The sequence below is a fragment of the Streptomyces sp. NPDC005151 genome, from assembly GCF_053599875.1.
In genome coordinates this window covers 1-50,199 of record NZ_JBSFYR010000053.1, presented here as the reverse complement: position 1 = coordinate 50,199, position 50,199 = coordinate 1, and the positions used below count along the sequence as shown (strand labels likewise).

The 50,199-nt window shown below is 68.4% G+C and carries 44 protein-coding genes and 10 pseudogenes; 33 read left to right on the top strand and 21 right to left on the bottom strand.

The annotated features are described in order from the left end of the window. Together ACWD6R_RS25530 and ACWD6R_RS25525 are read right to left on the bottom strand one after the other, a co-directional pair. The coding region (locus ACWD6R_RS25530; protein ID WP_451820819.1) for a DNRLRE domain-containing protein at nucleotides 1-3,949 on the bottom strand (3,949 nt) is incomplete at its 3' end. A 272-nt stretch (nucleotides 3,950-4,221) separates the two neighbouring features. Next, nucleotides 4,222-4,821, bottom strand: a pseudogene (locus tag ACWD6R_RS25525) (cytochrome c oxidase subunit I); the annotation flags it as partial. 77 nt (nucleotides 4,822-4,898) lie between these two features. On the opposite strand from ACWD6R_RS25525, the pseudogene ACWD6R_RS25520 reads away from it, so the two are divergent. The 4 genes and pseudogenes from ACWD6R_RS25520 to ACWD6R_RS25505 form a co-directional block, all read left to right on the top strand. Then, a pseudogene (locus ACWD6R_RS25520) lies at nucleotides 4,899-4,970 on the top strand (IS6 family transposase); the annotation flags it as partial. Continuing rightward, nucleotides 4,955-5,083, top strand: a complete 129-nt coding sequence (locus ACWD6R_RS25515) for a hypothetical protein (RefSeq protein ID WP_451820825.1) — start codon at nucleotides 4,955-4,957, stop codon at nucleotides 5,081-5,083. The pseudogene ACWD6R_RS25520 and the gene ACWD6R_RS25515, both read left to right, overlap by 16 nt. 63 nt (nucleotides 5,084-5,146) lie before the next feature. Next, nucleotides 5,147-5,704, top strand: coding sequence for a relaxase domain-containing protein (locus ACWD6R_RS25510; RefSeq protein WP_451820818.1), 558 nt, complete (start codon nucleotides 5,147-5,149; stop codon nucleotides 5,702-5,704). Between the two features lie 215 nt (nucleotides 5,705-5,919). Continuing rightward, nucleotides 5,920-6,828, top strand: a complete 909-nt coding sequence (locus ACWD6R_RS25505; protein WP_451820817.1) for an aminoglycoside phosphotransferase family protein — start codon at nucleotides 5,920-5,922, stop codon at nucleotides 6,826-6,828. Nucleotides 6,829-7,041: 213 nt separating this feature from the next. Here the strand turns inward: ACWD6R_RS25505 and ACWD6R_RS25500 are convergent, their stop codons facing one another. Beyond that, complete coding sequence (locus tag ACWD6R_RS25500) at nucleotides 7,042-7,656, bottom strand: PadR family transcriptional regulator (RefSeq protein WP_451820816.1); 615 nt, start codon at nucleotides 7,654-7,656, stop codon at nucleotides 7,042-7,044. A gap of 100 nt (nucleotides 7,657-7,756) precedes the next feature. On the opposite strand from ACWD6R_RS25500, the gene ACWD6R_RS25495 reads away from it, so the two are divergent. Together ACWD6R_RS25495 and ACWD6R_RS25490 are read left to right on the top strand one after the other, a co-directional pair. After that, complete coding sequence (locus ACWD6R_RS25495) at nucleotides 7,757-8,218, top strand: hypothetical protein (protein ID WP_451820815.1); 462 nt, start codon at nucleotides 7,757-7,759, stop codon at nucleotides 8,216-8,218. 5 nt (nucleotides 8,219-8,223) lie between these two features. After that, nucleotides 8,224-9,423: an FAD-dependent oxidoreductase gene (locus ACWD6R_RS25490; RefSeq protein ID WP_451820814.1), complete on the top strand. Its 1,200-nt coding sequence runs from the start codon at nucleotides 8,224-8,226 to the stop codon at nucleotides 9,421-9,423. 234 nt (nucleotides 9,424-9,657) lie between these two features. On the opposite strand, the pseudogene ACWD6R_RS25485 reads toward ACWD6R_RS25490, so the two are convergent. Next, nucleotides 9,658-10,002, bottom strand: a pseudogene (locus ACWD6R_RS25485) (cysteine hydrolase family protein); the annotation flags it as partial. Then, nucleotides 9,942-11,069 carry a transposase gene (locus ACWD6R_RS25480; protein ID WP_451820824.1) on the bottom strand — a complete coding sequence of 376 codons (1,128 nt, stop codon included), beginning with the start codon at nucleotides 11,067-11,069 and terminating at the stop codon, nucleotides 9,942-9,944. The pseudogene ACWD6R_RS25485 and the gene ACWD6R_RS25480, both read right to left, overlap by 61 nt. A 201-nt stretch (nucleotides 11,070-11,270) precedes the next feature. On the opposite strand from ACWD6R_RS25480, the gene ACWD6R_RS25475 reads away from it, so the two are divergent. Next, nucleotides 11,271-12,113 carry a hypothetical protein gene (locus ACWD6R_RS25475; RefSeq protein ID WP_451820813.1) on the top strand — a complete coding sequence of 281 codons (843 nt, stop codon included), beginning with the start codon at nucleotides 11,271-11,273 and terminating at the stop codon, nucleotides 12,111-12,113. A gap of 781 nt (nucleotides 12,114-12,894) precedes the next feature. Here ACWD6R_RS25475 and ACWD6R_RS25470 read toward each other — a convergent pair. After that, nucleotides 12,895-13,152: pseudogene (locus ACWD6R_RS25470) on the bottom strand (hypothetical protein); the annotation flags it as partial. A 327-nt stretch (nucleotides 13,153-13,479) separates the two neighbouring features. Here ACWD6R_RS25470 and ACWD6R_RS25465 point away from each other — a divergent pair. The 4 genes from ACWD6R_RS25465 to ACWD6R_RS25450 are packed head-to-tail and all read left to right on the top strand — an operon-like array spanning nucleotide 13,480 to nucleotide 14,598. Continuing rightward, nucleotides 13,480-13,626 (top strand): hypothetical protein, encoded by a 147-nt coding sequence (locus ACWD6R_RS25465; protein WP_451820812.1) that lies wholly within the window; start codon nucleotides 13,480-13,482, stop codon nucleotides 13,624-13,626. Then, nucleotides 13,623-14,000, top strand: a complete 378-nt coding sequence (locus ACWD6R_RS25460) for a putative T7SS-secreted protein (protein WP_451820811.1) — start codon at nucleotides 13,623-13,625, stop codon at nucleotides 13,998-14,000. Before ACWD6R_RS25465 ends, ACWD6R_RS25460 begins: the two co-directional genes overlap by 4 nt. Further along, a complete protein-coding gene (locus ACWD6R_RS25455; RefSeq protein ID WP_451820810.1) occupies nucleotides 13,997-14,293 on the top strand; it encodes a nuclear transport factor 2 family protein in 297 nt (98 codons plus the stop codon). The genes ACWD6R_RS25460 and ACWD6R_RS25455 overlap by 4 nt, the downstream gene beginning before the upstream one ends. Nucleotides 14,294-14,334: 41 nt before the next feature. Continuing rightward, nucleotides 14,335-14,598 (top strand): hypothetical protein, encoded by a 264-nt coding sequence (locus tag ACWD6R_RS25450; protein WP_451820809.1) that lies wholly within the window; start codon nucleotides 14,335-14,337, stop codon nucleotides 14,596-14,598. A 37-nt stretch (nucleotides 14,599-14,635) separates the two neighbouring features. Here ACWD6R_RS25450 and ACWD6R_RS25445 read toward each other — a convergent pair whose 3' ends face one another. After that, nucleotides 14,636-14,851 carry a hypothetical protein gene (locus ACWD6R_RS25445; protein WP_406415397.1) on the bottom strand — a complete coding sequence of 72 codons (216 nt, stop codon included), beginning with the start codon at nucleotides 14,849-14,851 and terminating at the stop codon, nucleotides 14,636-14,638. A 56-nt stretch (nucleotides 14,852-14,907) separates the two neighbouring features. Further along, nucleotides 14,908-17,166 (bottom strand): M4 family metallopeptidase, encoded by a 2,259-nt coding sequence (locus ACWD6R_RS25440; RefSeq protein WP_451820808.1) that lies wholly within the window; start codon nucleotides 17,164-17,166, stop codon nucleotides 14,908-14,910. A 576-nt stretch (nucleotides 17,167-17,742) separates the two neighbouring features. On the opposite strand from ACWD6R_RS25440, the gene ACWD6R_RS25435 reads away from it, so the two are divergent. Continuing rightward, the gene (locus tag ACWD6R_RS25435) at nucleotides 17,743-18,828 is read left to right on the top strand and encodes an integrase core domain-containing protein (RefSeq protein WP_451820823.1); all 1,086 of its coding nucleotides are present in this window, start codon (nucleotides 17,743-17,745) and stop codon (nucleotides 18,826-18,828) included. Between the two features lie 13 nt (nucleotides 18,829-18,841). Here ACWD6R_RS25435 and ACWD6R_RS25430 read toward each other — a convergent pair whose 3' ends face one another. The 3 genes and pseudogenes from ACWD6R_RS25430 to ACWD6R_RS25420 form a co-directional block, all read right to left on the bottom strand. Then, on the bottom strand, nucleotides 18,842-19,162 hold the full coding sequence (locus tag ACWD6R_RS25430) for a recombinase family protein (protein WP_451820807.1): 321 nt from the start codon (nucleotides 19,160-19,162) through the stop codon (nucleotides 18,842-18,844). Nucleotides 19,163-19,256: 94 nt separating this feature from the next. After that, a complete protein-coding gene (locus ACWD6R_RS25425; protein WP_451820806.1) occupies nucleotides 19,257-19,922 on the bottom strand; it encodes a LuxR C-terminal-related transcriptional regulator in 666 nt (221 codons plus the stop codon). Further along, nucleotides 19,913-20,068 (bottom strand): annotated as a pseudogene (locus tag ACWD6R_RS25420) (sensor histidine kinase); the annotation flags it as partial. The gene ACWD6R_RS25425 and the pseudogene ACWD6R_RS25420, both read right to left, overlap by 10 nt. A gap of 60 nt (nucleotides 20,069-20,128) precedes the next feature. On the opposite strand from ACWD6R_RS25420, the gene ACWD6R_RS25415 reads away from it, so the two are divergent. Beyond that, a complete protein-coding gene (locus tag ACWD6R_RS25415; protein ID WP_451820805.1) occupies nucleotides 20,129-20,533 on the top strand; it encodes an integrase core domain-containing protein in 405 nt (134 codons plus the stop codon). 62 nt (nucleotides 20,534-20,595) lie between these two features. Then, nucleotides 20,596-21,315, top strand: a complete 720-nt coding sequence (locus tag ACWD6R_RS25410) for an IS6 family transposase (RefSeq protein WP_451820804.1) — start codon at nucleotides 20,596-20,598, stop codon at nucleotides 21,313-21,315. Nucleotides 21,316-21,498: 183 nt separating this feature from the next. On the opposite strand, the gene ACWD6R_RS25405 is transcribed toward ACWD6R_RS25410, so the two are convergent. The 3 genes from ACWD6R_RS25405 to ACWD6R_RS25395 all read right to left on the bottom strand — a co-directional run bounded on the left by ACWD6R_RS25405 (nucleotide 21,499) and on the right by ACWD6R_RS25395 (nucleotide 24,445). Then, entirely contained in the window at nucleotides 21,499-22,986 is a 1,488-nt protein-coding gene (locus ACWD6R_RS25405) for a lipase family protein (RefSeq protein ID WP_451820803.1), read from the bottom strand. 521 nt (nucleotides 22,987-23,507) lie between these two features. Further along, on the bottom strand, nucleotides 23,508-23,756 hold the full coding sequence (locus ACWD6R_RS25400; protein WP_451820802.1) for an integrase core domain-containing protein: 249 nt from the start codon (nucleotides 23,754-23,756) through the stop codon (nucleotides 23,508-23,510). Then, a complete protein-coding gene (locus ACWD6R_RS25395; RefSeq protein WP_451820801.1) occupies nucleotides 23,708-24,445 on the bottom strand; it encodes an integrase core domain-containing protein in 738 nt (245 codons plus the stop codon). Before ACWD6R_RS25395 ends, ACWD6R_RS25400 begins: the two co-directional genes overlap by 49 nt. Nucleotides 24,446-24,666: 221 nt before the next feature. Between ACWD6R_RS25395 and ACWD6R_RS25390 the strand changes: the two are divergent. Further along, nucleotides 24,667-24,900 (top strand): annotated as a pseudogene (locus ACWD6R_RS25390) (dienelactone hydrolase family protein); the annotation flags it as partial. 549 nt (nucleotides 24,901-25,449) lie between these two features. Continuing rightward, nucleotides 25,450-26,094 (top strand): integrase core domain-containing protein, encoded by a 645-nt coding sequence (locus tag ACWD6R_RS25385; protein WP_451820800.1) that lies wholly within the window; start codon nucleotides 25,450-25,452, stop codon nucleotides 26,092-26,094. Between the two features lie 449 nt (nucleotides 26,095-26,543). Here ACWD6R_RS25385 and ACWD6R_RS25380 read toward each other — a convergent pair whose 3' ends face one another. Beyond that, nucleotides 26,544-28,118, bottom strand: a complete 1,575-nt coding sequence (locus ACWD6R_RS25380) for an FG-GAP-like repeat-containing protein (protein WP_451820799.1) — start codon at nucleotides 28,116-28,118, stop codon at nucleotides 26,544-26,546. 84 nt (nucleotides 28,119-28,202) lie between these two features. Further along, nucleotides 28,203-28,730, bottom strand: coding sequence for a hypothetical protein (locus ACWD6R_RS25375; protein WP_451820798.1), 528 nt, complete (start codon nucleotides 28,728-28,730; stop codon nucleotides 28,203-28,205). Nucleotides 28,731-29,283: 553 nt separating this feature from the next. Between ACWD6R_RS25375 and ACWD6R_RS25370 the strand changes: the two genes are divergently transcribed. The 5 genes from ACWD6R_RS25370 (at nucleotide 29,284) to ACWD6R_RS25350 (ending at nucleotide 38,131) form a co-directional block, all read left to right on the top strand. Beyond that, nucleotides 29,284-32,652, top strand: coding sequence for an ALF repeat-containing protein (locus tag ACWD6R_RS25370; protein WP_451820797.1), 3,369 nt, complete (start codon nucleotides 29,284-29,286; stop codon nucleotides 32,650-32,652). 260 nt (nucleotides 32,653-32,912) lie between these two features. After that, complete coding sequence (locus ACWD6R_RS25365) at nucleotides 32,913-34,880, top strand: DNA/RNA non-specific endonuclease (protein ID WP_451820796.1); 1,968 nt, start codon at nucleotides 32,913-32,915, stop codon at nucleotides 34,878-34,880. Nucleotides 34,881-34,911: 31 nt separating this feature from the next. Further along, on the top strand, nucleotides 34,912-35,958 hold the full coding sequence (locus ACWD6R_RS25360) for a hypothetical protein (RefSeq protein WP_451820795.1): 1,047 nt from the start codon (nucleotides 34,912-34,914) through the stop codon (nucleotides 35,956-35,958). A 455-nt stretch (nucleotides 35,959-36,413) separates the two neighbouring features. Further along, nucleotides 36,414-37,037 carry an RNA polymerase sigma factor gene (locus tag ACWD6R_RS25355; RefSeq protein WP_451820794.1) on the top strand — a complete coding sequence of 208 codons (624 nt, stop codon included), beginning with the start codon at nucleotides 36,414-36,416 and terminating at the stop codon, nucleotides 37,035-37,037. A gap of 2 nt (nucleotides 37,038-37,039) precedes the next feature. Beyond that, nucleotides 37,040-38,131 (top strand): CU044_5270 family protein, encoded by a 1,092-nt coding sequence (locus ACWD6R_RS25350; RefSeq protein ID WP_451820793.1) that lies wholly within the window; start codon nucleotides 37,040-37,042, stop codon nucleotides 38,129-38,131. Between the two features lie 194 nt (nucleotides 38,132-38,325). On the opposite strand, the gene ACWD6R_RS25345 is transcribed toward ACWD6R_RS25350, so the two are convergent. Beyond that, nucleotides 38,326-38,667 (bottom strand): DUF6431 domain-containing protein, encoded by a 342-nt coding sequence (locus tag ACWD6R_RS25345; protein WP_451820822.1) that lies wholly within the window; start codon nucleotides 38,665-38,667, stop codon nucleotides 38,326-38,328. A 191-nt stretch (nucleotides 38,668-38,858) separates the two neighbouring features. On the opposite strand from ACWD6R_RS25345, the gene ACWD6R_RS25340 reads away from it, so the two are divergent. The 3 genes and pseudogenes from ACWD6R_RS25340 to ACWD6R_RS25330 all read left to right on the top strand — a co-directional run. Then, entirely contained in the window at nucleotides 38,859-39,428 is a 570-nt protein-coding gene (locus ACWD6R_RS25340; RefSeq protein WP_451820792.1) for an SMI1/KNR4 family protein, read from the top strand. Nucleotides 39,429-39,731: 303 nt separating this feature from the next. Beyond that, nucleotides 39,732-40,322: a relaxase domain-containing protein gene (locus ACWD6R_RS25335; protein ID WP_451820791.1), complete on the top strand. Its 591-nt coding sequence runs from the start codon at nucleotides 39,732-39,734 to the stop codon at nucleotides 40,320-40,322. Nucleotides 40,323-40,528: 206 nt separating this feature from the next. Then, nucleotides 40,529-41,209: pseudogene (locus ACWD6R_RS25330) on the top strand (dienelactone hydrolase family protein); the annotation flags it as partial. A gap of 251 nt (nucleotides 41,210-41,460) precedes the next feature. Here ACWD6R_RS25330 and ACWD6R_RS25325 read toward each other — a convergent pair. Further along, nucleotides 41,461-42,477, bottom strand: a complete 1,017-nt coding sequence (locus tag ACWD6R_RS25325; protein ID WP_451820790.1) for a DNA-directed RNA polymerase subunit alpha — start codon at nucleotides 42,475-42,477, stop codon at nucleotides 41,461-41,463. Between the two features lie 253 nt (nucleotides 42,478-42,730). Next, nucleotides 42,731-42,832, bottom strand: a pseudogene (locus ACWD6R_RS25320) (transposase); the annotation flags it as partial. 157 nt (nucleotides 42,833-42,989) lie between these two features. On the opposite strand from ACWD6R_RS25320, the pseudogene ACWD6R_RS25315 reads away from it, so the two are divergent. The 5 genes and pseudogenes from ACWD6R_RS25315 to ACWD6R_RS25295 all read left to right on the top strand — a co-directional run. Further along, nucleotides 42,990-43,385, top strand: a pseudogene (locus ACWD6R_RS25315) (IS6 family transposase); the annotation flags it as partial. A 750-nt stretch (nucleotides 43,386-44,135) separates the two neighbouring features. After that, the gene (locus ACWD6R_RS25310) at nucleotides 44,136-44,375 is read left to right on the top strand and encodes a hypothetical protein (RefSeq protein ID WP_331755507.1); all 240 of its coding nucleotides are present in this window, start codon (nucleotides 44,136-44,138) and stop codon (nucleotides 44,373-44,375) included. Further along, nucleotides 44,375-44,749, top strand: coding sequence for a toxin Doc (locus tag ACWD6R_RS25305; protein ID WP_451820789.1), 375 nt, complete (start codon nucleotides 44,375-44,377; stop codon nucleotides 44,747-44,749). Before ACWD6R_RS25310 ends, ACWD6R_RS25305 begins: the two co-directional genes overlap by 1 nt. Nucleotides 44,750-44,990: 241 nt before the next feature. Next, the gene (locus ACWD6R_RS25300) at nucleotides 44,991-45,422 is read left to right on the top strand and encodes a hypothetical protein (RefSeq protein ID WP_451820821.1); all 432 of its coding nucleotides are present in this window, start codon (nucleotides 44,991-44,993) and stop codon (nucleotides 45,420-45,422) included. Between the two features lie 450 nt (nucleotides 45,423-45,872). Beyond that, nucleotides 45,873-46,208 (top strand): hypothetical protein, encoded by a 336-nt coding sequence (locus ACWD6R_RS25295; RefSeq protein WP_451820788.1) that lies wholly within the window; start codon nucleotides 45,873-45,875, stop codon nucleotides 46,206-46,208. 300 nt (nucleotides 46,209-46,508) lie between these two features. Here ACWD6R_RS25295 and ACWD6R_RS25290 read toward each other — a convergent pair whose 3' ends face one another. Further along, entirely contained in the window at nucleotides 46,509-47,228 is a 720-nt protein-coding gene (locus ACWD6R_RS25290) for an IS6 family transposase (RefSeq protein ID WP_451820787.1), read from the bottom strand. A gap of 72 nt (nucleotides 47,229-47,300) precedes the next feature. Between ACWD6R_RS25290 and ACWD6R_RS25285 the strand changes: the two are divergent. Beyond that, nucleotides 47,301-47,474: pseudogene (locus tag ACWD6R_RS25285) on the top strand (integrase core domain-containing protein); the annotation flags it as partial. 67 nt (nucleotides 47,475-47,541) lie between these two features. On the opposite strand, the gene ACWD6R_RS25280 reads toward ACWD6R_RS25285, so the two are convergent. After that, nucleotides 47,542-47,673: a hypothetical protein gene (locus ACWD6R_RS25280; protein WP_451820786.1), complete on the bottom strand. Its 132-nt coding sequence runs from the start codon at nucleotides 47,671-47,673 to the stop codon at nucleotides 47,542-47,544. A gap of 64 nt (nucleotides 47,674-47,737) precedes the next feature. Between ACWD6R_RS25280 and ACWD6R_RS25275 the strand changes: the two genes are divergently transcribed. The 3 genes from ACWD6R_RS25275 (at nucleotide 47,738) to ACWD6R_RS25265 (ending at nucleotide 50,125) form a co-directional block, all read left to right on the top strand. Next, the gene (locus ACWD6R_RS25275) at nucleotides 47,738-48,448 is read left to right on the top strand and encodes an IS6 family transposase (RefSeq protein ID WP_451820820.1); all 711 of its coding nucleotides are present in this window, start codon (nucleotides 47,738-47,740) and stop codon (nucleotides 48,446-48,448) included. A gap of 160 nt (nucleotides 48,449-48,608) precedes the next feature. Further along, on the top strand, nucleotides 48,609-49,850 hold the full coding sequence (locus ACWD6R_RS25270; protein WP_451820785.1) for a Mu transposase C-terminal domain-containing protein: 1,242 nt from the start codon (nucleotides 48,609-48,611) through the stop codon (nucleotides 49,848-49,850). Then, complete coding sequence (locus ACWD6R_RS25265) at nucleotides 49,847-50,125, top strand: hypothetical protein (RefSeq protein WP_451820784.1); 279 nt, start codon at nucleotides 49,847-49,849, stop codon at nucleotides 50,123-50,125. Before ACWD6R_RS25270 ends, ACWD6R_RS25265 begins: the two co-directional genes overlap by 4 nt. Nucleotides 50,126-50,199: the final 74 nt, after the last annotated feature.

The window sequence follows — 50,199 nt, the reverse complement described above, 5'->3', positions numbered from 1 at the left end:
CGGTGAGCATGTACCACTTGCCGTCGTACCGCCAGGGAAAGCCCGCGGTGCACCAGGTGGCGGAACTGGTCGTCAGGTACGACTTGATCCGCCCGCTGCCGTAGTACGGCGAGGTGTCGTTGCGGCGGTCCAACGTCTCCACGGGGGTCGTGGGAACGAGCTCCGCGGCGACGGCGTCGGAGCCGTACCGCTCTCCGAGGGCGGTGGCCAGAGGACTGTCGACGGTCTCGGTCTCCACCACCACCCGGTTGTTCTCAGGGTCGACGTAGGCCAGTCGGAGCGCGGAGCTGCCGGGCAGTTCGCTCTCCGGAAGCTGCAGTACCTCGTCGCGGACGGACTCCAGCGAGGCGAGGCTGTGGGCGACGACCTCGGCTTCCGGCGTGACCTGCACGGTGACGCTGGGGGTGCCCGGGGCGGGCTGGTCGGCTTCTTCCTGCCCGCTCGGCTCCTCCAGGGCGTAGTTCTCCTCTCCGGTGCTCTCGGCGGAATCGTCTGCGGGCAGGGCAGGGAGTGACTCGGACTCGCCGGGCGTACCGTCCGGCTTGGCCTCTCCCTCGGCACCCTCGTCCGGGGTTCCGGTGCCCTCGTCGGCCGGTGCCTCGACCACCTGGATCGGTGCGGCGGCCTCCGCGAGCGCGCCGGCGTCCACGACGGGAGCCACCACCGTCTGGGTGGTCCGGTCGATGTACGGCGGGGCGAACACATCGGGTGCCGCGGCGGCACGGGCCGTGGCTTCCTCCAGGGCGTACGCCTGCGCGGGCTGCGCTTCTTGGACGTCGGTCCCGGAGCCGCCCTCGATGATCTCGATGCGGTCCACCGTCACCGACACGGGCTCCGCGAGCGGGAGCGAGGCCGGGCCGCCGAAGCGGGCGCCGATCTGCAGGCTGCTGCTACCGGACAGGGAGGATGTGTCCCACACCAGCTTCGGCGTGACGCCGTTGGTGAGGTGGACGGGCCAGGTCACCGCCGAGCCGTCGGAGACGAGGGTCACCTGGTCGGCCGGGATGGATTCCCAGACCGCGGTGGGCGACTTTCGCCACAGGAAGGTGACCTCGGTGAGTCCGGCGGGGCTGCTGACCGCGAGGTCCACCGAGCCGACGAGGATATCGCCGTTGCCCGGGGCGGTGATGGCCGCACGCCCGACGTGGAAGGCCCTGGAGGTCTCGGCGGAGACGTTGCCCGCCCGGTCGGTGGCGGTGACGGTGAGCAGATGGCTGCCGGCCGTGGCCGGAGTGATCCGCAGTTCGACCGGGCTGCCGGTGACGGGGACCGTGGTGGAGGCGCCGCCGTCCACCCGGTAGGCGAGGCTCGCGGTGTCGGTTCCGGGTGGGGTGACCTGGAACGAGCCGGTGACCCCCGCATCGCCGGCCCAGGCGTCGGCGGGGTAGTCCGCCGAGGTCACGGCCGGGGCGTCGGGGGCGGTGGTGTCCACGACGACCCGGAAGTGCGAGGTGGCGCCGCCGTTCCCGTTGCCGTCGATGCCCCGGACGTGCAGGTACCAGGTGCCTTCGGTGAGCTGCGCCCGGTGGGTGGTGCCGGTGGTCTCGGGCTGGGCGTCGGGGACGGTGTCGGAGACCTTGTCGACGACCAGGCTGTAGCCGGCGGAGGAGCCGGGAGGCGCCGTCCAGGAGGCAGTCAGGTCACCGCTGCGGTAGGCCCGCGTCTGGTCGGGATGGGAGGAGGAGGTGATCACCGGGCTGGGCGACAGGTTCATGTCCACCCTGAACGGCAGATGGGCCGCTGTGGAGGACCAGTTGCCTGCCGTGTCCTTGGCCCGGACATGGACGTACCAGGTGCCGTCGGCATCGGTGGTCGCGGTGTACGACGCGGACGTCTGCGGGGTCCCGGAGGTCGGGGGAAGGGACTCGGCCGTCCGGTCCACGGTCACGGCGTAGCCCGCCACACCGGACAGGTCGGCGGGAGCGGACCAGGTGAAGGAGGCGGTTCGGTTCGCGTAGGCGCTGGTGGCCACCGGATGGGTGGTGGAGGTCAGACCGCCGGGGGCGCCGGGCGCGGTGGCGTCGACCTGGAGGGAGAAGTGACGGGCGGCGGACCAGAGTCCGGCCTTGTCGACGGCGGCCGCGTGGACGTACCAGGTTCCGTCCACGAGGCCGGTCCGGGCGAGGGCCGTAGCAGTCTGCGTGACGGTGGTGCCGGGGCTGGTGGTGGCGTTCTGGTCGATCTTCACCGCGTAGCCGGCGATGCCCGAGACGTCGGTGGCGGCGAGCGAGCCGGAGAAGGAGGAGGCGGTGTACCAGGTGGCGGCCACGGGATGACTGCTGGAGGTGATGGTGGGGGCCGTGGGGGCGGTGGTGTCGACGGTGAAGGTCTGCCAGGCGGACCACGCGCCGGTGTCGGTGCCGTCCGAGGCTCTGGCCCGCCACTTGTACGAACCTGCGGGCAGCGCCTCGACCGTGTGGGTCGCGGCTGCTCCGGAGGCCACGGCGACCGAGGTGCCCGTGCGCAGGGCGGAGGTACCGGTGCTGGTCCACACCTCGAAGGTGTGGGTGAGCTGCTGGCCGTCGGCATCGGATGCCTTCGCGGACAGGGTGGGCGTGGTGTCGGAGGTGAGGCTTCCGGAGGCGGGCGCGACGGCGGCGGCAGTGCCCGGCAGGCTGTTGTAGGTCACCGAGAGAGACGGCTCGTAGGCCGCGTTGTGGGATCCGTCGGTCTGGTTCGCCGAATGGTAGCGGCGCCAGGTCAGCGGATCGGCTTCGTCGACCGCGGCGATCCGCACGCCGTAGTTGGGCTGGCCGTCGGCCCAGGCCTGGACGATGGCGTCCACGTCCCAGGAGACGAGACCGGCCGGGCAGTTGCTGTTGTAGCCCTTGGCGGCGGTGGAGGTGACGGCACCGGTCGTGGTGGTCGACGGCTGGGCCGACCAGGAAACCGCCGACGGGTCCCAGGTGGTGGTGATCCGGCGCACCTGGTTACCGGAGTTGGCGGTGCTGCAGGTGGAGGAGTAGTACGAGTACAGCCGCAGGTCGGTGTCGAGGATGTGCTTGCCGGCGTACTTGGCCGCGTCGAACTTGAGGAACGAGCGGGCCTTCTCCGTTCCGTTGTACGTACCGGACTTCAGCTCCGTCGAGCCTCGCTGTGAGGTGAGGTAGTCGTCGTACTGGATCCAGGTGTCGGTGACCGGACCGAGGAGGGAGTCGGTCGGATCGATGGTGAGCGGGTACTCCAGGTCCGGGTCGGAGAGGAAGGCCGGGTCCGGCTTCAGTACGAGCACCTGCCCGTCTCCGTGGGGTTCCCGCTTCACGGTGACGTCGATCGCGGCCAGGTGCTCGGGTTCGCCGGTACCGCCCCGCTCGCCGGAGCCCCACATCACCGGGACCGGCGCGGTGGCGACGGCTTTCCCCGTGGCGTCCTTCCACAGAAGCCTCTGGTCGGAGGCCTTCTCAAGCGTCAGGCCGTCGGCCTGGACCGGCAGTTCGTAGGTCACCGGGCCGTCGGGGCGCTCGTTGAGGACGACCGAGTGGGAGATTCCCTCCTTGAGGGCGGTCACCACGAGGTCGCCGCCCTCGACGGCGTTCCGGTAGGTGGCGGTGGCCCCGTTCAGCTCGGGTGCGGGCAGCGTGCCGTTCCAGTCGAGCCTGAGGGAGTTGTCGCCCCGGGAGACTTCGGCCAGCAGCCGGCTCTTCCCGCCTCCGGAGAGGGTGATGTCAGCCGCTGCGGCCTTGGGGCGGATCGTGCCGCCGTCTGCGACGAGGGTGGTGTCGACGGGCTTCCAGCCGCCGTCGGACTGCTTCACGCGTATGGGGCCGGTGTAGGACTCCACCGTGGTGGTGCCGTCGGGATTCGCCCAGGTGGTGGTCGACGCGGTGCGTTCCGAGAGAAGCTCGACCCGGGCCTGGGGTTCCTCCTGTCGGGCAGCGACCGCGTCCGGGCCTTCGCTCTTGGGGTCGGCCGAGGCCGCGGAGGACAGCAGAGGCGAGGAGGTCGCCAACAGGGCCGTCAGGGTGGCGGCGACCGCCCAGCGGGACGGTCTCGTCGCCCCCGGTCTTCTTCCGGATCGGCCGGTCCGAGCAGCAGGTCTCACAGATTCCCCTCAGATGGATCATTGGAGGGGGGAGCGTAACTCCTCTGAATTCGCACACCAATTCGGAATTTCGTATTCCGGAAGATGTGCATGGCAACAAAAGGAAAAACGCACGGGCGGCTGTGAAAAGGGCGTTCGGATCTCGCCGGACCGGGCTGTCCTCGGCGTGACTCTCCGGCTCAGTGCGTCCCCGCGTGGTCGAGTGCGGCGATCTCCGGATGGTGCAGGTCGAATGCCGGGCTCTCGCTGCGGATTCGGGGCAGTGAGACGAAGTTGTGCCGGGGAGGCGGGCAGGACGTGGCCCACTCCAGCGAACGGCCGACTCCCCAGGGGTCGTCGACGGTCACCCGTTCGCCGTACTGGGAGGTCTTCCAGACGTTGTAGAGGAAGGGAAGGAAGGACAGGCCGAGCAGGATCGATCCGATGGTGGAGACGGTGTTGAGCGCGGTGAATCCGTCGGCGGCCAGATAGTCCGCGTACCGGCGGGGCATTCCCTGGGCACCCAGCCAGTGCTGGACGAGGAACGTGAGGTGGAAACCGATCGTCAGCACCCAGAAGGTGACCTTCCCGAGGCGTTCGTCGAGCATCTTGCCGGTGAACTTGGGCGCGACCACGAAATAGGAGTCGGATACGTGGAAGTCCAGCGGCGGTGACGCCAGGATGACTCCGGTCAGACCGCCGAAGACGAAGTTGACCAGAAAACCCGTTGCCCAGAGCATCGGTGTCTCGAACGACAGCGACCTCTTCCACATCGTGCCGATCCAGTTGAAGAACTTCACCCGGCGCTGTCACGTTGGCTGACAGGGTGGGAGGATCCTCGGGCTGATCACGGTGGAGGGGGTCGTCCGTGGAGGGCATGTCGCCGTCGTACAAGGGGCACCGGTATCCGGTCGAGGTGATCTCGCACTGCGTGTGGCTGTACTTCCGGCTGGGTCGCTGCTGACCATCGAGATCCCGGAATTCGACGGAGGTTCGCGCCGCTACTTCGACGCGCGACTGGCGAGGGAGACCGGTCTGGGCCGAGGAGGTCACGGACTCTGACGAGCACCAGCCCGCGCTGCTGCTCGCGCTGAAGTCGTATCAGACGAACAACGCCTTTGCGCCGTGGCGTCCCCGTCCCGAGGTGCCGCGGCATGGTCGGCCGCCGGGGCCGAACGGACGCCCGGTCAGGTCAGCCCCACGTCACCCCTGCGTCACCCGGACCTCCGCGACTTCCATCAGGCCGTCGAGTTCGACCCGGCCGACCGTCTGGGTGGGGCGCACCGTGAGGCCGTCCCGGCGCACCAGATCGAGGAGGCGCTCGGCGGCCGATCCAGGTGGTGGCGGCGGGGATGGGGGCAGGGCGGCCTGCGGGGCCGGCTGGTCAGCCCCCGCCGGTGGATCTCCGCTCAGGCCGCGTGGGCGCTGTCCGATGACGGGACCCGCGGGGTGCTGGAGCTGTGCCAGGACATCGCCCGGGACAAGACGTTGGCGTGGCTGGAGGAGTCGGTCGCGCAGATCCGGTGGGGGAGCGGCGGCAAGCATCGCGCCCCGGTGAAGGACGGGCTGATCATCGCGGTCTTCCGGCACTACGAGTCCAGGTCCGGGAATCCGCTGCTGCACGATCACGCCGTTGTGTCGATCAAGTCGCGGCGGCCGGACGGGAAGTGGGGGAACGTGTAGGTTCGCGCTTTCTGTGTCCTTTTCTCACAGGCGATGTCCCTCGTCCGGCCCAAAGGACACAGAAGTGAGACGAACGGTGTCCTGTCGCACTGAAGCTGGCAGATTCTCACTCGGTCTCACCTGACCTGGCAGATTCTCAGCGGATCGTGTTCTGAGCGGCGACCGCCTTGGGAAAATCACTGGCGGCGGCGAGGCCCGGGCAGAAGGCTCTCACCGTGACACTCCATGAGAACGAGATCCGTGTGGATGAGGCGGTCGTCCGGTCGCTGTTGCGGGAGCAGCGACCGGAATGGGCCGCCCTCCCCATCTCGCCGGCCGGTGCGGGCACGGACAACACGATGTACCGGCTCGGCAACCAGCTGCTCATGCGGCTGCCGCGCACCCCGGACAAGGCGAAGGCCGTACGGAAGGAGCAGACGTGGCTGCCGCGGTTGGCGCCATATCTTCCCTGTCGCATCCCGGAGCCGGTGCACGCCGGTACCCCGAGTTCCGCCTTCCCGCTCGTCTGGTCGGTGTACCGCTGGATCGATGGCGATGAAGCCAGCCTGGGATCGGTCACCGATTGGCCCGCCTTCGGGGCCGACCTGGCAGCGATCGTGCAGAGGCTGCACTCCATTCCCCTGATGGGAGCCGCTCGTCAGGGCGAGCTCAGCTGGTACCGCGGAGGTGGCTTGCAAGCTTGTGACCGGTGGATCAGTGGGTGCTTCGACGACTGTCGAACGATCCAGGGTCTCGACCTCGACATCGCGTACCTGCGACACCTGTGGCGGAGTGCGCTCGCTTTGCCCGAGCCATCCGGCCGGCAGGTGTGGCTCCACGGAGATCTGAAACCCACCAACCTTCTGGTTCAGCAGGGAAAGCTGCAGGCGGTCATCGACTTCGGAGGCCTCTCAGTCGGCTTTCCCGACGCCGAGCACTCGCCTCTGTGGGACCTTCCACCCGGGGCTCGACAGGCGTACTGGGACGCCATGAGCCTCGGCGACGTGACGTGGCTGCGTGCCCGGGCGTGGGCCATCGCCGTCGGAGTCAGCGGGGTGTCGTACTACTGGGGCACCTATCCCGCCTTCGCCAGCGAATGCCTGTCGCGCCTCCGCGCGATCCTGGAGGCTGCCGGCGAGCGGTGAACGAGTCCCGGATGGGGCCTCACCACGGACTCCGGTTCCGCAAGAGCCAACTCGTTTGAGAATGACTTGCGACTCCGTTCCCAAACCACCTGGCAGCCCGACAGGTTGGAGACCTGCCGGCTGCCAACTGGCATGCGATGGGACAAACGGCTGGGGTTTGACCCCGCGAGAGCGCAACGCTTCAGGCCGTCCCCGGAACCTCCGGGGGCGGGCTCACTGATGCACCGCCCCCGCCGCGAGGGCGTCGAGCTGATCCTTCGACCACGCGAGCCCGCCGGCTCGCAAGTCTTCGACCACCGCGCGCACCCACTTCAGCTCCGCGGCCGTTACGGCTCGCAGGTACTCGGTCTCAAGGCGGGTGATGCGCGGCAGCCCCTGATCCGCCTCTGCGGCCATGGCCGCTTCCAGTCCGTCGAGCTTCTCCGCGAGTGCGTCGGCCCGCCGCTCCAGTACGTTCGCCATCTCTTCCGGCGTGAGCAGCAGCAGATTTGACAGGGCGGCCGGGAACTCCGGGAATTCCTGTTTGGGCGCGGAGAGCATCTCCTCCAGCCAGGCGCGGGCGGTCTCGCGCCCCGCGTCAGTGACTTCGTACACGGTTCGCTCGGGGTACTGCTGATCGCGCTCTGTCTCGCGAACCGCGATCAGCCCGTCGCCATTGAGTCGCTCGATCGTGCGGTAGAGGCTCGCACGCTGCCTGACGTTGACGACCTGTTCCTTGCCCCAGTCCTTGACCAGGCGCTGGATGCCGTACGGGTGCAGCGGCTTGTAATGCAGCAGGGCCAGGACGGTCAGGGCGAGGGGCGAGCTGCGGGGAGCAGATGAAGTCATGGACTTCACTTTAGCCTCAGAAGGACTAGTTGACGAGACATTAGTTGCAGTGCAACTATCAAATGGTCAACGCAGCGCCGCCCAGAGAGGAACCACCGAGATGTCCCTCACCGAGCGCATCCACTGCGACCACGACCTCGTCAAGCACCTGGGAAGCTGGACCGAGGCTGGCCGCTTCGCGGTCAAGGCCCGCCATGGGGCTGCTGTCCTCGACCTCCGTTCCCCCGGCCTCCCCGACGACATCCAGATTCACATCGACATGGACCGGGCCATGGTCAAGCTGCTCCTCGACGACAGCACCGCCATTGACTACTGGAACCTGAGGTGGACCGCCCGCGGCAAGATCAAGGACTCCCGGTCCTCATCCACCGGCGACAAGGAGACCGGCCGCCGTATCCATCTGTCCGGCTCTGCGACGAACAGCGAGATCCGCATCCACCGCGGTGGCATCGCGATCCTGTCGGCGATGTTCTCCCATGCATACGTCCAGGATGTGCGCCGCGCCCACAAGACCGGCGGCGTACCGACGATCGACGACCCGACCAGGGGGCACCAGTCATGACCCGCATGAGCAAAGCCCGCACAGCGCTCATCATCGGCGGCGGTATCGCGGGCCCCGTCGCCGCGATGGCCCTCCACCACGCAGGTATCGAGGCCGCCGTCTACGAGGCGTACGACTCCACGGCCGACGGGGCCGGAGGCGGCATGACCATCGCCCCGAACGGCCAGAACGCCCTCGACGCGATCGGCGCGGGCGACCTCGTCCGCGCCATCGGCACACCGGTCACCGCCATGGGCCTCCGGAGCTGGACGGGCAAGCACCTCGCACAGTTCGCCCCGCCCTCCCGCCTCCCGTCGCTGCAGTTCGTCTGGCGCGCCGATCTCTACCGTGCGATCTACGACGAGGCGGAGCGCCGCTCGGTACCCATCCACCATGGCAAGCGGCTGACCGACACGACGGACACCGACTCCGGCGTCACCGCGCACTTCGCGGACGGTACGCAGGCCAGCGCCGACATCCTGATCGGCGCCGACGGCATCCGCTCCACGGTCCGCCCCCTCATCGACCCGGTCGCGCCACAGCCGAACTACGCCGGCCTGGTCTGCTTCGGAGCCCGGATGCACCAATCCGGACTTCCCTCCACCAACGGCGTCATGTACATGTGCTTCGGCAAGCGCGCCTTCTTCGGCTACCAGGTCTTCGACGACTCTTCGGCGATGTGGTTCGTGAACCTGCCCCACGTCCTCCCGATGACAGTCGCCGAGGCCCAGGCGATCGGCGCGAAGGAGTGGATGCGTACCCTGCAGACCGCCTTCGCCGACGACCGCACCCCCGCCCTCGAGATGATCAGCCGTACCGACCCCCGCCAGCTCCTCATCACCGGCCCGATGGAGAACATGCCAAGGGTCCCGACCTGGACCCGCGGCCGCATAACCCTGATCGGCGACGCGGCCCACGCCGCCTCGTCCAGCTCCGGGCAGGGCGCCTCCATCGCCACCGAAAGCGCCGTCGAACTGGCGCGCTGCCTCAGGGACCTGCCCTACGACCAGGCTTTCTCGACGTACGAACAACTGCGCCGCCCCCGCGTCGAACGCATCATCAAACTCGGCGCCCGCACGAACAGCAACAAGACCGCGGGCCCGGTCGGCCGCGTACTGCGCGACCTCGTGATGCCGGCGACCATGAAGCTGATCAACCCGGAGAAGATGGCCTGGCAGTTCGACCACCACATCGACTGGAACGCGAAGGCGGCCCCGCTCACCTGAACTCCAGCCCGTCCTCGGCCGCGACGCCCGGGACGTGGACCCTGTGTCAGGTCCGGCACCGCGCCTGGCGCCTGCCGGGTGGCGAAGTTGAAGCGGTTTCAGACGCTGACCTCCGTGATCGAGGGGGCTCGGCCCCCAAGGATCCTGCGCGTCGTAGCGCTTGGCGGCCTCCTCACAGAACTCGCCGGTGACCCGGGCGACGGCCTCGGCCGACTCCCTGTCGTTGGTCTGCCGCTATCGGGGTGCGATCGCATTGAGCCAGTCGTCGACGGTGACGACATCTGCCCACTGCGGGAACAGTCGCTCGATGAGGACCCGGTGCACCTCTGGGTCGGTGTCCAGACAGGCGTCGGAGAGGACGGTGAGGCCGAAGTCCAGGTCGTTCGCCTGGCACAGGGTGTACAGCACCACAGCGCTGGTGGCGATGCCGGTGAGCACGAGGCTGTCGATACCGCGTGCCCTCAGCACCACGTCGAGATCGCTGCCCGAGAACGCGCTCGCCCGCCTCTTGGAGACCATCACGTCGCCCGGCCGGGGCGCGACCTCGGGGTGGATCTCGGTGCCTGGGTCGCCCCGAAGCCTTCGTTCCTGCGGTGCTGGCGGGTGGGGTTGCCCGGCAGCGGTCCGGTGACCGTGACCTGGTGTTCTCGGGCGGCCTGTTCCAGGTGGACCAGGGAGGTGTAGCCGCCGTCGACGAGGTGCTCGGCGGGCAGCAGGCCGCGGCGCCCCAGGCGGGTGTGGATGCCGGGCAGGGCCTGGGCATCGTTGGTGGTGGCCGGGGTGGTGGCCACGTCCGTGATCACGTTGGCGCCGTCGGACGAGCAGGTCTCGGTGAGATGGGCGACGAACCCCTTCCAGCGGGTGGTCTGCCCTCGACGGGCGTAGCGGGCCGTGGGGTCGTAGGGGGAGATGATCGCGCGGGACGAGGGCGGCAGCCCGCCGTCGTCGTCGGTGCGCCAGCGCAGGCGGCCCGCCGCGTCGCGGTAGTAGTTCTGCACCATGATCTGCCGCAGGGCCTGGACCCGGGGACCGAACGCGCGGCCTGCCCCGTGCCCGCGGAGATGCTCCAGCAGCCGTAAGGCGTCGTCGCCGGTTGTGTTGATCCTGGTCTTGGGCCGGGTGGGGTTCTTGCCCAGGCGTACCGGACGGCCGTAGCGGCGTCCCCACTCCTGGTCCACCAGGCCGGCTAGCAGGTGCGAGGCGGTGCCGGCGAGCTCTTCCAGGGCGGCCCGCACCGCCTCGGTGATCAGCTCCAGCCGGGTCAGGTCGCGCACCGCGGCCAGAACATGGGTGGAATCGGTGCGCTGCGTGCTGCGTTCGCGCACCAGCCCGGCGTCCTTGAGACGGGCCCGTGCGAGGTCGAGCAGGCGGTCGGCGCGATCGCCCTGGGCGAGGCGCTCACGGAAGTCGGCCAGGACACTGTGATGGAAGCCTGGATCGTCCAGCTCCATGGCCAGGGCGTACTTGAAATCGATGCGGCAGCGCACCGCCTCGGCCGCCTGACGGTCCGACAGGTCGAGCAGGAACTGCAGCACACAGACGGTGGCCAGCTGGGCGGGCGAGAGGCCGGGGCGCCCGTCGCGCGGGTACCAGCCGGCGAAGTCCTTGTCGCACCACAGCCCGTCCAGCCGGTCTCTCACCCACATCGCTGTCGTGCCACCCGGATTGCTCGCCCGCGCGACCTGCGCAGTCAGAGACGGGACCTGCTCACCGGAACGGGGACGGACGGACAACGGACACCTCGACAACTGCATCGGCCTTCGAAACAACCCCGAGCATGCCCACTGATCACGCTGCCGCACCGGGAAACCCCAAGATCCCCGACAGAGTCAAGTTAGCCTCGGAACATGCTGCGTATCGCCGACACCCGAACCGGTCACCCCGTGGAGATCCCCGCCGCACCACGCCGCCTGCTGCGCAGTTGCGTCCATCTGCCGGCCATCGGCACCGGGGTCGGTCCGGTGTACCTGCGTGTGCCGCTGATCGGTGACGTACTGGCGCGCACCGCGGAGCTGAACGGCCTGCAGGTTGTCACGGTCCTTACCACCCCGGACCTGACGGACGATCAGGCCCGGGCGCTCGACCGCGTCATGGCCGTGCTCGGCATCCATCCGCCCGTCGTCGTCGGAGGCCACCATCCGGACGGGGCGCTCGGCGGCCCCGCCGACGTACATGTGGTCGCCCAGGGCACCGACACGGACGACGTCATGGGCGGGGTCCGGATCGATGTGGGGCAGGTCAGCACGGCGCCGCTGGACGAGGGTGTCCCCGACCCCGGCCACCTTCTCTCCCCGGATCTTCCGGACGTACTCGTACCGGAGGTCGCCGATCCACTGGCTGTGCGCCTGCTGTTGCTCGGCCGCCGCTACGGCACACCTGTCACGGTCACCGGTGGAGCGATGGCCGACGCCCGGCGGACACTGCGGCGGTGGCGCCGGCAGGTGGCCGACTGGGCGCAGGAGCCGTCCAGGCCGATCCCCGCCGACCTGCTGCGACAGTCACATGCGGCGCTCGTCGACGATCTCGGTGTCGACGCAGTGCTGGATCTGCTGGCCGATGTGGCGGGACGGTCCGACGTACCGGCCGGTGCCAAGTTCGAGACCTTCGCCCATCTCGACCGCGTCCTCGGCCTGGACCTTGTCCGTGACGTCGGCCAACTGCACCGTCCGGAACGGCCGACGGCCCTGTGAATCAGGTGGGGGCGCCGCTGGACGAGGCGGCTATGGCTGTCCGGTGCTCGGCTTCGATGTCGAGGCCGAGCGAGTCGTGCTCTTGGCTGAGCCGCTGGTCAGGCGACGGCGGCTGCTGGCTGGGGTTCGTTGAATAGGCGTCGTCGCGGAGCATCGCGAAGAGGACGCCGGCCCGTCGTCGGGCGAGGTGCAGGTGTCTGCGACGACGCCCACAGACGCGTCAGCATCTGAGGACGTCGTCCGCGTGTTCTCCGGATTGCTGGAACGTTATGAAGCCGAGGGAGCGGGCTCCGCCATGAGTGCGGCGTCCTTTCCGGGCCGCTTCGCGCGCATGGCGAACACGAGTAGACCCGCTGCGGCGAATACAACACCAGTGGCTACGTAAAGCCCCTGTGGTGTCCAGCCGGAGTGGAGCAGCCAACCCGCCGCGGAGGGAGCGACGATGGCGCCCACGCGATCGACACTGATGGCCGCTCCCACGCCAGTGGCGCGGAGCTGCGTCGAGTAGACGCCCGGTGTGAGGGCGTTGCCCCTGCCGAAATCCTCATCCGTCCTGGTGGGAGGCGGTGCGCGGGGGTGTGCGGGGTCTCGGGCGCGGGGCTCGAGGGGGTGTTCTCGCGCAGCTGGTGATTGCCCCGACATGATGGTCGGTCGTGCTGCTGCGACTGGCTTACCTGACCGTGACCCAAGCGTTCGCCATGGTCCGCCTGTTACCGATGAGCGACCGGGACAAGGACGCGGAGATCCTTGCCCTGCGCCATCAGATCACGGTGCTTCAGCGTCAACTCGGCAAAGACAGGGTGCGGTTCACCCCGGGCGATCGAGCGTTCTTGGCGGCGTTGCTGCACCGGCTGCCGTCGGAGGTGCTGCGCAGGGTGAGGGGGGTGGTCAAGCTGCGGAGCTTGCGTAGCGGTCGCCATCCCTTGAGGGTCGCGACGGCCGGTTCTACAAGGACACGGATCTTGGCGTGGGACTTGTTGATCGCCTGTATGCCGGTGGAGAGGGTCTCCCACTGGCCGCAGTAGGGAACCCGGATGGATGCTCAGCCCAGCAGCGTGACGAATGTCCCTGACACCTGACGTCACGGATATATACGCGATGTGATGGCCCTGGTCAGGAGCAACACGGACACGCACCCGTTTGGAAAACTGGACGAACTCCTCCAGCAGTGCCTGACCGACACCGACCTGCCCCTGGACGTCCGCGCCGCCGGATCCGTCCTCCTGCTGTTCGGCCAGCTTGGCCAGACTCCAGGTCGAGAACGGCAGGCCGTGAGGTCAGCGATCTCGGCCACAAGAAGGAGGACGTCGGCCACGTTCATCTGGCCGACGTCCTCGGGAAGTTCTGCACCCGCTGGGAGATCGGCGTGGAGAACCTGGCGAAGGACGCCACGCAGGTCTCCCAGCGCCTCAACGCGAGCGTGAAGGCCTACGGCCAGCTCGAAGGGCAGCTTGCCGGGCATCTGAGCGGCACGCTCAGCCGTGACAACGGCGAGGATCCGGGGGCGAAGTGACGGCGAAGGACCTCGGACAGACGTGCGACCCGAAGGAGCTCGTACCGGACGACCCGGAGGCGATCACCTCGACCGCCGCCTGGCTGAAGAGCTACGGCGACCCCCTGCACTCGACCGACGAGGGTCTCAAGCGAATCGACACCACCGACGGCTCGTCGGGAAAGGCCGGCGACGCGTTCCGGGCCGCTTTCAAGGGCGGGCCCCGGAAGTGGCTGGAGGCGCGCGACTGCTTCCACGACGCCGCCACCGCGCTGACCATCTACAAGTCGACCCTGGCGTGGGCGCAGGGACAGGGCGGGGACGCGATCCGGCAGTGGAACGGGGCCAGGCCGCGGTCCCCGCCCACCGCCGACCCGACGAAGGACCCGCCATGACCGGCCACATCCCCACGCCCGCGCCCCGGCCCGGCCAGGACCCCGTGGCGCTCGTCCGTGCCGCCTTCGCCGCGCTGAACCGCCATGACCTCGACGCCTGCACCCGGCTGGTGACGGAAGACTTCGCCATCAACATCGCGGGGATGCCCTTCCAGATGCGGGGACGCGACGCGTGGCGGCGGAACGCCGAGGTGCTGCCCGCCGCCTTCCCCGACTTCGAGGTCCGATGGACGACGTCTTCGGTCGGGCGACCAGGTCGGGGTGCGGCTGACGATCCGGGGCACGCACCGTGAGGTCCGGGGCTTCCCGGCCACCGGCCGGCTGGACGTCGCTGATGGCCGTAGCCGCAGTCACGACGAAGCCGCTGAAGAAGAAGCGGCTGCCTGCCGGGCAGCCGCGCGAATGGTACGAGTCCCACAACCACAACTGCAGCCTGAAGGACATGCGCCTGGCCATCACTCTGCTCGACACGGGTGTCTACGGCGCCGAGCAGGCTCGTAACCGGCGGATATGCGCCACCGCCGCCCGGATCGGGAGCCACCCGCCGTCCAGCACCACGTGCCGACTGGTGCGTTCCCTCATCCGCGACGCGCACTGAGCTGGGCGACCGGCGGTCCGCACCGGGCCGCCGGCCGTCACTTGACGGGGCGTAGCCGGAGGTGGGCGACCCCGGGGAGGTCGATGACCCTGGTGGTCTCGAACTCGCGGGTATGGTCGCCTATCTCCTTGAACGGCCGCACTCCGAACAGCCGCACTCCACCGTCCAGCAGCACAGGGACCAGGTGGATCTGCAATTCGTCCCGGGTCTCGCGGCCCGGAGCCCGGAGCAGCGTTCGGGCCCGGCCGGTCATGGCCGGCCGGGCCCGGGCGGGAGGGGTCCCGCCGCCTCAGTCAGCTGCTACTGAGGTCAGAAGGTCAGCTTCCAGCTGTTGATGAAGCCGCTGTCGCCGCTGAACACGTCCTGGACCTTGAGCTTCCATGTGCCGTTGGCGGTCTTCTTGGAGGCGTTCACGGTGTAGGTGGCGAGCACGTCGTCGGCCGAGTCGCTGATGTTGGAACCCTTCAGGCGGTACAGCGTGCCGTCAGGGGCCACCAGGTCGATGACCAGGTCACCGCGCCAGGTGTGCTTGATGTCCACGTCGACCTTGAGGGCACTCGGTGCCTTGCCGGCGATCCCGGTGACGTTGACGTCCGAGAAGACCGCGGCGCCCCCGTCCGGGATGGCGACGTCGGTGGTGTTCTCGAAGGTCTTGATCACGCTGACGACGTTCCAGGTGAACGTCGCGGTGGAGGAGGCGTTGGTCGAGTCCGTGACCGTGACCGTGACCGTGCTGGTGCCCAGCGTGGTGGGGGTGCCGGAGATCAGGCCGGTGGAGGCATTGAGCGACAGGCCGGCCGGCAGGCCGGTGGCCGTGTAGGTCAGCGCGCCCGGGTTGGTGCTGGTGGCCTGGATCTGCAGGCTCGCGGACTTATTGACCAGCGTGGTCTGGAGGCCGGGGTCGGTGACCGTCACGCCCTGGACGATGCGGCTGCCGACGCTGATGGCGGCCCAGGCGTTGGCGGTGTTGTTGTAGGTGTCGCTGCCGAGCCCGTACAGGTCGGCGGCCGCCTGCAGGGTGGCGGTGCGAGCGGCGGCGTAGTTGGTGGAGGAGGTCATGTAGGTCGACAGCGCGCGGTACCAGATCTTCGCGGCGGCGTCGCGGCCGATCCCGGTGACGGGCAGGCCGTCGGAGGTCGGGCTGTTGTAGCTCACGCCGTTGACGACCTTGGCGCCGCTGCCCTCGGAGGCCAGGTAGAACCAGTGGTTGGCCGGGCCGGAGGAGTAGTGGACGTCGATGCTGCCGATGCCGGAGTACCAGGCGTCCTTGGACGCGCCGTCCTTGCTGGGCTTGTCCATGTACCGCAGCGGGGTGCCGTTGCCGTTGATGTCGATCTTCTCGCCGACCAGGTAGTCACCCGGGTCGGTCCCGGAGTTCACGTGGAACTCGACGGCCGCGGCCATGATGTCCGAGGTCGCCTCGTTGAGGCCGCCGGACTCGCCGCTGTAGATCAGGCCGGCGGTGTTGGAGGTGACGCCGTGGGTCATCTCGTGGGCGGCCACGTCGAGGGACGTCAGCGGCTTGGCGTTGGCCGAGCCGTCGCCGTAGGTCATGCAGAAGCACGAGTCGGACCAGAACGCGTTGACGTAGGCGTTGCCGTAGTGCACGCGGGAGTAGGCGCCGACGCCGTCGTTCTTGATGCCGTTGCGGGCGTGGACGTCCTTGTAGTAGTCCCACGTGGCCTGGGCGCCGAACGCGGCGTCGACACCGGCGGTCTGACGGTCGCTCGGCAGGCCGTTGCCCCAGACGTCGTCCGCGTCGGTGAACAGCGTGCCAGTGCCGGACGTGCCGCCGTTCAGGTCGTACGTCTTGTGGCCGCCGCGGGTGCCGTCGGTCATCTCGTAGGTCGAGCCCGACAGCGTGGTGCCGAGGGTGACCTGGCCGTTGTACTGGCCGGTGCCGGTGCCCGTCTCGATGCCCTGGTACTCGAACAGCTTGGCACCGGTGGTGGCGTCGGTGATGACGTGCAGCTCGGACGGGGTGCCGTCGTGCTGCACGCCGCCGATCACGGACTCCCAGGCCAGCACGGGCTTGCCGGAGGCGGCCCAGACGACCTTGCGGACGGTGTCGGCTTTCGGGGCGGTGGTGCCCTTGGCCTTGGCGCGGCCGAGCGCGAAGGTCTTCACCGAGTCGGCGCTCTTCACGGCGGTGGTCGAGGCGACCTTCACCGTCGCCTTGGTCGCCTTGCTGACGCCCTTGACGGCGCCGTTCGCCGCCGCGTGGACGACGAGGTCCCCGCCGAGGACCGGCAGGCCCGCGAAGGTCCGCTCGTAGCGGGTGTGCACCGTGCCGTCGGCGTCCTTCAGGACGGACCTCACCAGCAGTTGCTCCTGGCCGCCCAGGCCCAGGGTCCTGGCGGTGGTGGCGACGGTGGCCTGCGCGTCGGCGAGCAGCGTGGCGCGTTCACTCGGGCTGAGCTGGACCTGCAGCGCACCGGCCCGGACCTGCGCCTTGGGCGCGTCGGTCTGGGTGCCGGCGGTGGCGGACGTGGGGAGTGCAACGGCGATCATCGCGGCGCCCGCTATGAGCGCGCTCGCGACAACAGCCTTGCGGGGGGTCTTTCTCACGCGGAACTCCTTCTGCGGCGACCGGGGTTGCGGTCGGTGACAGCCCGGGCAGGGGGTACTGCCCGAGTAGAGCTGGTGGTGCGGTGAGGAGGACATGACCGCAGCGGTGCGAGATCCCTGTGGGGAACGCCTAGCCCCATGCAGCCGATCAAGAGCCTGCCATTGTCGACCTGTGCATGTCATCTCCCTGAGGGTGTCGAGTTCCTGAATGGCCGGATTTCGACAGCCCGGGTGACTCCCTCCGGTCCTGGCCGCCCCGCACGGCGGTGCAGCGGCAGTATTCCGGCACCGCCGGATCTTCCGCACCACCGCCCTGTGGGGCTCGGAAAGTCGCCTCCACGTCAGGCCAGCGCGGCGTGGGGCATCTACGGCGGCCACACCGAGTCAGGAGCAGGCCTCGCGGGGTGGAACACCCAGGGCCAGACCTCCTGGGCTCCCAAGGGCCGGCTGCCCGACCACCCACTGGAAGGCTGCACCGCCGCGACCGAGAACGGACAGCCGGGTGTGGGGCTCGGTTATTCATTGCTGCTGGCCCAAAAGGCCACGGCCGGTGCGTGGGTCTGCGACCATGCTCGGGTGATCGTGTCGCTCCTGTACCACGTGACCGGACGTCTTCTCTCCGTCCCAGCAGTGCTGTTACGACGAGACACAGCGAAAGACGCTGAACTTCTCGTCCTGCGCCACGAAAACGCCGTGCTACGACGCCAGTTACAAGGACGAGTACGGTACGAGCCAGCGGACCGCCTGTGGTTCGCAGCCCTCTCATCGCTGATCCCCCGCCGCCGCTGGGCCACGGTCTGCCCGATCACTCCGAGCACGCTGTTGGCCTGGCATCGCAAACTCCTCGCCCGCCGCTGGGACTACTCCAAACGACGCCGCGGCCCCGGACGTCCGCCCACACAAGCCGCCATCAAGAAGCTCGTGCTGCGCCTCACCCGAGAGAACAGCCGCTGGGGCCATCACCGAATCCAAGGCGAACTGGCCCGGCTCGGACACCTGATCGCCGCCTCCACCGTCTGGGAGATCCTGCACGCCGCAGGAATCGATCCGGCCCCGCGCCGCACTGGCCCGACCTGGCGCGAGTTCCTCTCCACGCAGGCCACCGCCGTGATCGCCTGCGGCTTCCTCCACATCGACACCATCGGCCTGCAACGCCTGTACGCCCTGGTCTTCCTCGAGCACCACACCCGGCGCCTGCACATCGCCGGCGTCACCGCACACCCGACCGCGGCGTGGGCCACCCAGCAAGCCCGCAACCTCGCCGCTGACCTCGGCATACGCACCGACTCACTGCGCTTCCTCATCCGAGACCGCGACAGCAAGTACACCGAGTCCTTCGACGCCGTGTTCCAAGCGGAGGACACCGAGATCATCAAGACACCGGTCCGCGCGCCGCGGGCGAACGCCCACTGCGAGCGAGTGATCGACACCCTGCGCCGAGAAGTCCTCGACCACACCCTCATCTTCGGTCAGGCTCACGCGCGCCAGGTCCTGGCCGAATACCAGAGGCACTACAACGCACACCGCCCCCACCGGGCCCGGAGCCAGTTACCTCCGGAAGCCCACGAACAACTGCCTCCGATCCATGCGCCAACCAGCCGCAGAGTCCTGCGCACTCGCGTCCTCGGCGGTCTGATCAACGAGTACCGATACGCCGCTTGACCAGGAGCGATGATTATTCGAGCACCACACGGTCCAGCGACGGGACGACGAGGGTGTCGCCGGCGCGCAGGTAGTTGAGGGCCTTCCACAGTTCCTCGCGCTCGGCATTCTTGCCGGACTTCTTGTCCGAGAAGATCCGGCTGCATCCGGCATCGGTGAGCGCGTGAATCTGCCGATCGAGCAACTGGCCCTTGGTGGACACACGTGCGTATCCCACAAGATCGCCGGTCCGTGCGGCCGGAACAGGGGCGAGGAGGTCGGCGGTGTCGTCGTCCGGAGGCTGCTGCACCCGCCAGGTCGTACAGAAAAGGGTCATGCCGTCTTTCTTGAGCACGCCTACTTTTTGACACCGTTTTATGGGCATGATCCGGCGTCGATCCAGCCGCGAACCTCCGCTAAGCGACCTTGCTCATCAATCGGTCGATTACTCAACAGGGGCTGGGTTCGGTGCCGCCGTGGCGGCGGAGGTAGGCCAGGACGGCGCGGACCCGGCGGTGGCCGCTGTCGCGGGCCGACAGACCGAGTTTGAGGAAGACGCTGCCGATGTGTTTGTGGACGGCGTTGTCGGTGATGAAAAGCCGCTGGGCGATGGTGGCGTTGTCGTGCCCTTCGGCCATCAGCGCCAGGACCTCGCGTTCGCGGCGGGTGAGGGCGTCGACGGGATCGCCGCGGACGGCGAGAAGTTGGGCGATGACCTCGGGGTCCATGGCGGTACCGCCGGCGGCCACGCGGCGCAGTGCGTCGGTGAACTCTGCGATACGACTCACCCGGTCTTTGAGTAGATAGCCGATGCCGCCGCGGGTGTCGGAGAGGAGGCGGCCGGCGTATTCCTGCTCGACGTACTGAGACAGGACCAGGACGGGAAGTCCGGGGCGGTCGCGGCGGGCCCGGAGAGCGGCGCGGATACCCTCGTCGCGGAAGGTCGGGGGCAGCCGCACATCGACGATGGTGACGTCCGGGCGGTGGGTCTCGACGGCGGCGAGGAAGCCGGGGGCGTCATCCGTGATCGCGGCAACCTCGAAGCCCTGGGAGCTCAGCAGGAGTTCGAGTCCGCAGGACAGCAGGACGTTGTCCTCGGCGATGACTACACGCACGGCAGCTCCACGGTGATGGTGGTCGGCCCGCCCGGCGGGCTGCTGATCTTCATGGTGCCGTCCAGGGCGGCGGCGCGGCGGCGAATTCCGTCCAGGCCGCTGCCTCGAGATGCGTCCGCCCCGCCGGTCCCGTCGTCGGTGACCTTGCCGGCGTCACCGCCCACCCCACCGCCCAGTGGACCACGCAGCAGGCCAGGAACCTCGCCATGACGTTGGGGCGTCGGATGGACTCGCTGCGCTTCCTCCTCCGGGACCGGGATACGAAATACACCCGCTCCTTCGACGTCGTCTTCGAAGCAGACGATGTGGAGATCCTGCTCAGCCCACCCCGGGCACCGAGAGCCAACGCGATCTGTGAGCGAGCCGTGGGCACCCTACGCCGCGAGATCCTCGAACGGATCCTGATCTACAACGAGGCTCACGCTCATGCAGTCCTCACCGCGTACATCAGCCACTACAACCAGCACCGCCCCCACCAGGGCCGACATCAACTACCCCCAGATACCAACGAACCGCCCACCCCGGCCACCGTCACCGACCTCCAGGCCCACCGGATCCGGCGACAACCCATCCTCGACGGCCTGATCAACGAGTACCACCACGCTGCCTGACCGCGCGGCGTCGCCGCAGCTCACAGGGCCGAATCCTATTTTCGAGCGGCACAGGATCGCTCGTGTCGTCCGCGCCGCCGTTGTACAAGGGCCACCGGTACCCGGTGGAGATCATCGCGCACTGCGTGTGGCTGTACTTCCGCTTCCCGCTGTCGTTCCGCGAGGTCGAGGAGCCGATGCTCGAGCGCGGCGTGCTCGTCTCCCACGAGACGGTCCGGCGCTGGTGTGCGAAGTTCGGGCAGGCCTACGCCAACGGCCTGCGCCGGAGGCGGCCCCGGCCCGGCAACAAGTGGCACCTGGACGAGGTCTTCGTGAAGATCAACGGCGAACTGAAGTACCTGTGGCGGGCCGTCGACGCCGACGGCAACGTGCTCGACATCCTGGTCCAGGGCCGAAGGGACAAGGCCGCGGCCCGGCGCTTCTTCCGCACACTGCTCAAGAAGACCTGCTCGGTGCCGCGGGTGGTGGTCACCGACAAGCTCCGCTCCTACGGCGCGGCCCACCGCGAGGTCATGCCCTCCGTCGAGCACCGTTCCCACAAGGGACTGAACAACCGGGCCGAGAACTCCCATCGGCCCACCCGGCAGCGCGAACGCGCGATGAAAGGCTTCCGTAGCGTCCGCGGAGCCCATCGGTTCCTGTCCGCGTTCAGCGGCATCTCACCCCACTTCCGACCACGCCGCCACCTGATGACCGGCACCGAATACCGCGCCGAGATGACCACCCGCTTCGCCATCTGGGATCAGGTCACCGGCGTCGCCGGCCTGCCTGCCACGGCCTGAGCACGGAGCCGGAACCTGGCCCCACCACACCCGACACACCGTCAGGCACTCACACACTCAACAACGTGACAGCGCCCCTTCGATGGCGAAGCGGCATTTGGGCCACTGGGCTCACGGACGCGATTTAATCCCGGACCGCGGGGCGACCGCTGTCCGCATCCAGTGAGCTGACCGACTCCGGTGTCACCCGGTGTAGGTGAACTCGTCGGCTGGACTGGTGGGGGACGAGTAGCCGTTCACGGTCACGGTGATGTCCACGGTCGTGCTCATAGGCTTGCCCGACGGGGGTGCTTTGGCGACGATCTTGTCCGAGTCGACCTGGACGGATGGCGAGGTGTTCTTCCCGAAATACACGGTGGCGCCTTTCGCGAAGCCCGCGCCGGAGATAGTGACCGAGTCGTTGGCCCTGCCCCTGTCCGGTGTGACGCCGGTGACCACCACGGGTTCGGGCCCGCCGTAGGCGAACTGCCCGAGCGGGACGGCCGGGGAGGTGCCCAGGGGATTGGTGACATACACGTTGACGATGCCGGTCCCGTCGGGCACCTCGGCAGTGATGGTGCCGTCAGGGTTGAACGTGGGTGGTTTCTGGCACGGGATGGGGCCGAAGTCGACGTCGCAATCCTTGCTAAAGTCGCGGCCCTTGATAGTGACCTGTGTGCCCGATGCGCCGAAGCTGGGGATCACGCTGGTCACCGCCGGCGGCCCGGAGAGGACGGGCGCGTCCAGCAGTCTGAGGTAGGTGGAGTTGGCGTGCTGAAATGCGACCTGGCCCAGGAAATCCTCAACCGAGGCCTTGACCAAATTGTCGTCGCGGATCATGTAGTCGGTGTTCTTGCTGACGGCAGTGCCCGGCTGGACGTAGACATTGTTCCCGCGCAGAGTTGCGATCGCCCCGAGGAGCACCTTCACGTCGAGGGTCGCCGCTGGTCCGGGATCCGGGTACCAGCTCTCCGCGGTGGGGAGATCGGCCCAGGCCAGCGGCACCACGTCGTAGGCGTTGACGTAGCGCTGGTTCATGCTCCCGAACTGGGAGGTGAGGTAGCCGGCGAAGCTCTCCAGACCGGCGGTGGGTGCCGCGAAGGTGACCACCCCGAACTGCGGTTGGCTTTTCTGCCAGGTCTGCGCCTTCAGGTACAGCGCGACCATGGTCGCGATGCAACCACCCAGGCTGTGACCAATCACGTAGACCGTCGGCTGCGGCACCCCCGTCAAGAGGCCAGCGAGCGCCTGCACGAGATTGGAGCCGGTGCCGAGCGAACGCATGTCGACGACCTGAGTGAAGGCGTCCATCGCCCCCTTCGACACGGAGATGGGGGACTTCGACCCGCTGGCGGTGAACGGCACCACCGTGCCGACGTCGAGGTCTTCGAGAATGTCGGTCACGCTGGCGATCGTCCCGCGGACGACCACGGCAAACTGGTTCGAGCCGTCGTTGTTCTTGGCGATGTACGCCATGTTCGCGTTCTCCGGGCTCAGCGCGAGCCACGTCGGTGTCCAGCTTTTCGTCAGGGGGGAGTTGGACAAATGCCGGGTGATGCCGAGTTTGATCCGCTCGGTCTGGGCTTGCAGGGTCTCCCCCGACGGACGCGGAGTCGCTCCAGCTGCCGCGATCGCGGCCAGGGTCATGGCCACCTGAGGCGTGATCGGAGTGGCCTGTTGTGCCGCCGCCATGCTCGCTCCTTAAGTCTTCACACATCGTCAAAAATCTCCATTTCAATGTATTCGCATACTCAGTATCCTGACGGATGTCAGGCTCTTTGCGCTCTCTGATTCACTCGTTCGGAATGGGGTCCGACTTCAAGCGGAACCGTAGTAAACGGCTTCAAGGAACTGGTTGCCCTACAACCGCGTCGTCACGGTTGTTCCAGCGACTCCGGGGTGGACGGTGGAGGCAACCCAGTTTGGGCCGTACCCGGGTTACACCGCCCCCATCGAAGCGTGGGTCATGGACGGGGAAGGCGACTTCTGGGCCGTCATCGCGGTCAGCGACCCCAAGGACGGTGGGCCAGCCGGCCCAACCCCAGGGGTGGGTGTGTCCTACAGCCCTACTGGAGCAGCGGAAACAGGATCGTGCCGCCGACGGTGGACTGAGCCGGAGCGACGTGCATCGGCCCAGCCGCCCGTCTTCTCGCGGGTCTGCTGTCCCGACACCCGAGCGAACCCTGTGGGGCTCGAAAAGCCGTCGTCGCAGGTCACGCGGCGTATCGATACTCGTTGATGATGACGCCGAGGACCCTGGTGCGGAGCAGGCTTCGGTCGTCGAGGTCGTGCACGATTGCGGGCTGCTCGGTCGCGCTGGGCGGTAGCTGCTGCCGGGATCGGTGCGGCCGGTGTCCGTTGTAGTGGTCCTGGTAGTCAGTCAGGACCTTCCTGGCGTGGCTCTCGCCCAGGATCAGGACGTGGTCGAGGGCCTCGCGGCGGACGGTGCCGCGCGTTTGCAATGCGCGTTCATGCGCGGTGCCCGGGGCGCGCTGAGCAGCACCTGCGTGTCCTCGGCGGTGAAGACGGCACCGAAAGCGTCGGTGTACTTGCTGTCGCGGTCGCGTAGCAGGAACCGTGGCCCGGCGCCCCGCTCGCCGAGGTCGGCAGCGATGTTCCGGGCCTGTTGTACCGCCCACTGCGCGGTGGGGTGCGCGGTCACCTTGGTGATGTGCAGTCTCCGGGTGCCGTGCTCGATGAACGCCATCGCGTACAGGCGCTTGCCCCAGGCCGTGTCGATAGGGAAGAAGTCCGCGGCAAGGATCCCCTGAGCCTGCGCCGTGAGGAAGCCGCGCCAGGTGGAGCCGGAGCGGCGCGGGGCCGGGTCGATGCCTGCTGCGTGCAGGATCTCCCAGACCGTGGAGGCCGCCATGGGGTGCCCGAGCCGGGCCAGTTCGCCCTGGATGCGGCGGTGGCCCCAGTGGGGATTTTCATCAGCCAGGCGCAGCACGAGACTCTTGAGCGCGGCCGCCGTCGGCGGCCGTCCGATGCGGGAGCTGCGGGCGCAGTAGTCCCACTTCCTGGCGATCAGTTTGCGGTGCCAGGCCAGCAAAGTACCCGGAGTGGCGGGGAAGACGGCGGCCCAGCGGCCACGCGGTATCAGCGAGGTCAGGGCGGCGAGCCAGAATCGGTCGGCCGGCTCATAGCGCACCCTGCCCCTCACATGCCTGCGCAGGATGGCGTTCTCGTGCCCCAGCGCCAGCAGTTCGGCATCCTGGCGGTATCTCGGCGCACTAGGACCGCGGGGACGGACAACAGCGCGCGGGCGGTGCGGTAGAGCAGGGACACGATCATCAGGGCAGCATGACAAGTCCCCACCGACGAGCCTGGAGGCGGGCGCTGACCAGCAGCGATGACTTTACGAGCCCCACAGGGTCGGAAGACCCGATCATGCCGCCCGCGCAACGGGACGCGTTCATCGCCGAGATGCAGGCCGCGGGCGTCGACTGGCGCCTCGTGGTCTACGGCGGCGCCTTGCACGCCTTCCACCACCCGCCGGTTGACCAGACCGTACTCCCCGGCGTCGGCTACCACCCACGGCACGCGCAGCGAGCCTGGCGCGACGTCGTCGACCTGCTCGCCGAGTGCCTGCCCGTAACGGAGTGATCTGGTCGGCAACCGCGATTCCGGGCCGCGAACCAGGCCGGTCGACCGCCACCGGCTCTGGTTTGTGGGACATCACCGCAGCTGAACACTGCGCAGCCCTTCCGCACCCTGTGGGGCTCAAGAACACGAACCATCCTCTGGCATTGAAGTCCTTTGCCGTGAGGATGTCCACGGTGTACGCCGTCACCCGTCGTCTGCTGTCGCTGCCCGTGTTGCTGCTTCGGCGTGACGTCTCCAAGGAGGCGGAGTTGCTGGTGTTGCGGCACGAGAACGCGGTCCTGCGCCGACAGGTTCCGCGCGTGCGCTACGAACCAGCCGACCGCCTGTGGTTCGCCGCGCTCTCACACGGGATACCGCGTCGCCGCTGGGTCCAGGTCTTCCCAGTCACCCCGGCCACGCTGCTGGCCTGGCACCGCAAACTCGTCGCGAAGAAGTGGGACTACACCCGACGGCGGCGACCCGGGCGTCCGCCCACGGCCCCCGCAGTCAAAGCCCTGGTCCTGCGCATGGCGGCCGAGAACCCTGGATGGGGCCACCGGCGCCTCCACCGTGTGGAAGATCCTCAACCAGGCCGGCATCGACCCCGCCCCGCGCCGTACCGGACCGACCTGGAAGCAGTTCCTCACAGCCCAAGCGCAGCACATCGTCGCCGTCGACTTCCTGCACGTCGACACCATCAACCTCACACGCATATACGCCCTGGTCATGCTCGAACACCGCAGCCGCCGTGCCCACCTGCTCGGCATCACCGCCAACCCCAGCGGCCCTTGGACCATCCAGGCCGCCCGCAACTTCCTCATGAACACCGACACCGAGGGCCACACGTTCCTGATCCGCGACCGCGGCAGCCAGTTCACCGACGCCTTCGACGCCGTCTTCGCCGACGGCGGCCTGCGCGTCCTGAAGCGCCCGCCCCAAGCCCCGAAAGCGAACGCACACTGCGAACGGTTCATCGGCACGCTACGCCGCGAACTCCTCGACCGGACGCTCATCCTCAACGAACGGCACCTGCGCCGAACCCTCACCAGCTACCTGGAGCACTACAACGGGCAAAGGCCACATCGCGCCCTGCGCCAACTCTGTCCATCACAAGCGGAAGCCGGACCACCACGCCCCATCGACATCGCCGAGCACCGCGTCCACCGCAGAGCGGTCCTCGGCGGACTCATCAACGAGTATCAGATCTCCAGTTGATACCGCTACGAACTCGCAGATCAGCAGCCGAATCCTGTATTTGAGCCCCACAGGGTACCAGTCGGTGAAGTCCTCGTCGCACCACAGCCCATCGAGCCGGTCGCGCACCCATATTGCCGTCGTGCCGTCCGGGTTGCTCGCCCGCGCGATCCGCGCGGTCAGAGGCGGGACTTGCTCACCGGAACGGGGGCGGAGGGACAACGGGCACCTCGACAGCTGCATCGGTCATCGGAACGACCCGAGCATGCCCGTTGATCATGCTGCCGCACCGCGAAACTCCAAGATCCCCGACAGAGTCAAGCTAAGTCCGTACGCTGACAGTCGGCCTTGTTGTCGCCAGTGATGTCGCGGCCGGGGTACTGATCGGTGCCGGTACTGCCGATGGTTCAGGGATCTCCCCCGCACCCTTGAGAGGGGTGCGGGGAAGAATCGGAGATCATCCCCGCCGCTCAGATGATGCGGTAGGGTCCCCAGCCGGTGCCGGCCTGGTAGCGGGTGCCGAGGGTGTCCATGCCGGGCTTTCCGGTGCCGGGGTAGACCCACAACGTGCCGTCGGATGCCTGACGGGTCAGTACATCGGTGAGCCCGTCACTGTTGAAGTCCCCGGTGCGGGTGACGTTCTGGGTCTGCCAGCTCCTGCCGGCCTGGTAGCGGGTGCCGAGGGTGTTCATGCCGGGCTTTCCGGTGCCGGGGTAGACCCACAACGTGCCGTCGGATGCCTGACGGGACAACACATCAGTGCGCCCGTCGTTGTTGAGGTCGCCGGTGGTGATGGCGTCCTGGCTCTGCCAGGACGCGGTGCCGGCCTGGTAGCGGGTGCCGAGGGTGTCCATGCCGGGCTTTCCGGTGCCGGGGTAGACCCACAACGTGCCGTCGGATGCCTGACGGGTCAGTACATCGGTGAGCCCGTCACTGTTGAAGTCCCCGGTGCGGGTGACGTCCTGGGTCTGCCAGCTCCTGCCGACCTGGAAGCGGGTGCCGAGGGCGTCCATGCCGGGCTTTCCGGTGCCGGGGTAGACCCACAACGTGCCGTCGGATGCCTGACGGGACAGGAGGTCACCGATGCCGTCGTTGTTGAGGTCTCCGATGGTGATGGCGTCCTGGCTCTGCCAGGACGCGGTGCCGGCCTGGAAGCGGGTGCCGAGGGTGCTGCCGCTCGCCTTTCCGGTGCCGGGGTAGATCCACAGAATGCCGTCGTCCTTGACGGCCGCGAGGTCGGCCTTGCCGTCACCGGTGAGGTCGTCCGGATTGCGGGAGGTGGCGTGATCGACCCAGTCGCTGATGTCATCAACACGGGTGTCGATGGCACCAGTACGGGTTTCGGCAGGATCGTTGCCGAGACATCCGCCTTGCCAGGAGCGGGAGTTGATGGCGACGAGTTCCGTAGTGCCGTTGACGGTGCGCAGGGCGGGACCGCCGGCGTCGCCCTTGCAGACGGTCGCGGTGTCGGAGCCGTTGAGGTCCACTGTCGTGTCCGTGGTGGAGGCGACGGTGAACGTGCCGGTGTGGAGCTTGTCGGGCACCCATTCGGTCTTGGTGCGTCCGAATCCGGCCTTCACCAGCTCCTCACCCGCAGCGGCGGGCGTGGTCGCCAACCGGACGGGCGTGATGCTCGGATCGGTGATCCTGGCGGCGAGTTTGACGAGCACCAGATCCCGGTCGGCATGTGGGACGAGCCGGATGGCCGACAGGACGCTGCCGCTGGTCTGGGTCAGGTCGGTGCGGCCGATGGTGACGGTGGTGGTGATGGCGGGTTTGCCTGCGGGGGGTTTGCCGTCCGCGGCGAAGCAGGTGGCCGCGGTCAGGACCCACTGCGGGTCGATGAGGGTGCCGGTGCAGGCGGTCTGTTCACCGACGTTGATTTTCGCGACGTAGTTCAGCTGTGCCGGGGCGTCGGCTCCGGTGAGTGCGGTGGCGGGGGCGGGGCCGGTCATGGCCGCGGCCGGAACGGCGCTCAGCACGACGGGGGCCGCGAGCAGGGCAGCGGCCAACGCGGAGAGACGGGGGCGTCTGAAGAGGTACATGAACGTGGATTCCTAAGCACGAGGGCCGCGCGTCCTGTGGGCACCGGACCGCGGAGCGGTGAGCATGTCGGTGTTGACCTGCGGTTACTTGGAGGACCTGATCTCGACGAGCATGTGATCGCGGCCCTCTGTGTCCGCGGCCTCACCCACCGAGGTCCAGGCGTTCTTGGTGATGTCGAACGACTTCTCCTCGGTACCTACGGTCATGTCGACCGCGGTCGTGTAGTCGTTGCCCTTGATCGCGTAGACCGCGGGGATCTCCAGGGTCAGCCAGCCGGAGTTGCCCACCACCTTGAAGCAGATCTTGTCCGCCTTGTCGCGGGCCAGGATCTCCAGGAGGCCGGTGCCACCCGCACAGTCGGCCAGGGTGATGTGCCCGTCGCCGCGCTTGAGGACGATGTTCTTCTCGGCCAGGATCTTGTCCGCCTGCGGGTAGTTGAAATCCTCCACCGCGTAACCGGGGGCGCCCTCCGCGACCAGTGCGGTGGGGCCCGTCTGCTGCGACGCCCCGCCGGGGATGCCCGTGGTCGCCGTGATCCAAGCCAGGGCGCCGACCGCGGCCGCGCCCAGTGCGCGCCGCGCAAGCCGCTTGCGCTGCGGCTTCACGGACATTCTGCTGTATTCCTTCATTGCATCCCCAAGTTCGTCGCTGACGGCCGGATGTTCATCACCGGGCTCGAATTCGGGTGCACAGGAATGCGATATCGACATCGCTCTGCCGGGTATGCCCCAACTCCCTTGGAAAGCAGTTCCCTTACCTCTCGAAGCGAGAGGCCCCCTGTCCCGGTGATCGTCATCCGCTTCGCCATACCAACATGAAGTGACCCTCAGGTCGAGTGCAGAAAACCACGCATACTGCGGCAATCTCTATGCATCATTCGTGATCTCCGTCACACTTCGTAAAGGTTGTACGGAAGATTGTGAGGGACATGTAAATGATCCCTGAGGGACAGTCAGAAGCTGGAGCGCCAACGTGCGTTGAAGGATCGGACTCCCCAATTGGCCTCTCTTGTATGAGCAGTTGATATGGTCCGGCACTACAAGAAGCGCCGCCTACGCGCTACTTCGCATCCATTGGCATTCCATCCCGCGGGCACGTCGGAAACCGCCCTGCCAGTGAGATCCGACATGTCCTGTCAACAGCTCACACGAGGACAACTCTCTTATGCAGACAATTTTCTGGAGCCGGCGCCGCGTGCTTGGTGCGCTCGCCGCCGCCACCGCCGTAGCGTCCACGCCCTCGGTGCTCCTCGCCCCGGTCGCCGCCGCGGCGGAGGGCACGGCGCCGGATCCGGTCCCGCTGCCGGACACCGAGCGGGCGAAGGTGGTCAAAGCCTGGATATCGGGCGGAAGAGGCGTCAAGGCCGCAGCCGCCGAGGCCCTGTTCGGCTCCGACAGCGAGATCCAGACCTTCCTGGCCGAAACGCTGCCGAACCAGACCGTGCAGGACAACCGCGTCGCCATCGTCAGGAGCCTGGACCGCGCGGGCAAGGGCTTGCGCCGTGAGGCGGTCGCCGCCCTCGACAACGGTGACGCCGCCATCGCCGACTTCCTGAGGGACGGCTTCAAACCCGCCATCCTCGAGGACCTCCGGGTGGCCACCACCATCGTGTCGGGCACCGGCGACAAGGCGGTCCAGCGAGACGCCACCGCCGCCCTGAACGCCGACACCCAGCCGACCCTGACCGCGTTCCTCACCGACACCCAGTACGACGCACGCCTGGAGGACGCCCGGGTCCAGGTCACCACCATGCTGATGCAGGCCGGCCCGGAGGTGCAGAAGTACGCCGACCGTGCCCTCAGCGGCACCGCGTCCGACGTGGAGTGGTTCCTCGAGACCGGGCAGCACATCGCCCGTGCCCGGGACCAGGAGTCGGCGACGATCGAAGAGCTCGTCGCCGTCGTCGAGCGGGAGGGCAAGCGCGCCGAGCGCCAGACGAACCTGGCCGTCGAGGCCTCCGCGCGCGCCCAGACCGCCGCGGAGAAGGCAAAGGAGGCGGCGGAGAAGGCCGCCGCCGAGGCAGCCGCTGCCAAGGAGGATGTACAGAAGTCCGGGGCGGCGGCCCGCAAGGCGGCGGGCGCCGCGAAGGGCGCGGCGGATGCCGCCCGTAACGCCATCAACGCCTCGAACGCCGCTGTGTCGGCGTCCCGCCGCGCCTCCTGGGCCGCCACCGGCGCCGCCCAGGCCGCCGCGAACGCCGGCAGCGCCGCGGCCCGCGCCTTCCACGCCGCGATCGGTGCCTCCAAGGACGCTGGCAAGGCCGAGGCCGCCAAGAACGCGGCGGTCGCCGCCCGCAACGCCGCGGCCAAGGCGCGTACCGCGGCCAAGGCGGCCGACCAGGCCGCCGTCGCCGGAACCAAGGCCGCCGCCGCCGGTTCCGCCGCGGCCTCCGCCGCACGCAACGCGGCCGCCGCCGCGAACGCCGCCGCCCAGGCCGGCGACGCCGCCGGCGCCGCACAGTCGGAGGCCGCGGAGGCCAAGCGCCAGGCCGCGATCGCGTCCAGCGCCGCGAACCGGGCCACCAATGCCGCCTCCACCGCCCAGACCCTCGCCACCACCGCGGCCGCGGCCGCCCGCACCGCCCGGGACGCCGCCAACTCCGCGGCGGACCACGCCGACAAGGCGGCGGCCGCCGCCGAGGAGGCCGTGAAGTACGCGGGCAAGGCCGTCGACTACGCCAACAGGTCCACCGCCCACGCGGCGGCGGCCGTGCTGGCCGCCAACACGGCCACCAAGGCCGTCTCGGACGCCCTCCTGGTGGAGCAGAACGCGCGGAACGCCGAGGCGGAAACCCTTGAGCAGGACAAGCTGCAGGCCATCGAGGAGGTCAGGCTGCTCGCCGAGATCGAGACGAAGGAGCTGACCGCGTACGGGAACAAGGTCGCCCAGGCCCAGCAGACCGATCAGGCGACCAAGGACCTGATCACCAAGGCCGAGCAGGCGCTGGCCGCGAACGACATGGCGGTCGCGGCGGTCCAGGGCCGCAAGGCGGCCATCGCCCTGCTCAGCTCCAGGGGTGCCTGGACCCGGCAGGCGGCCCAGTTCGCGCTCTCCGGCACGGACGACGACGTGTACGCCTGGATCGACCTCGACCGGCTCCTGGCCCAGGGACAGGACGACCGGGAGACCACGCTCCACGTGGCCACGATCGCCGGCCCCAAGATCGCCGAAGCGGCCCAGGGTGCCCTGGAGAGCCCCGATTCCAAGGCGGTCGGCGACTTCCTCACCAGCGGCATGAAGAAGGCCTCCGACGAGGACAACCGGGTGGCGATCGGTCGCATCCTGGCCTCGAACCCCGGCAAGGCCGTCACCGCCGCGGCGAACAAGGCACTCGACCTCAACACCACCGAATCGCTGCAGAACTTTTTCGACCACGACTACCCCGAGGCGATACGGGAGGACGACGCGGTCCGCACCGTCACGCTGATGAACACCGGGGGCGCCTTCACCAAGGCGTACGCCGAGGTGGCCATGGAGGGGCCCACCTGGATGCGCCGCAACTTCGTCTCCCTGGTGCAGTTCCGGACGGCCCAGCTCGACCACGACACCGCCACCCATGTCGCCGCGATCCGCGGCTCCATCGCGGCTGCGGCGAAGATCGCCGAGAAGGCGCAGGAGAACGCCGCCCTGGCATCGAAGGCCGGCGCCGACGCCCGTAGCGCCGCCGCCGAGGCCAAGGAGTGGGCGGCCAAGGCACTTGACTCCGCGGCCAAGGCCGACGACTACGCCGACGAGGCCAGGCGGAACGCGGACGCGGCCGACAAGTCCGCGGCCGACGCCAAGGCGTCCGCGAACAAGGCGAGCACGGCGGCGTCGACCGCCCGTGGTGCCGCCCGCTCCGCGAACTACTCGGCGAACAAGGCGATGGACTCCGCCCGCGCCGCCCTCAAGTCGTCGTACAGCGCCCAGGCTTCGGCCGCCGACGCCCGCGCTTCCTCGATCGCGGCGGGCAAGGACGCGGCGACGGCGGCGGCTGCGGCCACCGAGGCCAGGCAGATCGCTGCGGCCAAGCGTGAGGCCGAGGTCAAGGCGGCTGCCAAGGCGGCTGCCGAGAAGGCCCGCCGTGAGCGGGAGGCCAAGATCGACCCGGCCGACAAGGACACCAACGACCAGATCAACCCCAATGGCACCAGCGCGGACGCCGACGAGTGGTGGAACGACGCCGGCTTCTACGCCGACGCGTTCAACGCGATCAGTGTCGGCGCCGGGTTCCTGGCTGCGGGCTGCGCCCTCGCCGCCTTCGTGTTCCCCCCGGCGGCCGCGGCCGCCGGCTTCTTCGCCGCGGTCTCGATGGGCGCCGGCGGCCTCGGCACCCTTTTCACCGGCATCGAACACGGCTTCTCCAGTGGCGAGTTCATCGACTCCGCCATCGGCACCGGCCTGAGCCTGGTCACCTTCGGCCAGTCCAAGTGGATCGGTGCCGCGGACAAGGCGCTCGGCGGCAAGCTCATCAAGCCCGTCGTCGGCAAGATCGCCGACGTCGGCGAGGACGTCGTATCGGGGGCCACCAAGGTCCTGTCGTCCATCTTCTGACCTGCGTCGCAACGCTCGGCGACCCGGCCGACCCGAACGGCCTCGGCCCGAGCCCGGACGATCCCGGCGCCGGCGAGCCCGGTGGCCCGGCCGGTCCCCACCGCACGAGAACGACTCTCACGCGGGCGAACTGCTGACCGTACCGGCCCGGATCCCCTGGATGTCCGGCAGTTGTCCGCTGTCCGAGGGCACCGCTGTGCCGGTGCCCCCCATTGCCCCTTACCCGAAGCCATCGGGGCACCCACGCCAAAAGGAGAGGTATGACGATCATGCATGCGATACGACCTGGACGGCCCGGACGAAGACGTGCCCGGTCGACCGTACTGGCCCTGCTGACCGTGGTGACGCTGGGGCTCACCACGACCGGCATGAGCCCGGCGCAGCAGGGGGCCGAAGAGAAGCCGCAGCGGGTGGGCAGGCTCGACTCGGCGGACCTGCCGGCCACCGCGCCCCTCACCGAGACCGCCGCGTTCCGGGCGGAGTCCGGGGAGCACTGCGAGCCCACGCAGACAGGCTCGAAGGAACGCCAGGCAGGCGCCGCCGAGGCGTGTGTGAGCACGAGCCCTGCCACCGCGACACCACAGCAGAGCCGGGCCGCAGTCGCGGCCGCCGACACCGGCAGCTGCGACATCACCAACCCCGGCGCCTACACCTACAAGCGCTTCGAGTACTGCGTGACGGGGGTGAACGTCCTCTACATCCTGCGCGACAGCAACGGCAAGGAGATCGGACGCGGCACCCTGCAGGTCTCGGCCAGCGCGACCCTTCCCGCGAAGGGCACAGCCTGGAACGAGCAGATCACCGTGAAGATGACGAGTGCGAGCGGCGATGTCACCGCCCTCAACGCCAAGTTCCGCGCCTCCTGCACGACCGGCTGCACGACGACGAAGACCGCGCCCTGGTACGGCGGTGACCTGACCGTGGGCCAGTCCGTCAGCGGCTCCGTCGCCTACTCCTCGACCCCCGCCGCCAACACCGGCGTGGAGTTCACCACCTCGTACAAGATGTACGTGACCTCCCCGGGTGCCACGGCCGTCGATCCGAACGCCTCGTGGGACAACCCCCGCAAGATCCGCTGTGACGACGCCGTCCGGGATGTCACGGGCACCCCGTCGCCGGGCTGCGTCATCCCCACGGTCATGGCCGTCGTGCCGATGAGTACCCAGGGCTCCGACAAGGGTGCCGCGGTGGCCGCCTATCAGTGGGCCCAGCAGAATCTCGCCGACGGCTGGGGGCAGAAGAAGCCGCTGACCAGGGAGAAGAGCGGCACGGCTGACCGCACGGGTCGCACGTGCGGAAGCGGGAGTTCGGAGCCTTTCCAGGACCTGACTGAGCTCGTTCCGACCGACAGCTGTGGCGAATTCCCCTTCGCGGAGACTCGGGAAGGAGGGACCGACGGCGCTCGGTGCGCCGAGGTGATTCCCAATTTCGGCAATGGTGGATGGGACACCTACGTGCTGGGCAACAGTTTGGAGCTGGATCCCGCCAGCCCTTGTGTGCGTGCCCATGTCCCGCTTGCCGACAAGCAGTTCGCCGACGGGAAGCTCTCCGAGGGCTTCGAGAACCAGCGGGTGCTTGACGCCGAGCAGTTCGAGGTGGAGTTCACGACGCCGACCGCCGGCCCGCAGGCCCGCTGCCTGGAGAGCGCGCCGGCCGGTTCGCTTCCTTCCGGCGACGGGTGGATCAGGAACACCACCGAACCGGTCGCCCACACCAACAAGACCACCACCCCGCCCGGCCCGGCCGGCACTCGGCCGACCATGGCCCAGGCCTGCCTGGGGAAGAAGCTCGACGATGGCAGCGGCGCCAAGGGAGACATCACAGGCTGGCAGGACGCGCAGCTGTTCGCCAATCAGAACCCGCCCGTAGTCGGGCAAGCCCGGTGTCACCTGGTCGCGAACATCCTCGGCGGAAAGGGCATGATTAAGGACGGTGGTCAGACCAACCTCGTTCCTTGCTGGCAGGTGGGGATGAACACCGGTACGCCCAGCATGCGGACCTACGAGTTCGCGGCTCAGAAGATGGTGGCAGAGCAGAGCTTCGGGGCGAATGACGCGATCTTCTACCAGGTGACGCCCGTCTACCGGGACGCCACCAGCACGATTCCTGTGGGAGTCACGATGAGCGCTAATATCGAACGGGTGGACGGAACGACTGAGGTGCTGTTCCCCAACGTCTACGTCCCCAACACCCAAGCGAACACTGGGCTGCTCAACCTCGGAAACTGATCTCAGCCAGTTCGTGCCATCGGGAGCCAGAATGAGTCGTACCACCCCGCCGCGGCCGCTCGACGTGACCGCGTTCTTCCCTCAACTGGCCCCGCTGGCACGCACGGCGACCCGGTTGCATCCCCGCCCCGGTTCGCCGTCGACGCACGACAGTTCCGTCGGCGGGCCGCTGCTGTGGCCCGCCGACGAGCCGTGGCCGTACTGCGAAGGGCCGCACGTGTGGGACCGGGTGAATGCGGCCCTCTCGCCGGAGGACGTGCGGTTGTTGCGTCGTAACCGGGCGGCAGCGGCAAGCAGGCAGCGCCGCGATCCTCAGGCGTCCGGGGCCACACCCGAGGAGCTGGCAACCGAGAAGCGGATCAACGCCGGCCGCCCGTGGCCCGAAGGTCCGGTCGCCATGCTGCCCGTGGCACAGCTCTACGTACGCGACATCCCCCTATTGCGCCCGCCCGGGCAGACCGGGGCCGATCTGCTGCAGGTGCTGTGGTGCCCCTTCGACCACCCGGCGCACCCCAGGACCGCGCTGTACTGGCGGTCCGCCGCCACGGTCACGGACGTACTCGACGCACCGCCCGAGCCGCCTGCGGTCCAGTTCCCCGGCTATCTGCCGGAGCCGTGCCTGTTCGCGCCGGAGCAGGTCACCGAGTACCCCAACCTCATGGAGTTGAGCAAGGAGCTGCAGCAGCAGCTGGGGGACCTGAGCAGGTGGGAGGCGGCCGGATCAGCGGTGGACAGCGCGTACGCGGCCGCCCCGGACGAGTTCTACTGGGACAAGCTGTCCCACGCTCCCGGCTGGAAGGTCGGTGGCTGGACCCGCTGGGGCCTCACCGACCCTATGCCCCGGCTCTGCCCCGAATGCGGCACCGAGGCGGACCCGCTGCTGACCATCGCCACCACCGAATGGAACGCCGGCAGCGACAGTTGGGCCCCCGAAGAGGACCAGGCCAACCCCACGCCGCTCCTCCCCGGCACCCCTCCGGCGAACTTCACCATGATCGACCTCGCCCGAGGCTACGATCAGCAACTCTACGTCTGCCCGGCATCCCCGGATCATCCGCACATCGAGCTGATCCAGTGAGGGTGCGCCATCTTGAAAGTCGCTGGTCAGCGTCTCTTCCGTGAGGTTCGGTCGGGGTGCTCTTGCTGGTCGTGGGCGGCAGTCTGCGCTGAAGGTCATCTGTCGGCTGTCAGCGGTGGACTTCGAGGTTCGTCAGGACGAGCAGTGCGCGCAGGAGCTGGGTGGCGCGGCGGGGTCGGTGCGGAGTTTGGTGAGTGTGCGCCAGTTCTTGAGGTTATATAGGGTGCGCTCAGTGCGGGACAGAGATCGCGGGTCTCGATGGCCGGTACGCGTGCGCGGGTTGCGGTTGGGTCAACGACTGGTCCGAAGGGCACAGTCCGCTCCCCGAGACCGGGCGCCCGGCGTGAACTTCCCTGCGGCACCGGAGCTCTGCCGGTCACCTGGTCGTGCGACTGTGACTCACGTCTCGGGAACCCCGTGCTCGGAATCGACAGCTGACTGATGTGACGACAACTATGCGAGCCCGTATTCGTGCAGGGGATCCGCAGGTCTTCGCGGAACTCTTCGACGAGTACGCGCGAATCCTCTACAACCACGCCTTTCGGCTGACCGCGGACTGGGCAGCGGCCGAGGACGCGGTGTCCGCGACGTTTATGGAGGCATGGCGGGGCCATCAGCGGGTCGACGCCGACGGCGGCAGCCTGCGCCCCTGGCTCCTGGGCATCGCCACCAACCTGGTCCGTGCCCAGTCGCGCAGCAACCGTCGCTTCAAGGCGGCCGCTCTCGCCGCCGCCCGAGCCGAGACCGCTGTGGCCGATCACGCCGACGAGGTCGCCGGCCGGATCGACGACCGCCGGCGCCTGGCCGCCACCGCCACCGCTCTGGCCGGGTTGCGGCGCACCGAGCGCGAAGTGCTCAGCCTGTGCCTGTGGCAGGGTCTGGACTACGCCACCACCGCCCAGGTCCTGGGCGTCCCTGTGGGAACGGTCCGCTCCCGTCTCTCACGGGCCCGGACCAAGCTACGCAAACTCGCGGATACGGAAATGCAGGCAGATTTCCGGGAACCCCGGCCTGCGGATCGACAGGTAAGAGGAGACCGCAACATCGCGGCCCGGCCCGTCCAGGAAGGAACTCGGTGAACATGAGCCAGTCCCGTCTTACGCCTGATGAATGGCAGGAGACCGCACGTCTGGTCTCCCTCGACGAAGCCGACTTTCCCGCGGGCCGCCACGCCTTCCACAGGGAAGAACTGATGAACTTCATCGACCAGGACACCCAGCCGGCCGCCCCGGCCACCGCACCCGCTCCCTCGGCGCCCGCGCGGCGCCGCGGGTTCATGCGGCCCCTGATCGTCATCCCGGCCGCCGCCTGCTCGCTGGCGGTGATCGCTGCCGGTGTCCTCGTCTTCGCCGGTTCCGGCGGCGGCAACGAATCCCCGCTTGCCGGGCCGGCGCTCACCTCACAGGTCGGTGCGGGTACCGCCCAGGGTGTGCCACAGCTGCTCAACCAGATCTCGCTGACAGCGGCGAAGAACCCGGCGCCCACCGTGCAGGCGGGGCAGTACGTCTACATCGAGAGCCAGGTCGGCACCACGTACGAGAAGACGGTCGGCGACAAGACCACCGTGGTCGGCGATCGCATCCACCGCCGACAGACCTGGAGCTCGACCGACGGTGCGAAGGGCTGGCTCATCGACCCGGCCGTCTCCCCGCCCGGCGGCGAGACCATCGACCACATCAACGAGAAGGGCGAGATCGAACCCGCACGGCTGGGCGGCCCGTCCTACGACTATCTCGCCACCCTGACCACCGACCCGGACGCACTCCTGGCGAAGATCTACAAGGAGACCAAGGGACAGGGCAACAGCCCCGACCAGCAGGCCTTCACCACCATCGGGGACCTCCTGAACGAATCCATGCCTCCCGCCGACCTCAGCGTCGCCCTGTTCAAGGCCGCGGCCAAGATTCCCGGCGTGGTCCTGGTCAAGGACGCCGTGGACGCGGCCGGCCGCCACGGCGTGGCCGTCGCGCGGCTCGACGAAACCTCCGGCGCCCGCACCGAATGGATCTTCGACGCCAAGAGCTACACCTACCTGGGCGAGCGCACCATCCAGGTTCGCCCCCACGGCGGCGACTCCGGCAAGATCAAGCCCGGCACCATCCTCTTCACCTCGGCCATCACCGTGCGACAGGCTGTCGACGAGATGAAGCAGCTTCCCTCCTCCGCCGCGTAGCACCGCGCTTGAACGCGGGGGGTGTGCCTGCCTCACAGCACGAGGCAGGCACACCCCGCGGCGCCGACCGATCGCGGGACAGCCCCACCCCCGACCGCGCCAGATCTTCTCGGACCGTGACGAGGAGTGAGTGGGTCGGCGCGTGCTGAGCACCAACGTGCCACCGGTGCGGAACCCCCGGCATACCAGTGGATTCAGTGATCAATGACCCGCCCGGCGAACGTCCGCAGCCAGCCACGAACCGTGCCCTCCGCCAGACCAAGGACAGCCGCGACCCGGCGGTGCCCCATGCCCAACGCGGCTATCTCCAGCCCAGCCCCGATCACCTCGGCCGCATCCGCCCGCCGCGGCCAGAACACTTCCGCCAGCAGCACGTGCGTGACACCGCAGCCCGAACAACGCGAACGGCGCGGCCGCAGAAACAACCGGGACCCCAAATCACCTCGGATCACCCGGGCCCGACCATGCCCCCACGGTGCCAGGACCGCGTCGCATGAAGGACACGTCAGCCGACCGTCCCGCAGCTGCCGTTCCACCAGCAGCACGTCCGAGTCCACGATCAGCACCCGACAGCCTCCGCAGCCCACGACGTGCTCGGCTCCGAGCACGGACGAAGTACCGCCAGCCTGCCCAAACGCCAAAGGATCATGTTGCTCAAGGCGTCGTTCGTGACGGGCGTAGGAGGTCAGTGAAAGGCTCGTGAACCTTGCTCTGGCACGCTGTCCCGATGGACGCTCTCATCGGCACTCAAGTACCTCGTCAGCGACTGACTGATCCAGCTTCGGCGGTCACGGCTTTGGAGCAGTCCCTCCCCGGCCTCGCCCTCCACCGACGCACGGCTCCAGCCGGCATCGACTGGGCACGAGTCGAGGAATGCCTGAACACGGAGCTGCCTTCCGACTACAAACTGCTTGCCAACAGCTACCCGTCCCTGGCCATCGGTGACTTCCTGTGCGTCGGCTTCCCGAACCCCGGGCGGGAGAGGGCATGGGCAGAGGACCCCGAAGACCTTGAGATCCTCGCTGAATGGTGTGCGGATGCAGAGATGTCCATTCCTCTGCACCCCTTTCCTGCCCCCGGGGGCCTGCTGCCCTGGGCCACGTCGAACCAGGGCGACTACTTCCTCTGGAGCACCACAGGGTCTGGTCCTGACGAGTGGACTGTCACCGTGGCCTCACGCAATGGCGGCTGGTGGCATTACACGGGAGGCGCGGTTCAGTTCCTCGCCGACCTGATCAGCGGAGCTTTGGAACTGTGGCAGTTGCCGTCGGTACGTCCTCACGTCGAGGCCTTCTGAGCGAACAACGGCTCTACGACTCGCTCATGGTCACCGTGTCGTCGCACACGAAGAGCCAGCCAGGACCCAGAAACGACCACAGCCCATGTGCAACGGGAGTGTCGCCGTCACCCCGCTTCATCACCACGCTGAGAGTCGTCTAACACCCGTCTGGATGGGAAGTAGGGTACCGGCCCACCCGCGACACGGGACGCTCCCGCACCTTGTCGACGTTTCCCTCCCACCGGGCGGGAGCACCCGAAACAAGACCTTGAACAGCACTTTTAAGGTGCTGGGCTGGGTTGCGTGGTGACGTTCAAGCAAGTGAGCACGGGCTCGGCGTACCGGTACTACCTGCGCCAGGTCGCGGTCGGGGACGGCCGTCGGCCCCGAGGGAAGGGCCTGGACCAGGCGCAGGAAGAGGCTGGCGTCCCGCCGGGGGTATGGATGGGCCGCGCCCTGCCCGCGGTCGGCCTGACGGCCGGCGCCCGGGTCACCGAGGGGCAGATGCGGAACCTGTTCGGCGAGGGCCTTCACCCGGACGCGGATCGCATCGTCGAGGAACGCCTCGCCGCCGGTGACAGTCCCGCAGCGGCTGCGCGGGCGGCCCGCCTCGGCTACCGGATACAGAAGTGGTCCGGGATCGACCTCGTCTTCCGCCCACCGGCCAGCGTCCAGGCCCTCTGGGCTCTGGCCACCGAACCGGTTCAGCAGCTCATCGAGGACATCCACACCCGCATCAGCGCCGAGACCCTGACCGCAGCTGGCTCTGTACACGTCGAAGAGCAGCGTTTCTACAGCAGTTCGGGAGGCACTTCGGGGGTCGGCGCCGAGCTGATGTTCACGGCGATGGACAGCACCGCCCACCGCCGGGGATGCGCTCCGCCGTCTGCGTCGTCATCAGAGCCCGGGTGAGCGAGGACAAAAGCGCTGGCTACGGGGCCAGGCGATCGGTGACGCAGCATCGACGCCGTCACGGCCGTGTTCTCGTATAGCTACCGCTACCCGTCATGTCTGCCAGCGGTGAACACCGGCCCGACCGGGCTCGACGATCACTACCGTCCAGTCTCATGACGACGGTTACAACGCGCACGGTCGAGTAACCGGCCGACGGCCTAACGATGATCGGGCACCTCGCGCTCCCGGCCGGTGTCGACCGCCGGCCCGCGGTCCTGGTCGGGCCCGAGGGGCCGGGGCTCAGCGACGTCGAGCGCCGCCGAGCCGATACCCTGGCTGAGCTGGGATACGTGGCGCTGGCCTTCGACCTCCACGGCGGGCGCTGGTTCACCGACCCCGAGGAGATGCTGGCCCGTTGCATGCCGCTGCTCGCCGACCCCGACCGGATGCGGAGCATCGGCCACGCGGCGCTCAACGTGTTGCGCGCCGAACCGCGGACCGACCCCGACCGGATCGCCGCCGTCGGCTACGGCACCGGGGGCGCAATCGTGCTGGAACTCGGGCGCGACGGCGTCAACCTGCGCGCGATCGGGACAGTCAACGCACTGACCGCAGGCCGACCGGGCGAGGCGGCGCGCATTCGCTGCCCGGTGTGGGCCGGGGTCGGGTCGGAAGACCCGATCATGCCGCCCGCGCAACGGGACGCGTTCACCGCCGAGATGCAGGCCGCGGGCGTCGACTGGCGCCTCGTGGTCTACGGCGGCGCCTTGCACGCCTTCCACCACCCGCCGGTCGACCAGACCGTACCCCCCGGCGTCGGCTACCACCCACGGCACGCGCAGCGAGCCTGGCACGACGTCGTCGACCTGCTCGCCGAGTGCCTGCCCGTAACGGAGCGATCTGGTCGGCAACCGCGATTCCGGGCCGCGAACCAGGCCGGTCGACCGCCACCGGCTCCGGTTTGTGGGACATCACCGCAGCTGAACACTGCGCAGCCCTTCCGCACCCACCCCGAGGTGCCGGAAAGTGCCCGCGAGGCCCTGGCCGCAGCGGACGTGGTGTAAGAGGATCGGCCGAGATACGGCCGAACGGGATAGCGGGACGCTGATCACGGCCGTCCCAAGAATGAGCGGCGTGACGATGCCGTCGGAGCGGTTCAGTACCGCTCGGTCTCGGCGAAGCCCGTGTCGTTGCCTGCGCCGAAGGCGGCGGCCGCAGCGGTCGGGTCGAATCCGGGCGGGCTGTCCTTGAACGCCAGGCCCATACCGGCCAGCTTCTCCTTGACCTCGTCGATCGACTTCGCACCGAAGTTGCGGATGTCGAGCAGGTCCGCCTCGCTGCGCGCCACGAGCTCACCCACGGAGTGGATGCCCTCTCGCTTCAGGCAGTTGTAGGAACGGACGGTGAGCTCCAGCTCCTCGATCGGGATCGCCAGGTCGGCCGCCAGCGCGGCATCCGTCGACGACGGGCCCACCTCGATGCCCTCGGCTTCGACATTCAGCCCGCGGGCCAGGCCGAACAACTCGACCAGCGTCTTGCCCGCCGAGGCCACCGCGTCACGCGGACGCATCGCGGACTTGGTCTCGACGTCGACGATCAGCTTGTCGAAGTCCGTGCGCTGCTCGACGCGGGTCGCCTCGACCTTGTAGGTGACCCTGAGCACCGGGCTGTAGATCGAGTCGACCGGGATCCGGCCGATCTCCTGGCCCTGCTGCTTGTTCTGGACGGCGGAGACGTAGCCGCGGCCGCGCTCGACCGTCAGCTCCATCTCGAGCTTGCCCTTGGCGTTCAGCGAGGCCAGCACCAGGTCGGGGTTGTGCACCTCGACGCCGGCCGGCGGGGCGATGCCGGCCGCGGTGACCACGCCGGGCCCTTGCTTGCGCAGGTACATCACGACCGGCTCGTCGTGTTCGGAGGAGACGACGAGCTGCTTGATGTTGAGGATGAGGTCGGTGACGTCCTGTTTGACGCCCGGCACGGTGGTGAACTCGTGCAGCACGCCGTCGATCCGGATGCTGGTGACGGCGGCGCCGGGGATCGAGGAGAGGAGGGTGCGCCGCAGGGAGTTGCCGAGGGTGTAGCCGAAGCCCGGCTCCAGCGGCTCGATCACGAACCGGGAGCGGTACGCGTCCACGATCTCTTCGGTGAGAGTGGGACGCTGAGCGATCAGCATGAGACCTTGCCTCCAGTCTTCGGCACCCGCCATATGATGCCGCCTCACCGGGCGGTAGCCCGATGTCGGTACGGCCAAGGGTACGGGCGATGCGGCTCACCCGGCCGTAGGCCTCGCGCAGGTGACCAGCGGTCCGGCAACAGTCCCCGGTGAGGTCGATGGCTGACACGGGCCGCAGCGTCATTCTCGGCGACGCCTTAACCCGGTTCAGCCGCCGCCAACAGCCATTGTTGTCATGCAGGTCTCACGCCGCAACATCAGTCAACACAGTCTTCGCGCGGGTGCCGTTGCGGCTGTTCCCGTTGTTCTTCCCGGCCGGATCGTGCTTCTCGTAGCCGAGGTGGTCGGTGATCTCGCGTAGCTGGTGATTGCCCCGACACGATGGCCGGTCGTGCTGCTGCGACTGGCCTACCTGACCGTGACCCAAGCGTTCGCCAGGCGCTGTCACGTTGGCTGACAGGGTGGGAGGATCCTCGGGCTGATCATGGTGGAGGGGGTTGTCCGTGGAGGGCATGTCGCCGTCGTACAAGGGGCACCGGTATCCGGTCGAGGTGATCTCGCACTGCGTGTGGCTGTACTTCCGGTTCCCGCTCAGTTTCCGTGAGGTCGAGGAGCTGGAGCGTGGCGTGATCGTCTCGTACGAGACGGTCCGCCGCTGGTGTCTGAAGTTCGGTCAGCAGTACGCCAACGGACTGCGCCGCCGGCGGCCCCAGCCCGGCGACACGTGGTATCTGGACGAGGTCTTCATCAAGATCAACGGTGAGCAGAAATACCTGTGGCGGGCTGTCGACCAGGACGGCGACGTGCTGGACATCCTGGTGCAGAGCCGCCGGGACACGGCTGCGGCCAGGCGCTTCTTCCGCACGCTGCTGACGAAGACGGGCGGGGTGCCGCGGGTGATCGTCACGCACGTCCACGGCCCGCGAGACACCCGCACCGGCACCGGTCCACGTGCCCGATCCCGAAGCCCCTGATACCAGCAGCGGCCGCCCGAAGAGCAGCAGTGGCTGCTGAAGGTGATGACAGGACCAGTAAGACCGCGGTCACACACAGGACGGAGACTGTGCCGTTGCTTGGCGAGCGCCTTTCCTGCAGTCCGGATCGAAGGTGCTGGAGGGCCCGGCCTCTTCGAACCGAGGGCGTACGTGTCCTCCCGCCATGAACCTCAGGTAGAGGTTCAGATTGACCCGGATTGCAGTGCCGGCTCGTAGCGTCGACGAGAAGGGGTTCGGAGCGGCCGGGCCCACGCGGGCAGGGAGCGGGCATGGGACACACATCAGCATCGACGGCGACGGTCTGGGACGGCTCCTGCCAGGCGGAGCCAGCGGCTGCGGCCCCTCGTACGAGCAGGCGTACAACGAGCTCGCGGCCGCCCCGCCGCGGGCATCCTCCCTGAGCTGTGCCGGGCCGCTGACCGCGCTCTGTTCGAGTTCACCAACGTCGATCTGCTGGAACAGGCGTGCGCGATCGGCGCAGGGGAGCCGTACGAACAGCGGGTGACCGTCACCTGAGAACTCCCCCGTGCGGCCGAAGAACGGCCCGCACACAGCCCCGTGGCCGGCACCCACCGCGAGCCGCTTCACGCCGGACTCTGCCCTGCCAAGAAAAGGACACGGCACCCCCTGGCCCTTCAGGTACCTACTAGGTACCATCAGGGTATGCCGTCCTTGAACATCACCTTCACCGACGACGAACTCGAAGCGGTCCGCGCCGCCGCGACCGCCGAGGGCAAGTCCCTCAAGCAGTTTGTCCACGACCTCCCGCTGCGCGAACAGCAGCGCCTCCAGTTCGTCCGCTACGCCATCTCCTGGGGCGAGCAGCACCGGGACGAGTTCGACGACGCCTTCCCCGACGAGATGCCGCCGGCCGACCGCCAGCAGGGAGCCGAAGCCGCCTGATGGTCCTCTACATCGACGTCCCCTGGCTCCTGGACGTCCAGGAGCAGGCCGTCCCCGAAGACGTCACTGTCGCCGACTACTCCGCTCTTGTCGCGGCCGTCGCCCGCCACAAGACCCGCATCCCGCGCCCCACCACCGCCGAACCCGACGCAGCCTGGCGCGCGGCCGCTCTGCTGCACACCCTGGTCCGGCTCCAGCCACTGCCGTACCGCAACTCCCTGTACGCCTGCCAGGTCGCTGCGGCCTACATGCACGCCTCGGGCGAGGGCATCGACCCCCCGTACGGCGCGCTGGTGGAACTGGTCCGCGACATCCAGGCCGGCAAGGCAAACGTCTACCAGGCAGGCGACCACATCCGTTCCTGGCGCATCTGACCCGCCAGGCGAGTCCGAATGTTGTGGCGTGCAGGCGCAGCGGGCCGCCGCACGCGCCGGGAGGGCCACCCGTCCGGATCGGCGGCCACGAGTTCAAAGACCACACTGCGGCGAGGGCGTGCAGCGAGTTCTTCATACGTCTGCTGCACCGGCGCGGCCACCACACCCCGTGACTGCCCTCGCCAGGCCTGTGGCGGAGCTCCGCGCGGTGTCACTGGCCGCCGGTAGCGTGACCGCCGTGATGGTGGGTACCGAAGAAACTCGGTTGGTCGTGCTGCGCGGCAACAGCGCCTCGGGCAAGTCGTCCGTCGCGGCCGGCATCCGCGAGAAGTTCGGACGCGGCCTGGCCCTGGTTGGCCAGGACAACTTGCGCCGCATCGTCCTGCGCGAACGCGACCGGCCCGGCGCGGCGAACGTCGGCCTGAGCGACCTGACAGCCCGCTACGCCCTGGACGCCGGGTATCACGTCGTTGTCGAGGGCATCCTGTACGCCGACCACTACGGCGACATGCTCGCTCGAGCGTGCTCTGGTCTTTGCCCCGCTGTTCCACACTGCCGGGCTCAACATGCTCACCCTGCCGGTGCTGCTCAAGGGCGGCGCCTGCGTACTGGTCGAGTTCTTACGGGGCCGCACAGCGGCCGTCGGTTTCCGAAGGAGCCGATTCGAAGCTGACGATCGCCTCCGGCAGGGGCCACTTATCAGGCGGACGACGAGGCGAAATGTGGACCTGGTCAGAGAAAATCCCTACGAGGGCGGCGGGTCTTACAGGGATCAAGGCCCTGGTCTCTTTCCGGGTTGGGGCCATCGTCGCTCCGTTCACGGGCCTGGTGGCAATCAATCCGGGGTGAGTGACGGCCTGTCTTCTCGCCGAACGGGCCTCGCTGTGATCTCCTCAGGCTTGACGCCAGGCACGGTTTCGGCACGGTCTCGTCACGTGCTGCGAACTCCGGCCAGCAGACCCCCGCGCCCGGCGGCACCGCCCGGATCAGTACCTTCCGCGACCCGCGACCAGCAGGAAGGACGCCGATCATCGCGATTCGTGCTCTTCGGTTCAGCAGCCGGGACAACCCCGCACGACGCGGGGGGACCACGGTCGGGCTGCTCGGCATCGCCCTGATCCACGTGCTCGACCTGCCCAGCCAGCTCAAGGAAACCCTCTACCTGGGGGTCTTGTTCATCGCGCTCATCGTCGCGAGCCTGGTCGTCGCGGAGCTGCTGTTGCGGCGTCACGACCGCCGTGTCTGGCTGGCGGCGATCGTGCTCGCCGCCGCTGCGCTCCTCGGCTACGTGGTCAGCCGGTCCATCGGGCTGCCTGGGGCGACGGACGACATCGGCAACTGGCTGGAGCCGCTGGGGCTGGCGTCCCTGTTCGTCGAAGGCGTGGTGGTGCTCCTTGGCGTGTCTGCTCTCACGGAACGGTCCTCCCGCGAGGTGGCCGGCGGGCAAGCGGAGCATTGACGTCGACGTGCGGGGACTCCCCGGGCCGAGGGCTGCTCGAGTGCCCTGACGCCGCAGGCGGCGGTCGACATGGTGTCGGCCGCCGCCTGGCGGAAGGGATTCAGGGGTCAGGTGCGTGGACTGTGACGTGGCGTCAGCTGGTCGCGTTGCCCGCGACCCACTCGCTCGACGGCATGTTCCAGTCGTTGAGGCCGTTGTCCGGGGCCATGGTCTTGTCCTCGGAGGGCGTTGTCACGTTGTTGGGTGTGCGGGTGTCTGTCGGCGTGTCGGGGCATGGTGGGCCGGGGTGTCGGCCTGTGCTCAGGCGGTGGTGGACCGGCCGGTGACGCCGGTGACCTGGTCCCAGATGGCGAAGCGAATGGTCATTTCGGCGCGGTGTTCGAGTGCGGTCATCAGGTGGCGGCGGGGGCGGAAGTGGGGTGAGATGCCGCTGAATGCGGACAGGAAGCGTTGTGCTCCGCCGACGCCGCGGAAGCCCTTCATCGCGCGTTCGCGCTGCCTTGTTGGCTGGTGGCTGTTCTCCGCCCGGTTGTTCAGGCCCTTGTGGGAGCGGTGCTCCACCGAGGGCATGACCTCACGGTGGGCCGCGCCGTAGGAGCGGAGCTTGTCGGTGACGATCACCCGCGGCACCGCACGGGTTTCCTTCATCAGGCGGCGGAAGAAGCGCCGGGCGGCGGCCTTGTCCCGGCGGTTCTGGACGAGGATGTCGAGGACGTTGCTGTCCTGGTCGACGGCCCGCCACAGGTACTTCTGCTCGCTGTTGATCTTGACGAAGACCTTGTCCAGGTGCCACTTGTCCCCCGGTCGGGGTCGGCGGCGGCGTAGCCCGTCGGCGTAGCCCTGGCCGAACTTCAGACACCAGCGCCGGACGGTCTCGTGGGAGACGATGACGCCGCGCTGGAGCATCAGCTCCTCCACCTCGCGGAAGCTGAGCGGGAAGCGGAAGTACAACCATACGCAGTGGGAGATGATCTCGACCGGGTACCGGTGGCCCCTGTACGACGGCAACGCACTCTCCACGGACGATCCCCTCCACCATGATCAACCCGAAGATCATCCCACTCCACCCGCCAACGTGACAGCACCCTCAAGAGGGAGACGATGCACGAGAGGCTGTTCTCGACGATGCGTCAGGCGAGGCTGGAGATCTTCCAGTGGCTGACGTACTACAACGCCCGAAGGCGCCACAGCGCCCTCAACTACCGCTCAGCTGCCGAGTTCGAACAGCAACACCAAAGAGAACGTAGACTCACACTCGCAGCATGAACCCCTGTGTCCACACTCCGGGGGTCACCTCAGCTTGACTCTGTCGGGGATCTTGCAGTCGTCGAGGTCAGCCGCTGACGGCCCGCCAGGACTTCAGCCGGGGGATCCCGTGCTGGTCCAGGAAGTCCTGGAAGGCGGTTGGCGGCCGGGGCGGGGGTGCTTCGCCGGTCGGTGGCAGGCCGCTGAGGGGTGCTGTCACGTTGGCGGGTGGAGCGGGATGATCTTCGGGTTGATCATGGTGGAGGGGGTTGTCCGTGGAGGGCATGTCGCCGTCGTACAAGGGGCACCGGTATCCGGTCGAGGTGATCTCGCACTGCGTGTGGCTGTACTTCCGGTTCCCGCTCAGTTTCCGTGAGGTCGAGGAGCTGGTGCTGGAGCGTGGCGTGATCGTCTCGTACGAGACGGTCCGCCGCTGGTGTCTGAAGTTTGGTCAGCAGTACGCCAACGGACTGCGCCGCCGGCGGCCCCAGCCCGGCGACAAGTGGCATCTGGACGAGGTCTTCATCAAGATCAACGGTGAGCAGAAGTACCTGTGGCGGGCTGTCGACCAGGGCGGCAACGTGCTGGACATCCTGGTGCAGAGCCGCCGGGACACGGCTGCGGCCAGGCGCTTCTTCCGCACGCTGCTGACGAAGACGGGCGGGGCGCCGCGGGTGATCGTCACGGACAAGCTCCGCTCCTACGGCGCGGCCCACCGCGAGGTCATGCCCTGCGTCGAGCACCGTTCCCACAAGGGCCTGAACAACCGGGCCGAGAACAGTCATCAGCCCACCCGGCAACGCGAACGGGCGATGAAAGGCTTCCGCAGCGTGGGCGCCGCGCAGCGGTTCCTGTCCGCGTTCACCGGCATCTCACCCCACTTCCGACCCCGTCGCCACCTGATGACCGGCACCCAACACCGCGCCGAAATGACCGTCCGCTTCACCATCTGGGAGCAGATCACCGGCGTCACCGGCCGGCCTGCCGCGGCCTGAGCCCAGGGCCGGCACCCGGCCCCACCACACCTCGACACACCGTCAGACACCCACACACCCAACAACGTGACAACGCCTCACCGCCGCCTACCGCGAACTGACCAAAGACGGGCTGCTGAACGACCCGCCGCGCGTCACACTGGCGACGTTCCACCGCGCCGTGCACCGTGAACTCAGCCCAGGACAACGCGCTGCCCTGCGCAGCGGAGAAAAAGCCCGGCGCCGCCACGATGTCCACGGCCAGCGCCCGCCCGGCTTCCGCAACGACGCCTGGGAGACCGACCACGTCGAAGCCAGCGTCTGGGTCAACGTCGAAGGCCAGCCACGCAAACCCTGGATCACCTGGTTCATCGACCACGCCACCGCCGTAATCTGCGGCATCGCCATCACCCCCCACACGCCCAGCCGGGAAGCGATCCTCGCTGCCGTCCGCGACTCAGTGCTGTGCGCGGACCACCACCGGCCCTTCGGCGGCATCCCTGCTCTCGTACGCGTCGACAACGGCCGCGACTTCCTCAGCACCACCGTCGAGGAAGCGCTCAAAGCCTTCGGCACCGAACTGATCGTGCTGCCACCCAACAGCCCCCATCTCAAAGGCACTGTCGAATCCCTCAACGCGGCCATCAAACACACGCTCTTCATGGGCCTACCCGGCTACACCCACGCACCGGCCAGCCGCCGAGACAAACGCACCACCGTCACCTGGGACATCGACGAACTCCTCCACTACGAAGCCTTCGTCACCCTCGTCCTGCAATGGGTCGACTGGTGGAACCACGAACACACCATCGCACGCCTCCACCGGCGCACCCCCACACAGGCCTGGCAAGCGGACCCGACCCCCATCGACACCATCGACCCCCTCGTCCTACACACCTACACCCTCGAACGCCACGGCCCGCCACTGACCATCACCAGCAAAGGCGTCCACTGGAAAGGCGCCTACTACGTCGGCGACTGGATGCACGGCCACAGCAGCGCCGGCGAACAGGTACACCTACGCCACGAACCCCACCACTACCACCAGGTCGAACTCTACGACGCCGACACCGGCCGCTACCGCGGCCCCGCCACACGCGCCGACGAAATGACCCCCCAGCAGGCCCGCACCCTGCGACGCGCCTGGCAGCGCGAAGCCGACCACTTCGCCGCCAAACGAAACAAGGCTCGCAAGAACGCCCGCGCCCGCTACGCCGCCACCTCAACTCCCGCCCCGCCGACACTCCTCAACCGCCTCACCGCTCAGGAAGCAGCCGCCCAGCTCCGCGACCTCCAAGCCGGCGACCTGGCAGCCGAGGCACGCCCCGACCTCCTGCCCCGCCCCAAACCGACCTCCGACCGTTGGACTGCCCCCAAGGCCGACGCCGACACCTCGAAGCCGCCCACTCAGGAGAAGCCATGACCACCCCGCCCGAAACCAGCCCTAACTACCACTACCTCGGCCTTGCCGGTGCTCGTCCCATCCTCACCAACGCCAGCGAAGAGACCTACGCCAACCTCGTCACCACCCTGGGCGCCAACAACGGCAACGGCGCCATCATGTGCATCCACGGAGGCGTGGGACTGGGCAAGACCTTCGCCGTCAACCTCCACCTCGACGAACTCGCACCCCACACCACCCTGCGCATCAAACTCAACTCCCCGAACATCAAGGACCAAGGCCGCGAAGTTTGCTGATCGGCTGGGCTGTCAAGGGGTGATTCGTGCTGGTGGGAGGGCCTGGACGCGCGACGGGACCCCAGCACGACGGG

What these genes read in the sequence shown, in the direction of transcription:
- ACWD6R_RS25495 (WP_451820815.1), top strand. Translation starts at nt 7,757, where the DNA reads ATGTCCCTCACCGAGCGCATCCACTGCGACCACGACCTCGTCAAGCAC.
- ACWD6R_RS25355 (WP_451820794.1), top strand. Translation starts at nt 36,414, where the DNA reads ATGCGAGCCCGTATTCGTGCAGGGGATCCGCAGGTCTTCGCGGAACTC.
- ACWD6R_RS25490 (WP_451820814.1), top strand. Translation starts at nt 8,224, where the DNA reads ATGAGCAAAGCCCGCACAGCGCTCATCATCGGCGGCGGTATCGCGGGC.
- ACWD6R_RS25300 (WP_451820821.1), top strand. Translation starts at nt 44,991, where the DNA reads ATGGTGGGTACCGAAGAAACTCGGTTGGTCGTGCTGCGCGGCAACAGC.
- ACWD6R_RS25445 (WP_406415397.1), bottom strand. Translation starts at nt 14,851, where the DNA reads ATGACCGGCCGGGCCCGAACGCTGCTCCGGGCTCCGGGCCGCGAGACC.
- ACWD6R_RS25360 (WP_451820795.1), top strand. Translation starts at nt 34,912, where the DNA reads ATGAGTCGTACCACCCCGCCGCGGCCGCTCGACGTGACCGCGTTCTTC.
- ACWD6R_RS25500 (WP_451820816.1), bottom strand. Translation starts at nt 7,656, where the DNA reads ATGACTTCATCTGCTCCCCGCAGCTCGCCCCTCGCCCTGACCGTCCTG.
- ACWD6R_RS25350 (WP_451820793.1), top strand. Translation starts at nt 37,040, where the DNA reads ATGAGCCAGTCCCGTCTTACGCCTGATGAATGGCAGGAGACCGCACGT.
- ACWD6R_RS25450 (WP_451820809.1), top strand. Translation starts at nt 14,335, where the DNA reads ATGGCCGTAGCCGCAGTCACGACGAAGCCGCTGAAGAAGAAGCGGCTG.
- ACWD6R_RS25415 (WP_451820805.1), top strand. Translation starts at nt 20,129, where the DNA reads ATGACGTTGGGGCGTCGGATGGACTCGCTGCGCTTCCTCCTCCGGGAC.
- ACWD6R_RS25365 (WP_451820796.1), top strand. Translation starts at nt 32,913, where the DNA reads ATGACGATCATGCATGCGATACGACCTGGACGGCCCGGACGAAGACGT.
- ACWD6R_RS25475 (WP_451820813.1), top strand. Translation starts at nt 11,271, where the DNA reads ATGCTGCGTATCGCCGACACCCGAACCGGTCACCCCGTGGAGATCCCC.
- ACWD6R_RS25325 (WP_451820790.1), bottom strand. Translation starts at nt 42,477, where the DNA reads ATGCTGATCGCTCAGCGTCCCACTCTCACCGAAGAGATCGTGGACGCG.
- ACWD6R_RS25480 (WP_451820824.1), bottom strand. Translation starts at nt 11,069, where the DNA reads ATGTGGGTGAGAGACCGGCTGGACGGGCTGTGGTGCGACAAGGACTTC.
- ACWD6R_RS25375 (WP_451820798.1), bottom strand. Translation starts at nt 28,730, where the DNA reads ATGTCCGTGAAGCCGCAGCGCAAGCGGCTTGCGCGGCGCGCACTGGGC.
- ACWD6R_RS25310 (WP_331755507.1), top strand. Translation starts at nt 44,136, where the DNA reads ATGCCGTCCTTGAACATCACCTTCACCGACGACGAACTCGAAGCGGTC.
- ACWD6R_RS25275 (WP_451820820.1), top strand. Translation starts at nt 47,738, where the DNA reads ATGTCGCCGTCGTACAAGGGGCACCGGTATCCGGTCGAGGTGATCTCG.
- ACWD6R_RS25305 (WP_451820789.1), top strand. Translation starts at nt 44,375, where the DNA reads ATGGTCCTCTACATCGACGTCCCCTGGCTCCTGGACGTCCAGGAGCAG.
- ACWD6R_RS25370 (WP_451820797.1), top strand. Translation starts at nt 29,284, where the DNA reads ATGCAGACAATTTTCTGGAGCCGGCGCCGCGTGCTTGGTGCGCTCGCC.
- ACWD6R_RS25405 (WP_451820803.1), bottom strand. Translation starts at nt 22,986, where the DNA reads ATGGCGGCGGCACAACAGGCCACTCCGATCACGCCTCAGGTGGCCATG.
- ACWD6R_RS25265 (WP_451820784.1), top strand. Translation starts at nt 49,847, where the DNA reads ATGACCACCCCGCCCGAAACCAGCCCTAACTACCACTACCTCGGCCTT.
- ACWD6R_RS25455 (WP_451820810.1), top strand. Translation starts at nt 13,997, where the DNA reads ATGACCGGCCACATCCCCACGCCCGCGCCCCGGCCCGGCCAGGACCCC.
- ACWD6R_RS25380 (WP_451820799.1), bottom strand. Translation starts at nt 28,118, where the DNA reads ATGTACCTCTTCAGACGCCCCCGTCTCTCCGCGTTGGCCGCTGCCCTG.
- ACWD6R_RS25340 (WP_451820792.1), top strand. Translation starts at nt 38,859, where the DNA reads ATGGACGCTCTCATCGGCACTCAAGTACCTCGTCAGCGACTGACTGAT.